This window comes from Pseudomonas sp. R38(2017), assembly GCF_002112395.1.
Classification (GTDB): domain Bacteria; phylum Pseudomonadota; class Gammaproteobacteria; order Pseudomonadales; family Pseudomonadaceae; genus Aquipseudomonas.
In genome coordinates, this window is the sequence record NZ_NEHN01000004.1 from 115344 (window position 1) to 172111 (window position 56768).

A 56768-nucleotide genomic window follows, 5' to 3' on the forward strand; every position below is an offset into this window, starting at 1 on the left:
GAGCTGAACAAGACTCACAGCGAGCTGACGGCTGCGCAGGTCAAAGAGCGTCTGGTCAGCTTCGAAGTCTGCCCGCGTCTGGTGGCCGAAGTGATCAGCGCCTGGACCGGCGTGCCATTGGCGCAACTGGCCCGCGAACACAACGCCAAAGTCGCAAGCTTCGCCACCGACCTGCGCACCCGCATCCGTGGTCAGGAACAAGCCGTGCACGCACTGGATCGTTCGATGCGCGCCACCGCTGCCGGCCTGAACAAGCCTGATGCACCAGTCGGCGTGTTCCTGCTGGTGGGCCCGAGCGGCGTCGGCAAGACCGAAACTGCTCTGGCACTCGCCGACCTGCTGTACGGCGGCGATCGCTTCATCACCACCATCAACATGTCCGAGTTCCAGGAGAAACACACCGTTTCCCGCCTGATCGGTGCGCCGCCAGGCTACGTCGGTTACGGCGAGGGCGGCATGCTCACTGAAGCCGTGCGCCAGAAGCCGTACTCGGTGGTGCTGCTCGATGAAGTCGAGAAGGCCGATCCGGACGTGCTCAACCTGTTCTACCAAATCTTCGACAAAGGCGTGGCCAACGACGGCGAAGGGCGCGAGATCGACTTCCGCAACACGCTGATCCTGATGACCTCGAACTTGGGCAGCGACAAGATCAGCGACCTCTGCGAAGACGGCGCGCGTCCGACCGCCGAAGTGCTGGAAGAAACCATTCGCCCGGTGCTCAGCAAACACTTCAAACCGGCGCTGCTGGCGCGGATGAAAGTGGTGCCGTACTACCCGGTCGGCGGCCCGGTGCTGCGCGAACTGATCGAAATCAAACTCGGTCGTCTGGGCGAGCGCCTGAACCGTCGTCAGCTGGATTTCAGCTGGTGCCAGAACCTCGTCGATCACCTGTCCGAGCGCTGCACCCAGAGCGAAAGCGGTGCGCGCCTGATCGACCACTTGCTCGACCAGCACGTGCTGCCGCTGGTGGCCGACCGCTTGCTCGACGCCATGGCCACCGGTGAAAGCCTCAAGCGCGTGCATGCGACGCTCGATGGCGAAGCCAGCGTGACCTGCGAGTTCGCCTGAGGTGAGTGTGATGTTCACTCAAGTGCCGCAGCCACTGCTCTATGCCGAAGCCTTGCTGGCGCAGTTCGCCAGCCTGTCGCGCTCGGCGGACGGTGCTGCGCTGCTGGGTGACTTCGTGCGCGGCGTGGCCGGGTTGAGTGGCTGCGAGTTGGCGCAGTTGTATCTGCTCGATGCCACCCACACGTGCCTGGGCATGAACGCCGAGTGCCTCGACGGCTTGCTGCAACCGCGTGGTGCGGCGAGCCTGCCGGCGGACTACAACGGCGAACAATTGCTGCAGTTCGCCCTGTGCCAGAACCGCGTGGTGTGCCTTGACGACCTGGGCGGCAGCCTGCACGAAACCAGTTTCCTGCCAGCGTCGGCCACGCCGTGGCAGTCACTGTTGTGCGTGCCGCTGGTCAACGGGCAGAAGGCTGTCGAAGGTCTGTTGCTGTGCGCCAGCCGTCGCCACATCAACCTGCAAGGGTTTGCCGATTCCCTCGGTCAGCTCGGCTCGTTCGTGCTCGGTCAATTGCATTTGCTGCAGCGCCTGCGGCAACCCATGGATGCGGCTGCACCGGTCGTGCGTAGCCTGCCGAGTGCCAGCGGTTACGGCCTGATCGGCAAGAGCGCGGCGATGCGTCAGACCTACTCGCTGATCAGCAAAGTCCTGCACAGCCCGTACACCGTGCTGCTGCGCGGCGAGACCGGCACCGGCAAGGAAGTGGTCGCGCGCGCGATCCACGATTGCGGCCCGCGCCGGTCCCAGGCGTTCATCGTGCAGAACTGCGCGGCGTTCCCGGAAAACCTGCTGGAAAGCGAGCTGTTCGGCTACCGCAAAGGCGCCTTCACCGGTGCCGACCGCGACCGCGCAGGGCTGTTCGATGCGGCCAATGGCGGGACCCTGTTGCTCGACGAAATCGGCGACATGCCGCTGGCGTTGCAGGCCAAGTTGCTGCGCGTGTTGCAGGAAGGCGAGATCCGTCCGCTGGGTTCCAACGACACCCATAAGATCGACGTGCGCATCATCGCCGCGACTCACCGTGATCTGTCGGTGCTGGTCAGCGAAGGCAAATTCCGCGAGGACTTGTACTACCGCCTCGCGCAATTCCCGATCGAATTGCCGGCCCTGCGCCAGCGCGAAGGCGACATCCTCGATCTGGCCAAGCACTTCGCCGACAAGGCCTGCGCATTCCTGCAACGCGATCCGGTGCGCTGGTCGGAAGCGGCGCTGGATCACCTGTCCGGTTACACCTTTCCCGGCAATGTGCGCGAACTCAAAGGCCTGGTCGAACGGGCGGTTTTGCTGTGCGAGGGCGGCGAGTTGCTCGCCGAGCATTTCTCGCTGCGCCTGGAACCGGCATCGGCGCCGGAAGACCACTGCGGCCTCAATCTGCGCGAACGACTGGAAGCGGTCGAACGCAATCTGCTGCTCGATTGCCTGCGCAAGAACGACGGCAACCAGACGCTCGCGGCCCGCGAACTGGGCTTGCCCCGGCGCACGCTGCTGTACCGGCTCGGCCGTTTGAACATCAATCTGGGTGACTTCGATGGGTAGGCAAAAGCCCGTCGGTTTCACCTCGTCCGCTTATATCAGCGCCGCCCGAAAGGGTCGGCGCTTTGTGCTTTGTCTACATCTGGAGACCCTCTGATGTCTGTTCGTCACTGGCACGCTGTCCTGCTGACCCTCGTCGTTCTATGCGGCCTCGGCGGCTGCAGCGGCAATTACAAATTCAACGATAACGATTACCGCCCATTGGGTGATCCGCAGGCGGTCAATCGCGGCAAGTGACCGCAAGGAGCATCAAACATGGAATTGGTTTTCGAAATGCTGAACACCAAGCAGTTCGTGCCCACCGAGCTGTGCCAGCGGACCTTCAAACAGGCCGGCGGCGTGATCGGGCGGGGCGAGGACTGCGACTGGATCATCCCGGACCGCAAGCGGCACCTGTCCAACCATCACGCGATTGTCAGCTATCGCGAGGGCACGTTTTTCCTGACCGATACCAGCAGCAATGGGGTGCAGGACGGCGAAAGCGGCGCACGCCTGCACAAGGGTGAACCGGTGCGCATCGAGCACGGCAGCACCTACGTGCTGGGCGACTTCGAGATTCGTGCGCGACTGGTGCGTGACCCGGCGACGTTCGATGGCGAAGTGGGCTTGCCGCGTGCCGCTGGCAGCATCATTCCGGACGATGCGTTCCTTGATCTCGATCCGTTGAAGTCGCTGGAGCAGCAAGAGCGCGTGTACTCGGAGTTCGAGGAAATGCTCGCGCCGACCACCGACCCCGCGGACTCCCGTCAGCGCGCCGACTATGCGCGTATCGACATGGAAAGCCTGATGGTGCCGGAGTTGATCGTCGAGCCCAAGCCAGAACCCGTGCCGGCTCCGAAAGAGGTTGAGCGTCAGAGCGAAACCTTCTGGGATAAATTCGGTGCGGCGCTCGGCGTGAACGTCAAGCACCTCAGCCACGACGAGCGTGAAGCCCTCGCGCTGAACGCTGCACGTTTGCTGCGCCAGAGCATCGGCGGCCTGCAGCAGAGCCTGCGTACCCGCTCCGAACTGAAAAACGAGCTGCGCCTGGCCCAGACCACGGTGCAAGGCACCAACAAGAACCCGCTGAAATTTGCCGTCGATCCGAGCGAAGCGCTGGACATCCTGTTGCAGCCGCACAAGCCGGGCCACTTGCCGGCGGAGCAGGCGATCTCCCGTGCGTTCCGCGACTTGCAGGCGCATCAGGTGGCGCTGCTGACCGCCAGCCGTGCGGCGGTGCGCGGCACCCTGGAGCACTTCTCGCCGGAACAGTTGACCCTGCGTTTCGAGCGCGACAACAAGCCGTTGCTCGCCACCTCCGGCGGCCGCTGGAGAGCGTTCAACCGTTATCACCAGGCGTTGCGTCAGGACGATGACTGGAGCGAGCGCCTGCTGGCGCGCGACTTCGCCCAGGCTTACGAAGAACAGATCCGCCTGATCTCCACCCTCCACACCGACCACCAAGGATGATGCGCATGTCTCGCCGCTCGACCGCTTTTTTCAAGACGCTGACCGCGCTCACCCTGTTGGTGCTGCTCGCCGGTTGCTCGTCGCTGTCGCCGTATTCGAAAGTGACCAAGATCAACCTGAAGCTGACCGGCAGCGATCAGTTGAACCCGGACCTCAATGGTCGTCCGTCGCCAATCGTGGTGCGCCTGTTCGAACTCAAGCACCCGGTGACGTTCGAGAACGCCGATTTCTTCAGCCTCTATGAGCGAGCCAAGGAATCCCTCAACCCGGATCTGGTGGCCAGCGAAGAACTCGAACTGCGCCCGGGTGAAACCGTGGAACTGAAACTCAGCGTGGAGGAGGGCAGCCGCTACATCGGCATCCTCGCCGCCTACCGTGACCTGCCGGAAACCAAGTGGCGCCACACGTTCCCGATCACGCCGCTGGAAGTCACCGAAGCCGATCTGACCCTGGATCAGGCCGGTATCCGCAAGACCAACGAAGTGCTCGCCAAGGCGGATGACTGATCATGAATACCCATAAAGTCATCTGGCAGGAAGGCATGCTGCTGCGTCCGCAGCACTTCCAGCACAACGACCGCTACTACGATCACCAGATGAAGACCCGCACCCAGTTGCTGGGCGGCTACACCTGGGGTTTCCTGAATCTTCAGATTGACTTGCAATTCCTCAACATGGGCAAGCTGGTGATCAGTGAAGCCTCGGGGATCCTGCCGGACGGCAGCCTGTTCGAACTCGGTGGCAACACCGAACCGCTGGCGCTGGACGTGCCGCCGAACACCGGCAACATGCCGATCTATCTGGCGTTGCCACTGGTCACCGGTAACCACATCGAGGCCCGTCGCCCGGAGCAGTCGGACGTTCTTGCGCGTTACACCGCGTATGACGCCGAAGTCGCCGACTCCAACGCGGGAGACGATTCCGCCAGTCAGGTCAGTTGCGGTCGTCCGGACTTCAAGCTGTTGCTCGGCGAGCAGCAGAGCGACCAGGCCTACGTGAAGCTGAAGATCTGCGACGTGCTCGACACCACGCCCGACGGCGTGATCAGCCTCGACCCGGATTTCGTGCCGACCTACATTCAGGCCCACGCGTCCAGCTATCTGCTGTCGTGCCTGAAGGAAGTGATCAGCATGCTCGGTCACCGGGGCGACACCATTGCCGAGCGGATTCGTTCGAACGGCAAGGTCGGCGGCGCGGAGATCGGCGACTTCATGATGCTGCAACTGATCAACCGCACCGAACTGCTGCTGCGCCACTACCTGGGCCTGGAGCAGGTTCACCCGGAAGAGTTGTACCGCACGCTGCTGACCATGCTCGGCGATCTGGCGACCTTCTCCAGCGACAGCAAACGCCCGCGCCTGGACAGCCGTTACTCCCACGCCGACCAGGGCGCGAGCTTCCGCAAACTGATGGAGTCGATCCGTCAGGTGCTGTCGATGGTGCTGGAACAGCACGCCATCGAGCTGATCCTGCAAGCGCGTCAGTACGGGATCATCGTGTCGCCGCTGCACGACCACAAACTGCTGGGCTCGGCGTCGTTCGTGCTGGCGGCCAGTGCCAACTGCGACTCCGAAGAACTGCGCAATCGCTTGCCTGCGCACCTCAAGGTCGGCCCGGTGGAGCGTATCCGCCAACTGGTCAACCTGCACCTGCCGGGGATCAAGGTCAAACCGTTGCCGGTGGCCCCGCGGCAGATCGCGTTCCACTCCAACAAAACCTATTTCATTCTCGAACTCAGTTCCGAAGACCTGGCACAACTCGAGCGCTCCGGCGGCTTCGCGTTCCACGTGTCCGGCGAATTCGCCGAGCTTGAACTGAAATTCTGGGCCATCAGGAACTGACCGACATGATCAAGGACATGGAACACAACCAGGACGACAAAACCGTCCTGCTCGACCGTCAGGGCCATGGCCCGGCGGCGAGTCCGCTGACCGACTTCGCCGCGCCGCCGCGCTTCGAACAACTGGAAGAACGGATGATCTACGCCGCGCGGCTGCGCCCGGCGGAAGCCTTCAACATCAGCCTCAATTCGCTGGTGGCGGCGTCGTCCGAACTGCTGTCGGAAGTGGTGCGCCTCAAGCACAGCGAAACCCGCGAAGACCTCTACGCGCTCAACGAGCGCCTGACCGCCGGGCTCAAGCTGTTCGAAGTGCGCGCCCTGCACAACGGCGCCGAAAGCAGCCAGGTGATGGCCGCCCGTTACGTGCTCTGCACTGTGGTCGACGAAGCTGTCGTGACCACGCCGTGGGGCAACGAAAGCGAGTGGTCGCAGATGAGCCTGCTCAGCAGCTTCCACAACGAAACCTTCGGTGGCGAGAAGTTCTTCCAGCTGCTCGATCGGCTGTCGAAAAACCCGGTCAAGCACCTGCCGATGCTGGAGCTGATGTACCTGTGCCTGTCCCTCGGTTTCGAGGGCAAGTACCGCGTGCAGGCCCGCGGCATGCTGGAACTCGAAGGCATTCGCGACGCCCTGTACCGGCAGATCCGTCAGTTGCGTGGCGACGTGCCGCGCGAATTGTCGCCGCAGTGGGAAGGCCTCAACGATCAGCGTCGCAATCTGGTGCGCATCGTGCCGGCGTGGATGGTGGTGCTGTTCACCTTCGTCTGCCTGGTGATGATGTATTCGGGCTTCGCCTGGGTCTTGGGCGAGCAGCGCGACACCGTTCTGCAACCTTATCAGCCGCTTGATCCGGCCGCGGCCTCGCCGCAGTCGCAGCCGTAAACAGGGACGTGTGATGAAAAAGTTTTTCAAGAAAGTCGGCGCCTTCCTGCGCCAGACCTGGGTCTGGACCTTGCTGTTGGTGCTGTTCGTGGCGCTGCTGGTGTGGTTCGCCGGCCCGCTGTTGGCAGTGGATGACTACAAGTTCTGGGAGAGTTCCACCTCGCGCTTGCTGACCATCGCCGTGCTGTTCCTGATCTGGGGCCTGACCATGGTCTTCGTCAGCTGGCGCGCCGGTATCCGCAAGAAAGCCGTCGAAGAAACCGAAGACGGCCAGGACCGTATCCGCCGTGACGACCTGATCGAAGAAGAGCAGAAAGAGTTGAAGGAGCGTTTCAAGGACGCCCTGAAAACCCTCAAGACTTCGAGCCTGTATCGCGGCCGCAGCGAGCGCTGGCGCAATGACTTGCCGTGGTACTTGCTGATCGGCCCGCAGGCCAGCGGCAAGACCAGCCTGCTGGACTTCTCCGGGCTGGAATTTCCGATCAACAAGATCGACCGCAAGCTGACCCGTGATACCCACGGCACCCGCCACTGCGACTGGTACTTCGCCGATCACGGTGTGCTGATCGACACCGCCGGCCGCTACCTGACCCAGCCGGATGCGGAAGTCGACGGCAGTGCCTGGACCACCTTGCTGGAGCTGCTGCGCAAGCGTCGTCGCGGTCGTCCGTTGAACGGTGTGCTGGTGACCATTCCGGTGGAAACCCTGACCAGTGGCAGCGAACAGGACATCGAAACCCTGGCCCGCCAGGTGCGTGCGCGTCTGCAAGACGTCTATCAGAAGCTGCACGTCGATGTGCCGGTCTATCTGGTGCTGAGCAAGGCTGACAAGCTGCTGGGCTTCGACGAGTTCTTCGACCAACTGACCCGCGAAGAAAGCGATCAGGTGCTGGGCACCAGTTTCCGCAAGGATCAGGTCGGCACTGACGTGGCGGTGCTGCGCAACGAGTTCGAAGAGCTGCTGCGTCGCCTCAACAGCCAGGTGATCATGCGCATGCACTCCGAGCGCGATACCCAGCGCCGGGGCCGCATCCTCGACTTCCCGCATCAGATGGGCCAGATCGGCGAGCGTCTGTGCCTGCTCGTCGACATGGCGTTCACCGGCAACCGCTACCAGCGTGCGACGCAACTGCGTGGTTTCTACCTGACCAGCGCACCGCACCTGACCCAGGAAATGGATTCGACCACCGCCGGTATCGGCGCGAGTCTGGGCATGAGCGCCGGTGTGTTGCCGACGCTGCGCAGCGGTCGTTCGCGTTTCATCCACCATTTGCTCAGCCGGGTGATTTTCCCCGAGGCCGATCTGGCCGGGCTGGACAAGCGCGAGCGCAGCCGCATTCATTGGGGTCAGCGTGCGTTGTACGTCGGTGCTCTGGGTGCGCTGGCGCTGTTCGGCATGCTCTGGGCCGGCGGTTTTTCGGCGAACTACGAACGTCTGGAAAACCTGCGCAACCTGGCGCAGAACTGGACGCAGCAACGCACCGTGCTGTCGCCACGCGATGACGCGATGGGCGCGCTGAAAACCCTCGACACCAGCTACGCCGCCACCCAGGTGTTCCCGAACAAGAGCGACGTGTCGTACCACGAGCGTGTCGGTCTGTATCAAGGCCAGGAAGTCAGTCCGGTAGTCAAGGAAGCCTACGAGCGCGAGCTTGAAAAGCAACTGCTGCCGCGCGTCGCCACCATGCTCGAAGGCCAGATCCGCGCCAACATGAAGGACCGCGAAAAGCTGATCAACAGCCTGCGCGCGTACCTGATGCTGAACATGAAGGATCGTCGCGACGCGGCATGGCTCAAGGATTGGGTCGCTACCGACTGGTCGCAACGTTACACCGGCAACACTGCGGTGCAGAACGGTTTGAACGCGCACCTTGAGCGTCTGCTGAAGCTGCCGTTTATCTACCCGCTCAACGAGCAGTTGGTAACTCAGGCGCGTCAGGTTCTGCGCAGTGAATCGCTGGCAAACGTGGTTTACCGCATGCTCCGCGAGCAGGCGCGCAACCTGCCGGACTATCGTTTCAGCCAGCACCTCGGCCCGCAGGGTTCGTTGTTCATCGGCACCGAATACGTGATTCCGGGCTTCTACACCCAGACCGGTTATCAGCAGTATTTCTCGGTACAAGGCGCGTCGCTGGTGACCGACATCCTGCGTGACAACTGGGTGCTGGGCGAAGGCGCCGGCATCAGCGACATGGACTTGCGTCGCCTGATGGTCGAGCTGGAGCAACTGTACTTCCGTGACTACGCCAACTACTGGAGCGAGGCCGTTGGCCAGGTGGCGCTGCCGCCGATCAGCGATGCCGGTGAAGGTGCCGAGCAACTGGCGGGCCTGACGTCGGCCAACTCGCCGGTGCTGGCGCTGCTGACTGAAGTCCGCGAAAACACCCGCTTCCAGGCGGCCCCTGAGCCGGTGGATGAAGCCGGTGACGCCGCCGATGCGCTGGCGGGGCAGAAGGGAAAACTGGGCAAGGTCGGCAAACTTGCTTCCGCTGTCGCGGACAAGGCTTCGGCCATGAACGTGGCGAAGAATCTGCCGGACACCGCCAAGAAGTCCCTGCAACGTCGCTTCGAACCGCTGCATAAGCTGCTCGACGACAACAACGGCCCGGCCGCTGACCTGACCCCGGCATTCGCCGCACTCAACGACCTGCAACTGCAAATGGCAGGCCTCGCCCGTTCCAGCACGCCGGAGCAAGCCGCGTTCGAACTGGCCAAGACCCGCATGAGCGGCCAGCGTGATGCGCTGACCAACCTGCGCAATGCGTCGGGTCGTCTGCCGCGTCCGCTGAGCGTGTGGTTCAACGTGCTGGCCGAAGACTCGTGGCGCCTGGTGCTCAACGATGCCTACCAATACCTGAACGGCCGCTATCAGAGCGAGCTGTACAGCGTGTATGGCAAGACCATCAACCAGCGTTACCCATTCAGCGCATCGAGCACCAGCGACGTGGCGATCAGCGATTTCCGCGAGTTCTTCCGGGCTCAAGGCACCATCGACCGCTTCTTCGACAGCTACATGCGTCCATTCGTCAGCGGTGATCCGGGCAACTACCGGATGCGCAGCGTCGACGGTCGCAGTCTGCCGGTGTCCAAGGTCTTCCTCGACCAGATGGCGGCGGCACTGAACATTCGCCAGAGCTTCTTCTCGATCAACCCGGCCGAGCCGACCGTGCAGTTCAAGCTGGAGCCGTACACCCTCGATCCGGCGGTCAGCCGTTCCGAGTTCAAGTTCGGCGACAAGACCATGGAATACCGCCACGGTCCGATCCTGCCGATGAACTTCAAATGGCCGACCGATGCTGAAGACGGTCGCACCAGCCTCGTCATGGACAAGATGGCCGGCCGCCCGATCGGCATCGAGAAGAACTCCGGTCCGTGGTCGCTGTTCCGTCTGTTCGACCTGATGCAGACCGAGTACCTGACCGGTCGCGACGTGCTGGTGCTCAAAGCCGATGTGGGTGGCCTGCGCGCCAACTACCTGCTCACCAGCCAGCGCACGCCGAATCCGTTCGACATGGGCGTGATGCGTACCTTCCGTATGCCGGTGCAGCTCTGATGCTGGTGGCCAGTCCCTGGCGCAGCGCGGCGCGAACCGACCCGGGCAAGGTGCGGTCGCGCAACGAAGATGCCTTCCTCGACACCCCGCAGCATGGGCTGTGGGTGGTCGCGGACGGCATGGGCGGTCATCAGGGGGGCGACATCGCCAGCCAGATGATCGTCGCCAGCCTGGCTGAACTGCCGCAGCACGAAGACTTCGACGAACGCCTCAAAGCCATCCGCCAGTGCCTGCACTGGCTGAACCGGCGCCTGGGGCAGGAGTTGACCGTCACCGCCGGGCGTCACGACAGCATCATGGGCAGCACCGTCGTGGCGCTGCTGGTGGAAGGCAATCGTGCGGCCTGCATCTGGGCCGGCGACAGCCGTTGCTACATGTGGCGCGGCCAGCGGTTGTATCAGCTGTCGAAGGATCATTCGCTGCAGCAGCAACTGATCGACGAGCAACAGATGAGCGTCGAGCAGGCTGCGGCGCACCCAGCGGCCCAGGCCTTGACCCGGGCGGTCGGTGCAGCGGAACAACTGACCCTGGATGTGCTGGAACTCGAGGTGTATCCGGGCGATGTGTTCCTGCTGTGCAGCGATGGTTTGTATCAAGGCCTGAGCAGCGATGCCCTCGGCAATGCGCTCAGCCTGGCGGCGCCGCACGTGGCGCTGGAACGTCTGTTCGACGGCGCCCTGCGTGGTGCCGCTCGCGACAACCTGACTGCCGTGGTGATCCGCCAATGACTGAAATCGAATCCTCAGTCGACGACTTGCTGATGAGCGAAGAGCAGGCCAATAACCTGACCTATTTCGCTTTCGCGAAGCAGCACAACGCCGAACCCGCGCTGGCGCCGACCAAGGCCAGCGTCGGCGAACTGCCGGACGTTCTGGCAGGCCGCTATCACCTCGAGCGCCTGCTCGGGGCCGGCGGCATGGGTGCGGTTTACCGGGCCCGGGATCTGCTGCACGAACAGTTCGGCGATCCCGATCCTTACATTGCGCTGAAAATCCTCAGCGAAGAATTTGCCGAGTCGCCGGACGCCAGTGCCTTGCTCTACAGCGAGTTCGCCCTGACCCGACGCCTGCGTCACGACAACGTGCTGCGACCGCACACGTTCGAAGTGGACACCGATTGCCAGCGGGCCTTCATCACCATGGAGCTCATGCGTGGCCTGACCCTGGACAAACTGCTCTGCGAGCGGCCACTGGGCCTGCCGTGGAAAGAACTGCGCGACATCGCGCTGCCGTTGCTCGACGCGCTGGCCTACGCCCACCGTCGCGGCGTGCTGCACGGTGACATGAAACCGAGCAACGTCATGCTCAGCGAAGACGGCGTGCGCCTGTTCGACTTCGGTCTCGGGCAGGCCGAGGAGGGCATCCTGTCCGGCCTGCCGCACCTGAGCCGCGAGCGCTTCAACGCCTGGACCCCGGGCTACGCCGCCCCCGAACTGCTTGAGGGCCAACCGTTGTCGGCCAGCGCAGACGTGTACGGCGTAGCCTGCGTGATCTATGAACTGGCGGGCGGCAAACACCCGTTCCGCCGCTTGCCCTCGACCCAGGCCCGTGACGAACACCTGGATCGCGAGCTGCAAGCCCCGGCAAATCTGCCGACCCACTGTTGGCCGGCGCTGCGCACCGCGCTGGCCTTTGACGCGGCAGAGCGCAACATTTCTGCCGACCAATTGCGTGACGCCTTGGGCGCCACTTCGTCCTGGTTGCAGCGTTTGCGGCTGAGGGCGTAACGGATGACATTCGAACAGGGAGCACACTATGTTCAACCCAGCTAACGAAACGCACTTCAGCCTCACGGTCGAAGACTACGTAGGCGACCTGCAAGTCCTGTCGTTCACCGGCACCGAGGGCATCAGCCAGCCGTTTCGCTTCGACCTCGAACTGGTCAGCGAAAACCCGGATCTGGACCTGGAAAAACTCCTGCACAAACAGGCGTTCCTGGCGCTCGACCCGCAAGGCTCGGGCATCCACGGCCAGATCTACCGCGTCGCCCAGGGTGATGCCGGCAAGCGCCTGACCCGCTACAAGGTTTCGCTGGTGCCGCAGCTGCAATACTTGCATCACCGCACCAACCAGCGCATCTACCAGCAGATGTCGGCGCCGAAAATCATCGCGCTGATCCTCGACGAGCACGGCATCAAGGGCAACGCCTACAGCTTCCAGTTGAGCCAGCCGTGCCCGGATCGCGACTACTGCGTGCAGTACGACGAAACCGATCTGCACTTCGTCCAGCGCCTGTGCGAAGAGGAAGGCATTCACTACCACTTCCAGCACAGCAAGAAAGGTCATCTGCTGGTGTTCGGCGATGACCAGACCGTGTTCCCGAACCTCGGCCAGCCGACCGCGTACGTGCAGGGCAGCGGCATGGTCGCCGAAGAACCGGTGATCAAAGGCTTCAAGCTGCGCCTGGAAACCCGCACCAGCCGCACCACCCGCCGCGATTACGATTTCGAAAAACCGCGCCTGCAAATGGAAGCAGCGTACAAACCGGATGGCGAAAGCACTGAACCGGATCTCGAAGACTACGACTACCCCGGCCGCTTCATCGACCGCGCGCGCGGCAAATTCCTCAGCCAGCGCGCCCTCGAACGTCATCGCGCCGACTACCGCCAGGCCGAAGGTCACGGCGACCAGACCCGACTGGTCAGCGGCCACTTCATGGAAATGTCCGACCACCCGCGCAGCGAGTGGAACGACCTGTGGCTGCTCACCGAAATCTTCCACGAAGGCAAACAGCCGCAAGTCCTCGAAGAATCGGTGACCAGCGACACCACCGACAACAAGGACGACTTCCACCAGGGCTACCGCAACCGCTTCCTCGCCACCCCGTGGGACGTGTTCTACCGCCCGGCCCTCGAGCACCCGAAACCCCGCGTGCTCGGCAGCCAGACCGCCATGGTCACCGGCCCCAAGGGCGAAGAAATCCACTGCGACCAATACGGCCGCATCAAAGTGCAATTCCACTGGGACCGCGAAGGCCTGGCCGACGACAAAACCAGTTGCTGGCTGCGCGTCTCCAGCAGTTGGGCCGGCGACCGCTACGGCGCCATCTCCATCCCGCGCATCGGCATGGAAGTCCTCGTCACCTTCCTCGAAGGCGACCCCGACCAGCCACTGGTCACCGGCTGCCTGTACCACAAGGAAAACCCGGTGCCCTACGCCCTGCCGGCGAACAAAACCCGCACCGTCTTCAAAACCCTCAGCTCCCCGGGCGGCGGTGGCTACAACGAACTGCGCATCGAAGACAAAAAAGGCGCCGAACAAATCTTCATCCACGCCCAGCGCGACTGGGATGAGAACGTCGAGCACGACCAGAAGATTCGGGTCGGCAACGAACGCCACGACACGGTGGTGAAGAACACCTACACCGAGCTGAAGGCTGAAGAACACCGCACCACGATTTCCGATCGCAAGGTCGAAGCGCGGATGGACGACCACCTGACCATTGGTGAGAGCCAGCATGTGAAGCTCGGCACCGCACAACTGACCAGTGTCGGGAAAGAGATTCACATCAAGGCGGGGGACAAGATTGTCATTGAGGCGGGAACTGAGCTGACGATTCTCGGCGGTGGCAGTTTTATCAAGCTCGATGGCGGTGGTGTGACGGTGGTTGGGCCGGTGGTGAAGATTAATGCTGGCGGGTCGGCGGGAAGTGGCACCGGGATCGGGATTAAACCGCCGGTGCTGCCGGGGGCGGCGGATAAGGACAAGGCCGGGAGTTTGATGGATCAAGCGTTGTTGAATGCGCCGCCTGAGAAGGTTAAGCCGAAGGCTTTTTTTGTGTTTTCTGAGTGATGAGTTCGTGATGACAAAGAACAATCGAGTGCGTCAATTCAAGCTGCAATGTCTGGTGCTTTTGGCGTTTGGGTTTTGTTCAGACGCCTTTGCGGCACAATCGAGCACTTTGCAATGCCCGAGCGACAACTTCGCAGATTTCGTAAAAGAGTTCTCATCCAACTCCGACGTGCAGCAAGCGTTTATCGCCTCACCCGTGATCGAACAAACGGTGGTGGCCACCGATTCAAAGCCGCGAGTGGTGGAGCGAAAGTCGAGGGTGTTGGACCTTCAATCGCTGGTGATGCTTGCTCCTGACAACACCGCGAAGTCTGGGCTGAGCATGCAAGTCCAGCTGCCGAACAATGTGATTGTTCGCGATTCAAGCGGTGAGGTGCTTAAGATCTTCACTTTCAAACATAACGACTGTTGGGTATTGACCCGTGCTGAAGATTGGTCGCTTGAGTCTGCACTTGATGCTCAATACCCGAAGTTAAAGGCTTCACCGGCTGAGCGCGCACTAAAAAGAGGGGTGATGTATAACCAACTGGCTATCGATACCGAATCCTCCTCTTCCAGCCAGTTGTACATTTCTGCTCTGAACAGTTATTTGCATGGGGCAGACCAAGGCTCCCCGGAGGCGGCTTTCGCAGCAGCGGGTATCAGTCTTTCAGGTCAAGCGCCGCGGTTGGAAAATGCCAAGATTCTTCAGCTTCTGGAGTCAGCCGCCAAGAGCGTACCTGAGGCAGGGATCGCCCTTGCCGAATTCTATTGCGACGAAGGCAATTACGAAGAAACGCGAGCCTGTGTCAGTCCAGAAAAATCATTGAGCGCTCTCGTTACATCTGCCCAGCTCGGTTCCCCGGATGCACTGATTCAACTAGGCGGCGCCTATGAAACCGGCGCAATCATCCCTAGTGATTTGGTCCGGGCAATGGCGTGTTATCAGGAGGCCGACAAGAAAGGCAATGAGGCAGGTGCTAGAGGCGTCGAACGACTACGTACCCAAGGCATTGCCGCAAATAATTCAATTCATTGCCTTTAAAGCAGGATGCTATCGATGAGCACAGGTCTACTTGAACAGCGCGCGAAATACCCTTATAGCGGATTTGAATACGGTTATGGTAAGGGCGGATCTGCGGACGAAGATGGTAATGGTCGGAAGGAAATTGATTGTTCCCACTTACTAAATCTAATGCTCCGTGATGCGGGGTATGACATCCCTTACCGCACTACAAGTCAACTTGCGACAGACACCACGCATTTCGAGTTCATTGCCCTCGACAGCGTTCAGCCGGGTGATATCGCGCTATGGACAGGAATGCACCATACCGGTGTGATCGAGGACATGGACGCTAACCGGGTCAAGGGGAATTTTTTCGGCTCACAGAGTTCGACCGGGCCAAAGTCCGCAAAGTACGGTGCGGGTAGCGGCTACTGGCCGATGCCGAACAAGTACCTCCGGCCGAAAGCGGAGTACAGGACCGGTGCGCAACCAACGCCTGCTCCCGCGCCAGCAGCACCCCCTGCTCCTACAGGGTCACCGCTGATGAGTTTTCAATATCCATTCAGAAAGGCGGACGGGAAGCAATTCGAGAGCGCCGACGAAATATATAAAGCGTTAGAAAATGAAACGTCGGGCCACTATCTTCTGGGCAGTAATAACTTCTGGCATGGTGGTATTCACATTAGTAATGCCAGTGCACCTCAATGCATCTTGAACGAACCGATCCGCTGCATGGCGGACGGCGAGGTTGTCGCCTATCGTCTTAACGAGGATTATTTAGAGTCCACATTCGGCGAAAATGAGAAAAAACTTAAGTATTCCAACTCGTTTTGTTTGGTGCGACATGAGTACAAATCTGCACCAAACCCAGAAGAAGGACCGAATAAAGGCAAGCAAAACAAGCTTAATTTCTACAGCTTGTACATGCACCTTCTGCCCTTCAAGCGTTATCCACTGACTGAGGAAGAAACTCCGAAGCCTAAAGTGACCATGAAAGTAAGTGACTTCAACGCTTACGACGATTTCCCTGAATCCAGCAGCATACAGAACGTCGGAAAGCTCGTTGCGGGGACCAAACTTGAGATATTGGATCAAAAGGACTTAGGCAACGTTACCTATGCGAAAGGGAAAATCCTGTCAGGTAGCGTTAAAAAAAGTGGCCATAAAGTTCGCGAAGCTGGCAAAGAGGTCTGGTTCGCATACTTGAAAGATGGAGAGCCCTACAAAAACTCCAAACCCGCACGTATATGGCTGGCAGACCCGATCCCGGAGCGTTTAAAGCCCAAATATTGGCAAGGCAAGGTGAAGGGAACCGCATTGAAGAGATTGGAACTTTATCAAGATCCGGTCTCGCCCCAAAATGGACAGGCCGCCGGTGCCAAGATGGGCTCGCTGCAACTTACCCCTCATAGTACGGTGGAGTTTGAAAGCAAAGAGGTTCTGAATCTCAATGTTTCCGGGACAATTCGCCGAATGGCGAAGTGTACCAGCAGTGGTAGTTTGGCAGGGGCGGGAAGCCTCCCTCCCAGCTTCTGGGCAATTGTGGAAAACGACTACGTTGCCTGGGATGTAATCCCGAGTAGCTTCGATTCTGTAGAACCTGCAAGTACCGGTATCAAGGCGGGAGATCCGATTGGCTATCTGGGATTGACTGAAAATCTGACCGGCGAAGATGGTGGTGTAGCGAGTAAGTATCAAGTACACGTCGAGATATTTACTGCCGAAGCCGATGTAAAAGACTTCCTCAAGAATACGGCTGGGCTGAAGATCGGCAAGCAATACCTGTATTTGCCGGCTGGAGGTGAGCTGAAGAAAAAAGCACCTGCGACGGATAGTACGGTGCTGAAAACGGAACATGCGGTTGATTTGAACAAGACTCCGGTCATTAAAGTGGGCACCGACGATTACTACGATGTGACCGTCACTGACAATGCTCAGGCGGTCAACGGCCTGGTCAAGAAAGCCGGTGCACAAATCATCACTCAGCATGATTGGGAAAAACTGGGGTTTCAGATCGTCGAAGAAACCAATGCGACAGCGGACGGGTTTCTCGATCCGAAAGACATGCCTGCGTTCTTTCAGGATCTGTTTGCGAAGATCGATAAAGACAAGAGCGGGGACGTCGATCCGACCGAGTTGGCCGAGGCTTTGAAAAACCCAGACACGCGCTCGCAATGGTCCAGGCTGGTGGCCCATCATCCGACCGAGTGGAAAGCGAAAGCAGATGCTCCCAAATGGAGCCGGCTCGATACAGAGCTTGAGCATGCACCGAAGACACTGCAGCATGAAAAGGAAAGGATCAGCAGCTATGTGTTTTGGGATGATCTGAAAGAAAAGGCTGCCATCAGTACCGATTTGATATGGCATTTTCACCCAGTTGCGTTTCTCGGAAATCAGATTGGTGGTCGCGGAAAAATAAAAATTACCGTGGAGATGTTGAAGAAGGTATTTGATGGAATAAAAAACTCCACAGAGCAGGATGATCTGTTGGCAGAAGTTGCTTCCCAACTAAATGAGAATTGTGAGAAATATAAGCTAGATACTCCGTTGAGGTTAAGTCACTTTTTTGCTCAGGTAAGGCAGGAAATTGGCTCTAAGTGCGCGGTGGTAGAAGACTTTACCTATGGAGTTCCCGGTCTAAAGGGCACCTTTAAGTATTTTAGGGATCACCCCGACGAAGCAACGACTTATGGTTATCCAGGCCCTACTAAATACGTATCTCACGAAAATCAGGTTGCGATTGCCAATCGGGCATATGGCGGGAAGTTAGGGAACGGAAACATCGCCTCTGGTGAGGGTTGGAAATATCGTGGGCGAGGTCTGAAGCACTTAACGGGTAAAGCAAACTATCAAGCCTTTAAAGACTATCATAAAACATTCTGGGGTGAGGAAGTTGACTTTGTGGGGCAGCCGGATATCTTGCATATGCAGTTTAAGTATTCTGTTCGTTCGGGTGTTTATTTCTGGCTTAAAAATGATATTTTTGTAGAGGCAGATAAGGGGGATGCGGCCGAGAATGTGGATGCCGTTACTCGGATTATTAACAGAGATACTGATAGTTATGATAAGCGTCGAGAGCATTTTAAAAGGATATATAAAATTGAAAAAATTTTTGAAGATGTCTAAGCTGCATTGTTTTTTTGCAATGGTTTTATGTTTGGTCGGGTCTAATGTGCAGGCTGATGCGGCGCCTACAATTAGTGAGTTTCATCCTACTGTCGTGGCTTCAGTTGGAGAGAAAAAAATTGCGGTGTTCTTTTTAAAAAATAGCCTTAGAGAAAAGGCTAATGGAGAATATGTCGCGGATGCGGAGATATATTATGCTCCAATTGGTTCGAATAAGACTTTCTTTAAATATGTTTGGAAGGTCGAGGGTGACCAAATTGCTTCCGTATTTTTCTATGATTGGAAATCTCCGGAACGAGCCGGTAAATCCATGTATGTTCTGACTAAGACAAGGTTGTCTGATACCGCGTTTGATGGGTTTACATATTCAGTTATGGAACTTCCGATAAGGGTCGAGGGTGAAAGTGCCTCTTTGCTCTATTTCACAGGTGATTCATCCGATCCGGCCTTGCAAAACTGCAAGGATGGAAAAGACCTGGTTTCTGGAATTAACGTGGTATGTGGCTATAAGGACGCTGCGAGTATTAAGAAATATTTTAGTTTGCAGGATAAGTGATATTTATTTTTAAAAAATAGATAATCAAAGTGGACGGATCTAGCTTTAGCTTGGTCCGCTCCTTTTGATTTATCTGGTTGAGATTAAGCTCTGCAGTAACGGGGAGGCGCGGCAAAATTAGCCTCAGCGTTAAAATGCTACCCGCCTATTCACATTATTTTATCCCTCAGAGGCTACGTTAAAAATGGCAGTCTGTTAAGGAGTTGCATTGTGAAAGAGTATTCAATTCTACTCGGCAGTCTCTTAGTCATTGCCACGTCCGTGGCTTACGCCGCCAACCCAACCTTCAAGGATTACATTGTCACCCCAGTGTTCACCGGCACCAATCACGAACCGGTGCTGCAAGAACACAGCAACTCGATGATGGATAAGGCTCGTGCGCATGCGCTCAAAGGCAAGGTCAACTTTGCCGGCCACTACATCCTGTACAGAGTCGGTTGTGGTGGCAGTGCCATTTGCGGCGAAGTGCTGGATGCGCGTACGGGGGAGGTTGTCGGCGGACTGCCGAATGCATACGACGGCAATGCGTTAAGCCTGTCGAACCGGCCTGATAGCCGTTTGCTCATTGTTACCGGCATTGCGGCCGATACTGAAGAGGACGCGCAGGGTAATGAGCTGGAAATCCGCTACAGGACCCGCTACTTCGAGTTTGTGAACAACGAGTTCCGGCTGCTGACGTTCAAGGACTTGTGATCGCCGTTGTTGGATTAAGGATGATTGGATGAACCGCTTTTCCATTCGGCCCATGCTGAATGCACTTCTACTGTTGCCCCTCACCTATGCCATTCCGGCAAGTGCCGAAGCCGGGAGTTGCTACGGCTATCTCACCGAAATGGTCAGGAGCAGCAACTTCCCGTTTCGCTATGTCGGCAAGGACAAGGTCAACCTGCTGATTGATGAAGACGACGGTGAAACCGTGCGAGCCCAGTTGCTCTTTGATACGGACGGCACCGGCACTATCGGCTGGATCAAATACACCCCGGCCACTCGGCTGCTGCTCAACACCTCGGCTGAACTGGAAGAGCCGGTGGAACTGTCATTCGATGTCAAATTCGCCGATGGCTACGCAAAGTGCCTGGCTGAACAACAGGCCGGTTAACGGCAAAAGGGAATTTTCCATGAATCAGTATCTTCTCGCGGGCAGCCTTAAGTGGGTATCGATGATCGGCTGTCTGTTCGGAGCTATGAGCGCCTTTGCCGAGGACCCGCCAATAGTCGGCGTCAACGGGAACACGGTGTCATTTCGGGCTACAGAATGGACGATGCCCGGTGTGGATTCGGCGACTGCATGGTTCACCGCCAATGGGAAAACCTTTCCGCTCTTTGGCGCCGATATTGGCGCCGATGGGCACTCCAATATGCTCAGTCCTGACAAGAAAACCTTGCTGCTCGACCCGGTGATCTTCGGCATGTTGTCGGACGAAAACGGTGAAGAGAAGCTATGGTCGCAACAGCATTGCACGGTGATCTCCATGGAGACCGGTTGTGTGCTGGCTGATCGTTCGGCCACTTTTTGTGTCGGCCAGTGGAAGGGCAATCAGTGGGTTACAGGCGACGGCGATGTGCTCACTCTCGCCCTGGAGACGAGGTCTCCAAAGGACTTGCTGAAACATGTCTCAAGTAACGAACTGGCGCAGTCTCGCGCAGAGTTCATCGAATGGGGTCTGGTCTTTTTAAGTCCAGAGTCTTACATGGCTTGTCACCCCCCGGCGCAAAATGTTCAGGCCTATAACGACCTTGGCTTTTACTTGGCCGAGGGCGGCAAAGATGAGCTGGCACTGAAGTTCTATCGCGGCGTTGAGGCCGTCGGCAAACGCACAGTGTTGATGTTGAACATCGCCGATTCACTCTGGCGCCTTGATCGCAAAGACGAAGCGCAGCGTTATTACAGCCAGTACCGCGACGCGATGAGCGCCGACGGCAAGGCGCAGAAAATACCTCAACGCGCAGTTGAGCGATCCGTCATTCAGGGAATGAAACATTGAACATGTTTGTGCGCTTTATCGCGTTGAGTATCGGTTTGTTCGTGGGCAATGCTGGCAGCTTGAAGAAGTGATGGATTACTCGCTTTGAAACAGGTGGCAAGTTGAAAAGATTAGGTTTGATCGCGTTATTGCTGTGTTCTTTCTCTGCGGTGGCGGGGCCAATGTTCCCGTCACTCACGTCGTGCAGGGACGTTGGCAGCGACTGCGCGCTGGCGCTGCAGGACAATTTTCTGGTGGACGCACATTCCGGGCAGCGCCTATCCGAGACGGCGGAGCCGGCAGGGGCGATGAGTGACTTCTGGCTGTATCGAGATGGCGAGCGCTACATCCTTCAGGAAGAAAACTACTCCCAGGCGAAGTCGCGTCGTTGGCTGGTTTTCACCTACGACAGCGGCAAGGTGGTGCTCGACGGCGCTTATGTTTTCTCGATCGACATTGATATGAACACCGGACCCTACTGGCATGGCTATGACTGCCGAGGTGATGCCAAGCCGTTCGCCGTGCCAACGAAAGACTCGTTCAGTGAAGTCGCTTTGGAGGCGTTATGCGGGGAGGCCGAAGGCTGGGTCGTCTCGGGCGGCGATACCAAGGTGCCGGTGTCGGCCAAAGGGCTGGCCGTCAGTGTTCCCGTTTATCACGCCCGCAACCGCGATGGTTCAGCGACTTACCTGTTCACTGAAAGCGATGATCCGGATCTTTCGAAGCTGGTTTGCCTGTCCAACTGTGCTGATATCGCGAAAGCGCCGGAGCGCGTTTCGCAGGAGACGGCGCCGTTGAAGGGCGGGCAGGATGGAACGTTGTGCTCGGATGACGAAGATATTTACTTCAGCTGCCCGCTGGAGGGCGGCAAGACGGTTTCTGTTTGTGCGCGGGGAAACAGCAAGCCCACGGCCGGTTCTGTTCAGTATCGCTACGGTGTGCCGGGGAATATCGAGATGGTCTACCCGAAGAATGCTACGCCACCCAAGGGCAAATTCTTTGTTGTAGATGGGTCGGAAGGCAGCGTGAACCTGAACATCATCAAGTTCAAAAGCGGTGCGTATACCTACCTCGTCAGCCAGGCCTTTGTAAGTTTTCTGACGGTGCTCAAGGAGGACAAAGTTGTATTCAGGCAGCGATGCGGCTCAGGAGGTTATTCCTTCATAAACCGGGCGGCGCTTCTTGGGTTGGAGTCGCGACCAAAAAGCGCAGAGGACTTTCGCTAGTTGCGGCTACCGAAGCTCAGGAAAGGGGACTCAACGTCCCCTTTTTTCCGCCCGTGATTCAGCTACGGCTTGGCCTGATACTCCCGAAACTCAATGTGATCGAGCGTCCCTTCCACCATCAACCGCACGCCGTCCGCCATTCTGCTCAGGCCCAGCGCCATCGAGCGGCGGGGGCCGTCGAGGTCGTCGGCCAGGTTGGCGGCGATGGCGCTGATGGACAGGAGGTCTTCGGAGGCGTTGGCCATGAGGGCTTCGGCGTCGGCGTTGGGGCAGAGGGCGAACAGGCCGCCCAGGCGTTTGGGGCGTGAGGCTCTGGGTTTGAAGTGGTGGTCGAGGGCGCGTTCGGCGGCTTCGTGGAGTTTCTTCGAGTCTGGGAATTCGTAGGGGGAAACTTCTTCGTCAGTGAGGGTTGGATCGATCATCGGTGTAAATCCTTTTGAGTTGGAAAGATTTGCCCCGGTTTTCGGACTTGCACATCCGGTCACCGATTTTGCGGTGACACACAGAGGCTATCGGTGATGTCCCAGCCTGCCTAGTTCATGAACAGCACCGCAGTTTGAAGGACATTTCCCAAGGATCTGCGAGGTAGTGGATCAAAAGATCGCAGCTTCTACAGGAATGTGTTTCTTCAGGTGTAGGACGGGGGGTGGTGTGACGCGGACCGTCACAGGATGCATTCCCACGCAGAGCCTGGGAACGATCAGATAAGCGTGACTTGGCAGTCATCATGCGAGAAAAGCCATGCATCGTCTTCTATCCATGCAAGATAGTGGCGAATCCGTCCGAATCCCTTACACTCCCCCGGCCGTTCATTTTCCTTTTGAGGCTGTGCACATGAAATTTCGTTTTCTTCTGTGGATGCTGGGTCTGTTGATGGGTAAGGCCAGTCGGACAAATCCTGCGTTCCAGCAGCAGTTGGGTGACAAGGATCTGGTGTTTCAGCTACAGACTCTGGACGGGAAAGTGGCGCGGCATTTTGTGGTGAAGGGCCAGCGCATTACCAGCAAGTCCGGGGTGGTGGCGGAGCCGGCGTTTGCGATTGCCTTTAAAGACGCGGCGTTCGGGTTTGCCACGATGCAGGCGAAGAACAAGCAGCTGGCGTTCATGCAGGGGATTCAGGACAAGTCGATCCAGCTCAAGGGCAATCCAGCGCTGGTGATGTGGTTTCAGGGGTTGATGAAGTATTTGAAGCCGCGGAAGGCCAAGCCGAAGGCATAGGGCTTTCAGGGAGCTTGTCGGGACAGGCCTGCCTCTTCAGCTTTCGGGCTCGGGAGGCTCGGCGTCCAGGGGCTGGGCCCGGTATGTCTTGTAGATCTGCTGGACTTGGGGGTTGTCCAGGTTCTCGTAAGTGATGTCTTCCTTGTCCAGGCCATCCAGGCCTCTGATGCCACTGATGGTCTCTGGCCATTCGTCACGACTGGATATATCGACTACGAACGGGTTGAGGTAGTTATCGAGATGCCTTTCGCGCGGCTCTCGGATCTCGTCGCTGAGTGCCCGCAAGTAGTCGTCTTTGCTTGTTCTTGACCAGTCGATGGCGAACCCGGCTCGATAACAGAGCTCCATGAAGACCAATAGAATCGCGCGTCCATTGCCGTCCAGGAAGGGGTGTGCGAAAGCCAGTTGGCCCATCACTCCGCCGGGATGGTCCCTGAAGCGTTTCTTGTCTGCTGCGAGCTTGAGCGCATAGTCGACAGACATTTTGATGGAGGCCGGGCGCTCGAAGACTGTGCTACGAGGGTCGTCGAGAGAGCCCTTGAAGACTGCCAGATGGGGGACGAGCTCGTTCCGGTCTTTTCCTGCCCAGTGATAGAAGCCTGAGAACAGGATCTCGTGAACCTTGAGTACACTCTGGTAATCGATCGGCTTTTTCTTGGCCAGATAGGCAAGCGCCTCTTCGATACTCAATTCGAACGAAAGATGTTCTGACTCTTTTACTTCAACGGGATCTTTCAGTTGCAGCGAGTTTTGAAGATATCCAGCCGTTTCGAAGTCGCCGAACGATCGAAAGTCATGCGCTGCGTTTCTGTGCACGCCTTTCCTGAAGATAGCGCCCTTGGAGCGCCAGGATTTCAGATTTGCTCAGAACGCCTTTTCTCTTGAGATTGACGAGCAACTGTTCGATGCCATCCAGCTCGACGACATCGCCAGCCAAGCGGGTAATCCCCACAGCCATACGACTCATGCCGTCACGTCTGGCCGTAACCTTGTTGTCTTTGGCGAGCTTGCGGACTTCGCTAGCAACGCTGACAGCATCTGTTTGGGTCATCGGAAATCCCTCTGTTTGCCGTCAAATCATAGCAGGGCGCTTGTTTGCTGTCGTTGCTGGCAAAGTGACCGAAATCTGTGGAGCCAGGGCCCTATCTGCAATCAAAACAGGCCCTGATTGACGTTCCGAAGAATGCTTTAAGCCTGGCTGAACTGCGAAGCCAATTCACGCAACAACACTTCCGCCTCAAGCACTTTGCTGACCACGTCATTGGCCTTGTCGCGAGTCAAACCAACACGCTCCAGCAACGCATCCGGAATGTCTTCATCCGGCCCGGAACCAATCCCGCGACTGCGCAGCAGGCGCACGGCCAGGCAGACGAGGTTCGGGTATTCGGCGTAGGCGCCGTCGTAGTTCGGGTCGTGCTGGAAGCGCAGGGCGGTGGCCAGTTCGTCCGGCATGTCCCAGTAGCGCATCAGCCAGGAGCCGATCTGTTCGCGGCTGATGCCCAGCAGGTGTTGCTCGACGTAGCTGTGGCACAGGTGCGGGTTGACCTCTAGGTGCCGGCAGATCAGCGAGAAGTGCGGCGGGAACACGTGGGCCAGCAGCAGGTAGCCGAAGTTGTGCAGCAGGCCGGCGAGGTAGGTCAGGCCGGATTCCGGACGCTGGGCGCGCGGCATGGCGCGGGTCAGGCCTTCGATGACGGCGGCGGTGTAGATCGACTGCTGCCAGTACGGCGTGGTGTGTTGCGGGTGGTCTTTGGGCAGGCTCAGGGTCTTGCCGAGGGCCAGGCCCAGCGCCAGGTTGATCACCAGATCGAAGCCCAGCACGCGGACGATTGCGTCTTCCACCGAACGGATCTTGCCCGGCGAAGCGTAGTACGGCGACGCCGCCCAGCTCACCACTTGTGCGGCCAGCGCCGGGTCGGTTTCGACCACGCCGGTAATGTCGTCGATGGTGGCGTTCGGGTCGACGCGCAGCTTGATGATTTTTTGTGCGGTTTCGGCCAGCGGCGGAATCTCGATGGTCGCTTCCAGACGTTGCTGGATGCGCCGCGCGGTGAACGCCTGCACGGCCTGGGTGATTTCCTCGCGGTCATCGTCCGGGCGGTCGAGGTTCGGGCGGATGCTGCTCAGGGCTTCGCCGAAGTTGGCGGCGCTGGCCTTGGTCAGCATGGTCTTGAAATCTTCGCTGGCGATTTCCAGCAGCAGGCCCGGCTCGCCGGAGTTGATCAGCAACTTCGGCTCGCGCAGCAGGCTTTCTTCGTAGAGGCACGGCGAGCTGGTCAGCGCCGGCAGTCCTGGCAGCAGGCTCAGGCTGTGTTTGCCGAGCATCTTTTCCAGGCGCTCGGTGGACACGGCGGTCAGGCGACGGCCTGTCAGCTCGGCGAGGCGGTTGAGATCCAGCAACTGGCTCTGTGGAAACAGCACCATCAGCGCACCGACCGCGTCGTCCAGCAACACGGCCTGCACTTTGCGCGAGGCGTTGAGGCCGTGGTGGTCGAGCACTTCTTCGTAGGCGACGCCCAGCTTGTTGAGCAGCAGCCGAATAACAGACGGAGCGTGCGGGGATTCGGGGGCGAGAGCAGCTTCGGTCATGGTCTGTATCCGTTTTTGAAACAATTGCTGGAGTATAACCAGCTTGGTTGGAACGAGCTTTGAGAAACTGCGACAGTGCTCACACTTGGCCGTATTGCTGCCCGTGTCGCAGCCAGCGGTCGAGCAACGGGCTGACATGGGTGGGCCAGCGTTCGAGCAAGGCCTGGGCGGCATCGCGCACGGCGGGCAGCAGATCGGCGTCGCGCATCAGGTCGGCGACCTTGAATTGCAGCAGGCCGGTCTGGCGGGTGCCGAGCATTTCGCCGGGGCCGCGCAGTTCGAGGTCTTTTTCGGCGATGACGAAACCGTCGTTGGTCTCGCGCATGATGCCCAGGCGCTGACGGCCGATCTGTGACAGCGGCGGATGGTAGAGCAGCACGCAATGGCTGACCGCGCTGCCCCGGCCGACACGGCCACGCAACTGGTGCAGTTGCGCAAGGCCGAGGCGCTCGGGGTTTTCGATGATCATCAGGCTGGCGTTGGGTACGTCGACGCCGACTTCGATCACGGTGGTGGCGACCAGCAGTTGCAGGTTGCCGGCCTTGAACTCGGCCATGACGGCGGCTTTCTCGGCAGGCTTCATGCGGCCGTGGATCAGCCCGACCTTCAGCTCGCCGAGGGCGGCGGTGAGGTCCTCGAAAGTGGTTTCGGCGGCCTGGCAGGTCAGCTCTTCGGACTCTTCGATCAGCGTGCACACCCAATAGGCCTGACGGCCCTCGGCGCAGGCGCTGCGCACCCGTTCGATGACTTCGACGCGACGGGTGTCGGTGACCAGCACGGTGTTGACCGGGGTTCGGCCGGGCGGCAGTTCGTCGAGGATCGAGGTGTCGAGGTCGGCGTAGGCGCTCATCGCCAGCGTCCGCGGAATCGGCGTGGCGGTCATGATCAGTTGATGCGGACACATGCGCCCGCCGACGCCTTTCTGCCGCAGCGCCAGACGTTGCTGTACGCCGAAGCGGTGTTGTTCGTCGATGATCACCAGCGCCAGATTCTTGAACTGCACTTCGTCCTGGAACAGCGCGTGGGTGCCGACCACCATCGGCGTGCCGCTGGCGATCTGTTCCAGCGCGGCCACGCGGTTCTTGCCCTTGAGCTTGCCGGCCAGCCATGCCACGTCGATGCCCAGCGGCTCGAGCCAGCGCTTGAAGGTGATGAAGTGTTGCTCGGCAAGGATCTCGGTCGGCGCCATCAGTGCGACCTGATAACCCGCTTCCAGTGCTTGCAGCGCTGCGAGGGCGGCGACCACGGTTTTGCCCGCACCGACGTCGCCCTGAATCAGCCGCAGCATCGGTTCGTGCTGGCTGAGGTCGTAGGCGATTTCGTTGCCGACCCGTTGCTGAGCGCCGGTCGGATTGAAGCCGAGGTTGGCCAGGTATTGCGCGGGCAGCTTGGTGGCTTTCGGCATCGCTGGCGCGCGCAGGGAACGCATGCTTTCGCGCAGGCGCTGCTGCGATAGCTGGTGAGTCAGCAACTCTTCGAAGGCCAGACGATGCTGGGCCCAGTGATGACCGAGGGCGAGTTCGTCGACGTCGGCATCGGCGGGCGGGTTGTGCAGGTAGCGGATCGCATCGGCCAGCGGCGCCAGTTGGTAGTCGCGGGCCAGTTCGGTCGGCAGCCAATCGGGCAGGGTGGCCGGCTTGAGCAGGGTCAGCGTCTGCATGCACAACTGGCGCAGGCGCGCCTGGGTAAGGCCTTCGGTCAGCGGGTAGACCGGAGTCAGGGTTTCATCCACCGGCGGCGGCTCGTCGCCGTTGATGGCGCGGTATTCCGGGTGGTAGATCTCCAGCCCCGAGGCGCCGGGCCGGGCTTCGCCGTAGCAGCGAATCCGCGTGCCGCGCTTGAGGCCTTCTTTCTGTGCGTTGCTGAAGTGGTAGAAGCGCAGGCTCAGTCCGCCGGTGCCGTCCTGCAAGCGCACGACGAGGCTGCGGCGTCGGCCCATGACCACGTCGGCGCCGCTGACGGTGCCTTCGACCACGGCGTCCTGTCCCGGCCGCAACGCGCCGATCGGCACCACGCGGGTGCGATCCTGATAACGCAGCGGCAGGTGGAACAGCACGTCCTGGAGGTTTTCCAGGCCGACCTTGGCCAATTTCTCGGCCATGGCCTCGCCGACACCCTTGAGTGCGGTGACCGAGACCTGCGACAGCTCCGTCATGATGCTGGCTTAACCGGCCGTGACCGGCGCGGCGGGTTTGGCGACCGAGCACAGGCGAATGGAGTCGGCGAGGATCTCGATGGCTTTCGGCCGCGGGAAGCTGGCGCGCCAGGCGATGGCCACGGTGCGGAATGGCACCGGTGCCGACAACGGACGCACTTCGATCACGCCCGGAGCGTAGTGATGGCTGTCCACCGCCGACAGTGGCAGGATCGAGATGCCCAGGCCGGACGCGACCATGTGGCGAATGGTTTCCAGCGAGCTGGATTCGACCGTGGTGTGCTTGGCGCCGTCGTTGCCCTTGGTCAGGGTCGGGCAGGCTTCCAGCACCTGATCGCGGAAGCAGTGACCCTCGCCGAGCAGCAGCAGGCTCTTGTCGTTGAGCAGGGCGGCGTCGATGGATTCTTTTTGCGTCCACGGGTGCTGGGCCGGCATCAGGACGTAGAACGGTTCGTCGTAGAGTTGCAGGGTCAGCACGTCGGCTTCGTTGAAGGGCAGGGCGATGATGATCGCGTCCAGCTCGCCGTTGCGCAGTTTGTCGCGCAGCACGTGGGTGAAGTTTTCTTCGATGTACAACGGCATCTGCGGGGCGACCCGGTGCAGTTGTGGAATCAGGTGCGGGAACAGGTACGGGCCGACGGTGTAGATCGCGCCGACTTTCAGCGGGGCGGTCAGCTGGTTCTTGCCGGCCTGGGCCAGTTCGCGGATGCCTTGGGCCTGCTCCAGCACTTTCTGCGCCTGGGCGACGATGCCTTCGCCGACCGGGGTCAGGCGCACGGCGCTTTTGCTGCGCTCGAAAATCAGCACACCGAGTTCGTCTTCAAGCTTTTTCACGCCCACCGACAGGGTCGGCTGGCTGACGTGGCAACGCTCGGCCGCGTGGCCGAAATGCTGCTCTTGGGCGAGGGTAACGATGTAGCGTAATTCTGTGAGGGTCATAGCAAGCGTCCATGAAGATGCGGGCCAAGCATACCGGCTGCGATCGATAGGCGCACGTTATCAGACTGAGTGATGAATGCGACACCGGGCAATGCCGGTTTGCCGTTGGCAGATATGAGAAAGGCACCTTTCGGTGCCTTTCTGGCGGGATCGAGCCGTGTTCTGCCGGTGCAGATCAGCGGCGACGTTCCAGCGAGTAAACAAACGGCGCAACAATTTCGATCGAGCCATTGGTCAACATGTCGGCCGGTGGCTTGGGCAGCGGTTGGGCGCGGCGGATCATGTCCAGGGTGGCCCGGTCCAGATCGGCGTTGCCGGAGCGGCCCACCAGTTCGAACGACAGCACATTGCCTTCGCCGTCCACCACGAAACGCAGCCGGTTCAAGCCTTCCTTGCCGCGTGCCTGTGCGCTTGCCGGGTACTTCTTGTACTTCTGCAAATGCGCAAGCAGGGTGCCTTGCCAGCTGGCCTTGGCCGCCATTTGTGCTGGCGACGGGCCCGGTGCCGGCTGGGCGGATTTCTCCGTCGGTGCCTGGGTCTGCTGAGGTTCCGCCGGTTTTTCCTCGGAAGGTTTTTCCTTCACTGGCTCCGGTTTCTTCTCAACCGGTTTTGGCGGTTGCGGCTTTGGCTTGGGTTTTGGCTTCGGCTTGGGTACGGCAATCTCTGCCTTTGGGGCTTCGGCCAGTTTCGGGATCGGCAGTTCTTCGACCGGAGCCGGTGGCTGCGGTGGCGTGACGACTTTCGGCGGTGCAGGCGGTGGCGGGGCCGGAACCGGTGCCAGCTCGACCATCATTGCCTGCGGCGGCAATTCGATGGGCGGGCGAGCGGTCCAGTTCAGCGCCAGCGCGATGGCCAGCGCATGAACGCCCAGCACCACGGCCAGGCTACCGCTGTAACGCGTCAGCTTATGGCGCGTCGTGATCATTTCTTGACTGCGCTCTCGAGCCCGACCAGACCAACCTTCAGGTAACCGGCGCTACGCAGGTTGTCCATCACGCTCATCAGGTCGCCGTAATCCACTCCTTTGTCGGCCTGGAAGAAGATGGTGGTGTCTTTCTTGCCATGGGTCCTGGCGTCGAGCACGGCGCCGAGGGTTTCGGCTTTGACTTCGTCGTCACCGATGTACAGGCGCTGGTCAGCCTTCACGCTGAGGAACACCGGTTTCTCTGGCCGCGGCGCCGGTTTGGCGGTGGAGGCGGGCAGGTCGACCTTGATGTCCACGGTGGCCAGCGGAGCCGCCACCATGAAGATGATCAACAGCACCAGCATCACGTCGATGAACGGCGTGACGTTGATTTCGTGGTTCTCGGCCAGATCGTCGTCTGCGCCTTCTTTCAAATGCAGGCCCATGGCCGATTACCCCACTTTCACCATGTGCGGTTGCGAGCTGCTGCGCTCAGGCTGGTGGTCGAGTTCGCGGCTGACCAGCAGCAGGACTTCTGCCGACGCATCGGACACCTGAGCCTTGTAACCGGCGATGGAGCGGGCGAATACGTTGTAGATCACAACCGCCGGGATCGCAGCGACCAGACCCAGTGCGGTGGCCAGCAGCGCTTCTGCGATGCCTGGCGCCACGACGGCGAGGTTGGTGGTCTGGGTTTTGGCGATGCCGATGAAGCTGTTCATGATGCCCCACACGGTACCGAACAGGCCGACGAACGGCGCGGTGGAACCGATGGTGGCGAGTACGCCGGTGCCGCTGCTCATGTTGCGGCCACAGGCAGCTACCAGACGCTCGAGGCGGAAGCTGACGCGTTCCTTGATACCTTCTTTCTCGCGGGAGTTGACCGACAGGCGCATCTCTTCGAGGGCGTCGTGGACCAGCAGGTTGGCGAGGGTGCCTTCCTTCGCCGCGGTGGCGCTGGCTTCTTTAAGGGTGGTGGCTTTCTTCAGGGCAGCGATTTCGCCACGCAGACGGCGTTTGGCGCCCATCAACTCGAAGCCCTTGGCGATCCAGATGGTCCAGGTGATGATCGAGGCGATGGCCAGGCCGATCATCACGGCTTTAACGATGACGTCGGCGTTCTGGTACATGCCCCATGGCGACAGGTCGTGGGCCATGCCCAGGGTGTTGTCGGCTTCGAGGACTTCCGGCGCATCGGCGGCGCTGGCGTCTACGGCCTGCACCGGGTCGGTCGCAGCAGGTGCGGCGGCTGGAGCGCTTTGCTCAGTGGCGGCTGGCGCGGCCGGGGCTTGTGCGTCAGCGAATGCGGCGACTGGCGCCAGCATCAGGCTGAGCAGCAGGGCAGCCACGGCGCTCCAGGCGCGAGGTCGTTTGGTTGGCGAAGCGGGGATTTGATTGCGTGTCATGCTGGCCGGACCTGAGATAGAAAAACGGTAATGCTCTTCCAGGCCTCGTGAGGCCGAGAACAAAAGTGGCGTGCATTATTGCAAGTAATTCTTGTTAACAAAAGTAATAGAGTTGCTTTTTTTCCTTCATTGCTAGCCGCTCGTCCCTTGCCGAGGCTAGTCTGTCGCTTTCCGATGGGAGATTTTTGATGTCCGCGCCCTCTGTTTTGATCGCCGGTTGCGGTGATGTCGGCAGCCGTCTGGCCAGGCAATTACTGGCCGCAGGCTTTCAGGTGTATGGCCTGCGCCGGGATGTTTCGCGTTTGCCGGAAGGCGTCATCGGTGTGGCCGGTGACTTGTTCAATGAAGATTGCCCCGAGACCTGGCCGGTTGGTGCCGTGGATTACCTGGTGTATTGCGCGGCTGCGACCGAGCACGATGAAGCCGGTTACCGCGCGGCTTATGTGCAGGGTTTGCAGCATGTGCTGGGATGGCTGGACGATTACGGACAGGTGCCGGATCGACTGCTGTTCGTTTCCAGCAGCAGTGTTTATGGGCAGCAGGACGGAGAATGGGTGGATGAAACCTCCGAAACCGTGGCTGCGGGGTATTCCGGTCGATTGATGCTGGAGGCCGAGCAAATCGCGCTGAACAACGGCATCCCGGCGAGCGTCGTGCGCCTGACCGGCATTTACGGCCCCGGCCGTGAGTGGCTGCTGACCCAGGTACGTCGGGGTTATCGCGTGGCGGTCGATCCGCCGCTGTATGGCAATCGCATCCATGCCGATGACGCGGCGGGCCTGATGGCGTTTCTGCTGGAGGCGGATCGCAAGGGTGTGGCGCTGGATGACGTCTACATCGGCGTGGACGATGCGCCGGCACCGCTGGCGGAAGTGGTGGCGTGGTTGCGCGAGTATCTGGGTGTCACCGAATGGTCGGAAGACGAGAGCGTGCGTCGAACCGGCAGCAAACGTTGCAGCAATGCCCGGGCGAAGGCATTGGGCTGGGTGCCGACGTATCCGAGTTATCGCGAGGGGTATGCCGCGATTCTTGAGGGGCGTTGCTGACTTTCGAACGCTGAAAACGACGGCGGGAGCAAATGTTTGCTCCCGCCGCTTTTGTTTCTATTTCAAGCGCAGATCACTGCTTCTCGAGCAACCACTTGCGTTCGCCGGGGCTGAACTGCGGTTGTTCGTCCGCCAGGGCCGTGTTTACGGCCTGCAGGATTTCCAGTTCCTTGCCCTTGCGAACGAAGATCCAGTTATTGCCCTGACCGTTCTGTTGCAGCCACATGCTGTCGTTGCCGCTGCTCATCGATGCGCAGTCGCCCGCCAGACACAAGGCATAACGGTCGGCACCAGGCAGGCCCGAGACTTGTCCGTCGGCCTGGAATTGCACAGTGGCGCCTTCGCCCTGGCCGCTGGCGATCTTCCAGTTGCCACCCAGATAGGCCGCGTACAGTGCGCGTTCGAAACTGGCACCGATCGGGGCGCCTTCCGGCACGGGGATCTGGGCGCGGTCGAAGAGCTGCTGTGGTTCGTTTTCGCTGGCAGCCTGATGCAACTGGCCGCCGTCACGTTTCAGCTCGCTGCCGGAGCTGCCGTAGAAGTCGACTTTCCAGGCGCCGGACTGTTCGCCCAGCAGCCGTCCTTCGACGTTCTCGAAACCGTTGGTATAGCGGGCCTGTCCGGCCTTGGTGTTGATGTCCCATTCCAGGTTCGGGCCATAGGCCTGAAGCGCTTCACGCAGGGGGCCGCCCTTGGCGGCGGCATCGATGGCGACCTGATTGATCCAGGTGCCGCTGATGTCACGGTCGGCAGGGTTGCTGGCGCAACCGCCGAGGAAAATGGCGAGCAGCGAGAGAGCAAGCGCTTTGCGCATGGTGGAATCCTTTCAAAACCTTTTCTTTACCGCAGAGCAGTCGGCGCGACCTGAAGGGCCGCGCCGTACGCATTACTCGATGACCAGAATGGCATCCATTTCAACCTGCGAACCCTTTGGCAGGGCAGCAACGCCGATGGCGGCGCGCGCCGGGTACGGCTGGTCGAAGTACTTGCCCATGATCTCGTTGACCTTGGCGAAGTGGCTCAGGTCGGTGAGGAAGATGTTCAGCTTGACGATGTCCTTGAACGAACCGCCGGCGGCTTCGGCCACGGCTTTCAGGTTCTCGAATACCTGGACGGTCTGGGCTTCGAAGCCTTCGACCAGTTCCATGGTTTTCGGGTCCAGCGGGATCTGGCCCGACATGTAGACAGTGTTGCCAGCCTTGATCGCCTGGGAGTAAGTGCCGATGGCGGCCGGGGCCTTGTCGCTGGTGATAACGGTCTTGGTCATGTATGACTCCTTGTAATGGTGGGCTCAGGCACGCATGCGGGTGATGCGGATCACCCCGGTCAGCGCGCGCAGTTTCTTGATCACGCGGGCCAGGTGCACACGGTCGTGGACGCTGACCACCAGTTGGACGACGCTGATGCGGCCATCGCGTTCGTCCATGCTGATTTTCTCGATATTGCCGTCGGCTGCGTTGACGCTGCTGGCCAGCAGCGCGATCAGGCCGCGCTGGTGCTCCAGCTCGACGCGCAGTTCGACGTTGAATTCGCCGGTGACATCTTTGGCCCACGAGAGCTGGATGCATTTTTCCGGGTTGTGGCGGATTTCGCTGATGTTGCGGCAGTTGTCCAGGTGCACGACCATGCCTTTGCCTGCCGACAGGTGACCGACAATCGGGTCACCCGGGATCGGCGTGCAACATTTGGCGTAGCTGAGAACCAGACCTTCGGTGCCGCGAATCGCCAGAGGACCTTCCGGACTTGGCAATTGCTCGCCTTCGCCGAGCAGGCGGCGTGCCACGACGTAGGCCATGCGGTTGCCCAGGCCGATGTCTTCCAGCAAGTCCTCGATCAGTTCGAGGCGGTACTCGGTGAGCATCGCCTTCACGCGCTCGGCCGGAATCTGTTCCAGCGCGCTGTCGAAACCGTTGAGCACCTTGTTCAGCAGGCGTTCGCCAAGGCTGATGGATTCGGAGCGGCGTTGCAGTTTCAGCGCATGGCGGATGTGGGTTCGCGCCTTGCCGGTGACCACGAAGTTGAGCCAGGCCGGGTTCGGCCGCGCGCCGGGAGCGCTGACGATCTCGACCGTGGAGCCGCTTTGCAGCGGTTCGGACAGCGGCGCGAGACGACGGTTGATCCGGCAGGCGATGCAGCTGTTACCGACGTCGGTGTGCACCGCGTAGGCAAAGTCGACCGCCGTGGAGCCTTTCGGCAGCTCCATGATCCGGCCTTTGGGAGTGAACACGTAGACCTCGTCCGGGAACAGGTCGATCTTCACGCTCTCGATGAATTCCAGCGAGTTGCCGGCACGTTGCTGCATTTCCAGCACGCCCTTGACCCACTGACGGGCGCGGGCATGGGTGCCTTTCGGCTGTTCGTCACCGCTGGACTTATACAGCCAGTGAGCGGCGATGCCGTTGTTGGCCATCTCTTCCATTTCGCGCGTGCGGATCTGGATCTCGATCGGAACACCGTGCATGCCGAAAAGGGTGGTGTGCAACGACTGATAGCCGTTGGCCTTGGGGATCGCGATGTAATCCTTGAAGCGTCCCGGCAACGGTTTGTACAAATTGTGCACAGCACCCAGCACGCGGTAGCAGGTATCGACCTTGTCGACGATGATCCGGAACGCGTAGACGTCCATGATCTCGTTGAAGGCCCGACGCTTGCCGCGCATTTTCTTGTAGATGCCGTAGAGGTGTTTCTGGCGACCGCTGACTTCGCCCTGAATGCCGTCGATGGCGAGGCAATGGCCAAGGGATTCTTCGATCTTGTTGACGATTTCCTTGCGATTGCCCCGGGCGCGTTTGACGGCCTGGTAGATCCGCGCGGAACGCATCGGGTGCATGGCCTTGAAACCGAGGTCTTCGAACTCGATGCGGATCGCGTGCATGCCCAAACGGTTGGCGATGGGTGCGTAGATCTCGAGGGTTTCCTTGGCGATGCGCCGGCGTTTTTCGCCGGACAGCACTTCCAGCGTGCGCATGTTGTGCAGGCGGTCGGCGAGTTTGACCAGGATCACGCGAATGTCGCGTGCCATGGCCATGGCCATTTTCTGGAAGTTTTCAGCCTGGGCTTCGGCCTTGGTCTCGAAGTTCATCTGGGTCAGTTTGCTGACCCCGTCGACCAGTTCGGCCACGGTTTCACCGAACTGCGCTTGCAGCGCTTCTTTGGCAATTCCGGTGTCTTCGATCACGTCATGCAGCATCGCAGCCATCAGGCTCTGATGGTCCATGTGCATGTCGGCAAGAATGTTCGCCACCGCAAGAGGATGCGTGACGTACGCCTCGCCGCTGCGCCGGCGTTGGCCGTCGTGGGCTTGTTCGGCGTAGAAATACGCTCGGCGGACCAGGTTGACCTGATCCTTGCCAAGGTAGGCCGATAAGCGATCGGCGAGGGCGTCTATGCTCGGCATGATGACTCCTGCCGCAAGCTGTGATCCCGCGCCGTGCTACGTCGACCAGGCATAGGCTTAGACGGCCTCGTTGGACTCGTCCTCGAACGCAGCGAACACCGGGTCTTCGTGGACGATATCCTGCTCGGCGATGAACTCGTAGCTCATCAGGCCTTCAGCGATTTCACGCAGCGCAACTACGGTCGGTTTGTCGTTTTCCCACTGAACCAGGGGCTCTTTGCCGCCGGTGGCCAGTTGACGGGCACGCTTGGTAGAGAGCATGACCAGCTCAAAGCGGTTTTCCACGTGTTCTAGGCAGTCTTCAACGGTTACGCGGGCCATGGTATTCCTCGGAGCGAATGCAATATGCGCGCTGCCCGGTTGGGCGAGCGGACTCAACAGTTTAAAAAATCACCAGCGATTAGGGAAGCGCTGATTTTTTGACCAGACTCTTCAACGCGCTGCAAGTACCAATGTAAAGCCCTTGCAGCGGTTTTGGGAAGTGCTGTTTCAGCCCAGCAATTCAGCCAGCAATTTGCCGAAACGCACTTGTTGGCGTTTCTGTTGTAGCTGATTGGCGCGGAAAATTGCTTTCAAATCGTCCAGCGCGTGAGCGAAATCGTCGTTGATGATCAGGTAGTCGTAGTCGACATAGTGGCTCATCTCGCTGACCGCTTCACGCATGCGGCCGTCGATGATCTCGTCGCTGTCCTGGCCACGGTTGGTCAGACGCTGGTGCAGGGCCTGCGCCGATGGCGGCAGGATGAAGATCGAACGGGCCTGCGGCATCAGCTTGCGCACTTGCTCGGCGCCTTGCCAGTCGATTTCCAGAATCAGGTCGTGACCTTCGTCCAGGGTCTGCTGCAGGCGGCTTTGCGAGGTGCCGTAGAAGTTGCCGAAGACTTCGGCGCGTTCCAGGAAGTCGCCGTGCTCACCCATCTTCACGAACTCTTCGCGGGTCACGAAGTGATAGTTCACGCCGTCCACTTCGCCCGGGCGCATGGCGCGGGTGGTGTGGGAAATCGAAACGCGAATCTCCGGGTTGGTGTCGGTCAGGGCCTTGACCAGACTGCTCTTGCCCGCGCCCGAAGGGGCGGAAATGATGTACAGGGTGCCGGTGCTGTGGGTCATGTCGGGGTAGCCTTACTCAATATTCTGCACTTGTTCGCGCATCTGTTCGATCAACACCTTGAGGTTGACCGCCGCCTGGGTGCTGCGCGGGTCGAAGGCCTTGGAGCCCAGTGTGTTGGCTTCGCGGTTGAGTTCCTGCATCAGGAAGTCCAGGCGCCGACCGGCGGCACCGCCGGATTTCAGCACCCGGCGAACTTCGATGATGTGGGTGCTCAGGCGATCCAGTTCTTCGGCCACGTCGCTCTTTTGCGCGAGCATGACCATTTCCTGTTCCAGGCGCTGCGGATCCATCTCGGCCTTCATGTCGGCGAAGCGGTCGAGGACTTTCTGGCGCTGGGTGGCGAGCATCTGCGGAACCAGTTCGCGCAGGGTCACCACGTCTTCTTCGATGGAGGTCAGACGGTCGTTGATCAGGCGGGCCAGCTCTGCGCCTTCGCGCTCGCGACCTGCCTTGAGGTCTTTCAGGCCTTGATTGAACAGGGTCAGCGCCTCGGCGTTCAACGCCTGCGGGTCGGTGGCGTCGGCGACCAGTACGCCGGGCCAGGCCAGCACTTCCAGCGGGTTCAGCGCGGCCGGGTTCTTGATCAGGCCGGCGACGGTTTCGGCCGCGGCGACCAGTTGTGCGGCGCGTTCGCGGTCCACTTGCAGTGGCTTGCCGGTGCTTTCCTCGGTGAAACGCAGGGTGCATTCCAGTTTGCCGCGCGACAGGCCCTGGCGCAGGGCTTCGCGGACGGCGCCTTCGAGGTCGCGAAACGACTCCGGCAAGCGCAGATGGGGTTCCAGATAGCGGCTGTTGACCGAGCGCAGTTCCCAGCTCAGGGTGCCCTGAACACCGGCTTTCTCGACGCGGGCGAAGGCGGTCATGCTGTGCACCATGGCGGTGACCTCGCGATACAGATCGGCGCGGATTGAAGCTCCGCAGCTCGATATCAATGAATTTAAGCCGGCTGGCAGCAAAGGCGCAGGATTGTAGCGCAGTGCGGCAGATGCGCCCAAACACACGGTGTGACAAAGGGCTGCAGGCCGTCGGCGAAGCGCGTTTCAGGGCCCTTGTTCGACGGCCGGGATTTTTAAGCAGTGCCCAGTCGCGGTGCGCAGCTCTATAATGCTCCGCAGTTTTCCGTCCCCAGTACAGGTATCTCCTATGAAACGTCCAAGTGGTCGCGCTGCCGATCAGCTCCGCTCGATCCGCATTACCCGCAACTACACCAAGCACGCCGAGGGATCGGTACTGGTCGAATTCGGTGATACCAAAGTCATCTGCACCGTCAGCGTCGAAAACGGCGTGCCGCGTTTCCTGAAAGGCCAGGGCCAGGGCTGGCTGACCGCCGAGTACGGCATGCTGCCGCGCGCCACCGGCGAGCGTAACCAGCGTGAAGCGAGCCGTGGCAAGCAGGGCGGTCGCACCCTGGAAATACAGCGCCTGATCGGCCGTTCCCTGCGCGCCGCGCTGGACATGTCCAAGCTGGGCGATGTCACCCTGTACGTCGACTGCGACGTGATCCAGGCCGATGGCGGCACCCGTACCGCGTCGATCACCGGCGCCATGGTTGCGCTGGTCGATGCCTTGAAAGTGATCAAGAAGCGCGGCGGCCTGAAGGGCGGCGACCCGCTCAAGCAAATGATCGGTGCTGTCTCCGTGGGCATGTACCAGGGCGAGCCGGTGCTGGATCTGGACTATCTTGAAGACTCCGCCGCCGAGACGGACCTCAACGTGGTGATGACCAGCACCGGTGGTTTCATCGAAGTGCAGGGCACCGCCGAAGGCGCGCCGTTCCAGCCTGAAGAGTTGAACGCGATGCTGGAACTGGCCAAGAAAGGCATGAACGAGATCTTCGAACTGCAAACGGCTGCGCTGGCCGACTGAGCAGGTTCGTAACCGCAAGGAGGACGCGATGAGTGATGAGCAAGAGTTGCTGCCCAAGCCGAGCCAGGAGGTTCGCCAATGGGCGATGTTTTGTCATTTGTCCGCCTTGCTGGGGATCTGGATTCCGTTCGGTACGCTGATCGGGCCGCTGGTCCTGTGGCAGATGAAGCGCGAGACCGATCCGTTCATCGACGCCCAGGGCAAGGAGGCGCTGAATTTCCAGATCACCGTGGCGATCGCTTCGATGATCTGCTTTGTGCTGATGCTGTTGATCATCGGGTTCGTATTGTTCGGCCTGCTGGCGATTGCGGCGTTGGTGCTGACGATCATCGGTGGGGTGAAAGCCAACGAAGGTTTCCCCTACCGCTATCCGTTCACCTGGCGGTTGATCAAATAGCATCTTGTCGAAAGATGGGTGTTGGCATAAATAATTTTGCATGTTTAAAAGCCCTGACTTGTCAGGGCTTTTTTGCAACTAAATAAACCTGCTTTGTTTGTAGGAGTATTCTGTCTGCGATGAGTGGTAGAAGATATTTTATATATTCATCCATCTTACATTTTTAGTCACAACTGTAATGCCTTGGTGTTGCCAAAGGTCATTGGCAGTATGAGTTTGTGCTTGTTAAAGTTGTCGCACGTAATATTCCTTCAGAAATATTTCGATATGTTCAAGCCATCGAAGGCTTTTGAATCCCAGTGTTTCCGGTGCTGAACAGTTCACCGGTTCATGAGGCGTATCCAGGGAAAGTTCGCCTCTGAATATATAGCCAAGAATAATCCAGATGATTCAGCTCGATTTTTACGGCACGCTCGTGGCCGCTTCCCTTGTACTTCTGTTGGGGCGTGGTCTTGTTACCCGTGTTGGTGTACTGCGCAATTTCAATATTCCCGAACCTGTTGCGGGTGGCCTGTTGGTTGCTCTGGTGCTTCTGGTTTTGCGAGCACTCGATATGGAAGTCCGGTTCGATACCTCGTTGCAGGCGCCGCTGATGCTGGCGTTTTTTGCCACTATCGGTCTGAGTGCAGACTTCGCCAGTCTCAAGAGGGGTGGTCGCATAGTAGGTATATTTCTATTGGCGGTTACCGGCCTCCTGATCCTGCAGAACGCCATGGGCATCGGACTTGCCACAATGCTGGGGCTCGACCCGCTGATGGGGCTGTTGACGGGCTCGATCACGCTGGCCGGTGGTCATGGAACCGGTGCTGCATGGGGAACGGTATTCAGCGAGAAATACGGTTTGGCCTCTGCCTCCGAGTTGGCGATAGCCTCGGCGACATTCGGTCTGGTGCTGGGTGGTCTGATCGGTGGGCCGGTTGCCCGTCTACTTATCAAGCGTGTCGAGGTGCCTGGTTGTCATGTGCAGGAGGCGCCGCGTCTACCAAAGGGGTTTGAGCAGCCGAACAAGGAGCGCTCGATCACGCCTTTCTCGTTCATCGAAACCCTCGCACTGATCGCGGTCAGCCTGCTGATGGGCAATCTCCTGAACGGGCTGTTGCATGGCACGGCATTCGAATTGCCGACATTCGTTTGTGTCTTGTTCGTGGGTGTCGTGCTGCGCAACGGCCTCTCGGCGTTTGGCGTGTATCAGGTATTCGAGCGTGAAGTTTCGGTGCTGGGCAACGTCAGCCTGTCGCTGTTTCTGGCGATTGCGCTGATGTCGCTCAAACTATGGGACCTGGCAGCGTTGGCGTTGCCGATTTTCATTATTCTGGCCGTGCAGACGCTGGTCATGGCGCTGTTCGCGGTATTCGTGACGTTCAGGGTGATGGGGCGCAATTACGATGCGGCAGTGCTGGCGGCCGGGCATTGCGGTTTCGGCCTTGGTGCGACGCCTACCGCCATCGCCAACATGCAAGCGGTGACGCAGCGTTACGGGCCTTCGCAGATCGCGTTTCTGGTCGTACCGATGGTGGGTGCATTTTTCATCGATATCATCAATGTCATCGTGATCAAGTTGTACCTGGCGCTGCCGTTCTTCGCTGCTGTCTAAAGCATATTCCAGTCTGAGACTGACCCATAAAAAATGCCCGTATCCTGCGATACGGGCATTTTTTCTACTGCGAAACGACGCTTAGATAGTCAGCGTCCAGTCGTAGTCGACGATCAGCGGCGCGTGCTGCGAGAACCGTGGCTGACGCGGCAGGCGTGCACTGCGCACGAAGCGCCGCAGGCCCGGGGTCAGGATCTGGTAGTCGAAACGCCAGCCCAGATTCAGCATCTCGGCCTGTTCGTTGTCCGGCCACCAGCTGTACTGGTCGCCTTCGCGGCTGACTTCGCGCAGGGCATCGACGTAGCCCATGTTGCCGACAATCTCGTCCATCCAGGCGCGTTCTGGCGCCAGGAAGCCCGGAGATTGCTGGCTGTCGCGCCAGTTCTTGATGTCGAGCTTCTGCTGCGCGACGTACAGCGAGCCACAATAAATGTACTCGCGACGTTTGCGCCGCTGTTTGTCCAGGTACTTGCCGAAGTCGTCCATGAGCTTGAACTTCTGGTTCAAGTCCTCATCGCCGTTCATCCCCGAAGGGAGCAGCAAGGTGGCAATACTGACTTTGTCGAAATCTGCTTGCAGGTAGCGCCCGTAGCGGTCGGCCGTCTCGAAACCGAGACCGCTGATGACAGCCTTCGGTTGCAACCGCGAATACAAAGCCACGCCGCCTTGGGCAGGGACTTCAGCATCGCAGGCATAAAGGAAGTAGCCGTCCAGTTGGAAGGCTGGGTCATCCAGTTCAAAGGCGGAGGCACGGGTGTCCTGCAGGCAGATGACGTCGGCATTCTGTGCCTGCAGCCAACTGAGCAAACCGCGCTCGACTGCAGCCTGAATACCATTGACGTTCACACTGATGATCCGCATAAATGGCCCCAAAAATCGCGTGCGTGTATGATACACGGCGTCAAGCTAATTAGCTAAATCCGTGGTATTTGGGGTTTTTTTCATGCAAGCGTATCAGCGCGATTTCATTCGTTTTGCCATCGATCGCGGCGTTTTGCGCTTCGGTGAGTTCACCCTGAAGTCCGGGCGCACCAGTCCTTACTTCTTCAATGCCGGCCTGTTCAACTCGGGTTCCGCGCTGGCGCAGCTGGGTCGTTTCTATGCCGCAGCCATCGCCGAGAGCGGTATTCCGTTCGATGTGCTGTTCGGCCCGGCCTACAAAGGCATCCCGCTGGCGGCAACCACTGCCGTGGCGCTGGCCGAGCACCACAACCGTGACCTGCCATGGTGCTTCAACCGCAAGGAAGCCAAGGCCCACGGCGAAGGCGGTAGCCTCGTTGGCGCGCCGCTGACTGGCGACGTGCTGATCATCGACGACGTGATCACCGCCGGCACCGCGATCCGTGAAGTGATGCAGATCATCGCTTCCCAGGACGGCGCCAAGGCTGCTGGCGTGTTGATCGCCCTGAACCGTCAGGAGCGCGGCAACGGCGAGCTATCGGCAATCCAGGAAGTCGAGCGTGATTTCGGCATCCCGGTCATCAGCATCGTGTCGCTGAACCAGGTGCTGGAATTCCTGGCAGACGACCCGCAGCTCAAGCAGCACCTGCCAGCCGTTGAAGCTTATCGCGCCCAGTTCGGCGTCTGATCGCTTCTTCCGGGTAAAAAAAGACCCCGCTCAGCCAGGCTGAGCGGGGTCTTTTTGTTTGCGCTACCGCTTAAGGACGCTTGCGATTGCTGATCAGTGTGCCCACACCGGTGTCGGTGAAGATTTCCAGCAGGATCGCGTTCGGTACGCGGCCGTCGATGATCAGCGAGCTGCCCACGCCGCCCTGAACCGCTTCCAGTGCACAGCGGATCTTCGGCAGCATGCCGCCGTAGATGGTGCCGTCGGCGATCAGGTCGTCGACCTGCTGGGTGCTCAGGCCGGTCAGGACCTTGCCCGACTTGTCCATCAGGCCGGCGATGTTGGTCAGCAACATCAGCTTCTCGGCTTTCAGTGCTTCGGCAACCTTGCCGGCCACCAGGTCGGCGTTGATGTTGTACGACTCGCCGTTCTCGCCCACGCCAATCGGCGCGATCACCGGGATGAAGTTGCCCTTGACCAGCAGGTTCAGCAGTTCGGTGTTGATCCCGACCACTTCGCCCACCTGACCGATGTCGATGATTTCAGGCTGGGTCATCTCCGGGGTCTGGCGGGTGACGGTGAGCTTCTTCGCACGAATCAGCCCGGCATCTTTGCCGGTCAGGCCGATGGCGCTGCCGCCGTGACGGTTGATCAGGTTGACGATGCTTTTGTTGACCTGGCCGCCGAGGACCATTTCCACCACGTCCATGGTCGCCGCGTCGGTCACGCGCATGCCGTCGACGAAGTGGCTTTCGATCGACAGGCGCTTGAGCAGATCACCGATCTGCGGGCCGCCGCCGTGAACCACAACCGGGTTGATGCCGACGGCTTTCATCAAGACGATGTCGCGGGCGAAGCCGGTTTTCAGCTCCTCGCTTTCCATCGCGTTGCCGCCGTATTTGATCACCAGGGTCTTGCCGACATAACGTCGGATGTAAGGCAACGCTTCGGACAGGACCTTGGCGGTTTGGGCGGCGGCTTCGCGTTCGAGGGTCATTCAGGGCTCCGGGTGAATCAGAACGGTAGTTGGAGATCAGGTGCAACGCGTTTCAACTGGGCATGGAACACAGCCTTGATGCGCTGCAATTCAGCCTCGTCATCGGCCTCGAAGCGCAGCACCAGCACCGGTGTGGTGTTGGAGGCGCGCACCAGGCCCCAGCCTTTGGCGTAATCGACCCGCACGCCGTCAATGGTGGTCAGGTCGGCGCCTGGACCCCACTGCGCATCGTGCAGTGCATCAATGATGCTGAATTTGCTCTCTTCGGTCACATGGATATTGATTTCCGGCGTGGAAATATCGTTCGGGAAGGTCGCGAACAGCGTTTCCGCGTCGGATTTTTCCTTGCTGAGGATCTCCAGCAGCCGTGCGGCGCTGTAAATGCCGTCGTCGAAACCGAACCAGCGTTCCTTGAAGAAGATGTGCCCACTCATTTCTCCGGCGAGCAACGCGCCGGACTGCTTCATTTTCTTTTTGATCAACGAGTGACCGGTCTTCCACATTAGCGACTGGCCGCCGTATTCCTTGATCAACGGAATCAGGCGACGGGTGCATTTGACGTCGAAGATGATTTCCGCGCCCGGGTTGCGGGCCAGCACATCGCGGGCAAACAGCATCAGCAGACGATCCGGGAACACGATGGTGCCGGTGTTGGTCACCACGCCGACGCGGTCGCCGTCGCCGTCGAAGGCCAGGCCGATGTCAGCCTTGGTTTCCTTGACCTTGGCAATCAGGTCGACGAGGTTCTCAGGCTTGCCCGGGTCCGGGTGATGGTTCGGGAAGTTACCGTCGACTTCGCAGAACAGCGGGATGACTTCGCAGTTCAGTGCTTCGATCAGTTGCGGGGCGATTACGCCGGCCGCGCCGTTACCGCAGTCGACCACGACTTTCAGGCGCCGGGCCAGTTTGATGTCCTGGACGATTTCGGTGGTGTAGCGGTCGAGGATCTCGACCTGGGTCACGCTGCCCTGGCCGCTGCTCAGGTTGCCGCTCTTGATACGCTCGTGCAGAACCTGGATCTGTTCGTTGGCGAGGGTGTCGCCGGCGATCACGATCTTGAAGCCGTTGTAGTTCGACGGATTATGGCTGCCGGTGAGCATCACACCGGATTTGCCGGCCAGCACGTTGGCGGCGTAGTACAGCGCCGGGGTCGGCACCAGGCCGACATCGCTGACGTGGCAGCCGCTTTCGGCGATGCCGCGGATCAGCTCGGCAACCAGCTCGGGGCCGGACAGGCGGCCGTCACGGCCGACGGACACGTTCGGTTCACCCTGGGCCAGGCTCTGGGAGCCGATGGCGCGGCCGATCCAGTAGGCGGTTTCGCCATTGAGAAATTCCGGCACGGTGCCGCGAATGTCATAGGCGCGGAAGATGCTGTCGGGAAGCTTCGGGGCGACTTGGGCGGGGGTGCTCATCTGCGGAAATGCTCCATCTCGAAAGGGGTGGGACACACCGACGATTCATCTCGACGGCAGGCTCAAACTGAAGGGTATGACGGCGGTTTTCACAGAGAGTTCGTGGTGTGAAAGGGCCATGACGCCTTGTACGGCGTGGCTTTGGCCTGCCAATGCCTTGATTTTCGGCGCTAAACCTTGCAGATGACATTTTGAATTTCGTGGCAAGCAACACGCACTCGCCACGATGGATTTCTAACCGATCACTTGGTACCGGAATGGCCGAAACCGCCAGCGCCACGCTCGGTTTCGACGAACTCTTCGACCATTTCGAAGTGCGCCTGCACCACCGGTACCAGCACCAGTTGCGCCAGACGCTCGCCGACCGGCATGGTGAATTCGGTCTGGCCACGGTTCCAGCAGGAGACCATCAGCGGGCCCTGGTAATCGGAGTCGATCAGGCCGACCAGATTGCCCAGCACGATGCCGTGCTTATGGCCCATGCCCGAGCGCGGCAGGATCAACGCGGCGAGGTTAGGGTCGCCGATGTACACCGACAGCCCGGTAGGGATCAGCACGGTTTCACCCGGTTTGATCACGATGTCCTCTTGCAGCATGGCGCGCAGGTCGAGGCCGGCGGAGCCCGGTGTGGCGTATTGCGGCAGCGGGAATTCGGTGCCGATGCGTGGGTCGAGGATCTTGGCTTGCAAAGCGTGCATGTAAATTAAACCTGGTTCAGACGTTCGGCGATAAAAGTGACGAGCTGGCGAGCGATCTTGCTCTTGCTGGTCTGGGCGAAAACCGTGGCGTGCAGCCCACGGTCGATGACGCTGCAGGCGTTTTCTTCACTGTTGAAACCGATGCTCGGGTTGGCGACGTCGTTGGCGACGATCAGATCGAGATTCTTGTCCTTCAGCTTGCGTGCAGCGTAGTCGAGCAGGTGTTCGGTCTCGGCGGCGAAGCCGACACTGAACGGACGGTCGGGACGGGTCGCGATGGTGGCCAGGATGTCCGGGTTGCGCACCATTTGCAGGACGAAGCCGTCGCCGCTGGTAGGGTCTTTCTTCAATTTTTGCGGGGCGACGACTTCCGGACGGTAGTCCGCGACCGCCGCCGAGGCGATGAAGATGTCGCACGGGATCGCGGCTTCGCACGCGGCGAGCATGTCGCGGGCGCTGACCACATCGATACGCGTGACGCGATCCGGAGTCGGCAAATGCACAGGGCCGCTGATCAGCGTGACGCGGGCGCCGGCTTCCATCGCGGCTTCAGCCAGGGCGAAGCCCATTTTGCCGGAGCTGTGGTTGGTGATGTAGCGCACCGGGTCGATGTTTTCCTGGGTCGGGCCGGCGGTGATCACCACGTGCTTGCCGGTCAGTGCCTGACGCTGGAAGCAGTCCGCCGCGAGCTGGGCCAGATCGGTGGCTTCCATCATGCGGCCCATGCCGACGTCTCCGCAGGCCTGGCTGCCGGAGGCCGGGCCGAAGGTCTTCAGGCCACGGCTTTCAAGGAGTTGTAGGTTGGCCTGGGTCGCCGGGTCGCGCCACATGGCCTGGTTCATGGCTGGAGCGACTGCGACGATGGCGTCGGTGGCCAGCACCAGCGTGGTCAGCAAATCGTTGGCAATGCCTTGGGCCAGACGGGCGAGCAGGTCGGCGGTTGCCGGGGCGATCAGCACCAGATCGGCCCACTTGGCCAGTTCGATGTGGCCCATCGCTGCTTCGGCGGCCGGGTCGAGCAGATCCAGGTGAACCGGGTGGCCGGACAGGGCCTGCATGGTCAGCGGGGTGATGAATTCGCTGCCGCCACGGGTCATGACCACGCGCACTTCGGCGCCCTGATCGATAAGGCGGCGCACAAGGTCGGCGCTCTTGTAGGCAGCAATGCCGCCGCCGACGCCCAGAACGATGCGTTTCCGATACAGCCGCTGCATAGGTCTGCCTTTCATTTCGTTGGTGACATGCGTGGCGAAACCCCCTCCCCAGGGTGAATTCGCCCGCAAAAAAGATGGGCTACGATATCACAGCGACCGCTATGGAACAGCGGCGCCCACAGACAAGGAACGTGTATGAGTATTCGCGATTGGCCGGCGGCGGAAAGGCCGCGGGAAAGGTTGTTGGAACAGGGCTCTGCGAGCCTTTCGGATGCTGAACTGCTGGCGATTTTCCTGCGGACCGGTGTGCCGGGAAAAAGTGCAGTCGATCTGGCGCGGCATCTGTTGAATCAGTTTGGCAGTCTGAGATTGTTGCTTGAGGCCGATCAGGAAGCATTCAGCAAGCAATTGGGTCTCGGCCCTGCAAAGTTTGCCCAGCTGCAAGCTGCTCAAGAAATGAGCAAACGACATCTGGCCGAGCGTTCACGGCAAAAAACAGCGCTTGAAAACCCACAAGTGGTTCGTGATTACCTCAAAGCCATGCTGCGCCACGAGCCGCATGAGGTCTTCGGTTGCCTGTTTCTGGATTCCAAGCATCAAGTGCTCACCTTCGAGACTCTGTTTCGAGGCTCGATCGACAACACCGCCGTGCATCCCCGTGAAGTGGTGAAACGTGCCCTGGCCAACAACGCGGCGGCGGTGATCCTGTGCCACAACCACCCGTCGGGAAACACCGATCCCAGCCAGGCTGATCGATTATTGACCAAGCGCTTGCAGAAGACTTTGGAGCTGATCGACGTGCGGGTGCTCGATCATTTCATCGTCGGTGATGGGGAGCCGCTGTCGATGGCGGAGTGTGGCTGGATGTAGCTTGCAGCGACTGCAGTCGCTGCAAGCCGGGGCGGATTATTTGAGGGTGACCTTGGAGTAATCCTGCCGACCGAAGGGGCTCACCGAATAACCCTGCACGTCCTTGCGCGTCAGCGCATACGCCGTCGGATGCGCCAGCGGCAGCCACAACGCCTGCTGCTGGATCTGCGCCTGAGCCTGTTCGTAGAGCTTGGTGCGTACGCCTTGTTCGCTGGTGGTTTTGCCGGCGCTGATCAGCTTGTCCAGATCGGCGTTGCAGTAGCGGGCGAAGTTGGTGCCGGACTTCACCGCCGCGCAGGAAAACTGTGGGGTGAGGAAGTTGTCCGGGTCGCCGTTGTCGCCGGCCCAGCCCATGAACAACAAATCATGCTCGCCAGCCTTGGCGCGACGGATCAGCTCGCCCCATTCGATCACGCGGATTCCCGCCTGAATGCCGATTTCCGCCAGATCGGATTGCAGCAGTTGTGCACCGAGGCTCGGATTCGGGTTGAGCAGGCTGCCTGACGGACGCGTCCAGATGGTGGTCTGGAAACCATCCTTCAGGCCGGCCTTGGCCAGCAAAGCCTTGGCTTTTGCCACATCGTGCGGGTAACCCGGCAGGTTCTTCGCGTAGCTCCAGGTATTCGGCGGGTACGGGCCGTTGGCGGGTTCGGCGGTGTCTTCGAACACAGCCTTGAGGTAGTTGGCCTTGTCGAAGGCGAGGTTGATCGCCTGACGCACTTCCGGCTTATCCAGTGGCGGATGCTGGCTGTTGATGCCAACGAATGCGGTCATGAACGCGTCAGTCTTTTCGACTTTCAGCGTCGGCTCCTGCTTCGCCGCCTGTACGTCCAGTGGTTTTGGCGACAGGGCAATCTGGCACTCGTTACGCCGCAGCTTTTGCAGGCGCACGTTGGCGTCCGGGGTGATGGCGAAGATCAGCGGGTCCACCGCAGGCTTGCCGCCGAAGTAGTCCGGGTTGGCCTTGTAGCGGATTGAGGCGTCTTTCTGGAAGCGGGTGAAGACGAACGGACCGGTGCCGATGGGTTGGCTGTTGAGCTTGTCGGTCGCGTTGGCCTTCAGCAGCTTGTCGGCGTATTCGGCGGAGTAGATCGAGGCGAAACCCATGCTCAGGGTTGCCAGGAACGTTGAGTCCGGGTGGTCGAGGGTGAAGCGCACGGTCAGCGGGTCGAGTGCGTCGATCTTCTTGATCAGGCTCGGCAGCTGCATCGACTGGGCGTGCGGGAAGCCGCTCTGGGCAACCTTGTGCCACGGGTTGGCCGGGTCGAGCATGCGGTCGAAGCTGAACTTGACGTCTTCGGCGGTCAGTTCGCGGGTCGGCTTGAAGTACTCGGTAGAGTGGAACTTCACCTGCGGGTGCAGTTTGAATATATAAGTCAGGCCGTCGGTGCTGACTTCCCAGCTGTCGGCCAGGCTCGGGACCACTTTGCCGGTCGCCGTATCGAAGTCCACCAGGCGATTCATCAGCACATCGGCCGAGGCGTTGGTGGTGGTCAGCGAGTTGTACTGCACCACGTCGAACCCTTCGGGGCTGGCCTCGGTGCACACGCTCAGGGCGGCGGCATGGGCCAGGGGGCTCAGCAAGAGCGGGGCGAGGAGCAGGGGGAGGGCAGCGAGGCGCATGGTCGGCTTCCTTTACAGATCGAAGGCCCATCTGCAAGTGCAGTCTGGAAAAAGCCTACCCTAGTGGTCGCGATTGCAAATGACTATCCCCTTTTTGCATTTTCGGGGCTGTGCGGCTGAGGAATTGTCGGAAGTGGCGGCAGGAAAAGTCCCGAATGCGGGTATGATCGTTTTTCTTCGACGAATGGTAAAAATTGCCGCCAGCCTTTGCCCAAGCCGCTTGCGGGCAGGAAAAGCGGCTTTTTAGCCATTCATTGCACACGGAAAGTTGTTGCTCCGTGGTCTTTCTGGTATAAAGCAGCGCTCTTTTCTAGGGGCCCGGTTCCTTCGCTTGTAGGTGTAGCCGGTAAGACCTCTAAAGAATCGCGGCGCCTGGCGCCACAATGACTAGAGATTAAGCGGCCAACCCATGCCGGGTTGGGCATGTGGTTTTAGAGGGCTGAGGCATGTCTAGAGTATGTCAAGTTACCGGTAAGGGTCCGGTAACCGGGAATAACATTTCCCACGCAAACAACAAAACCCGTCGTCGTTTCCTGCCGAACCTGCAGCATCACCGCTTCTGGGTTGAAGAAGAGAAACGTTTCGTACGCCTGCGCGTTTCCGCCAAAGGCATGCGTATCATCGACAAGCGTGGCATCAGCGTTGTGCTGGCCGAGCTGCGTCGCGACGGCAAGATTTAAGGGAGCTAATCATGCGTGAATTGATTCGTTTGATTTCGAGCGCCGGTACTGGTCACTTCTACACTACCGACAAGAACAAGCGTACTACCCCGGACAAAATCGAGATCAAGAAATATGATCCGGTTGTTCGCAAGCACGTGATCTACAAGGAAGGCAAAATCAAGTAATTGATTTTTCCCGACTTACGAAAAAGGCCCGTATCTCACGATACGGGCCTTTTTTGTTGCCTGGCGAAAGGCTTCAGGCCTTCTGTTCAAAGATCACGTAGACCTTGCGGCAGGCTTCCAGCACTTCCCAGGTGCCACGGAAACCGGCCGGAATCACGAAGCGGTCGCCGACACGCAGGGTCTTGGCATTGCCTTCGCCGTCACGCAGTACCGAAACGCCCTGGAGGATTTCGCAGTATTCGTGTTCGGTGTAATTCACCGTCCACTGACCCACTGCACCTTCCCACACGCCGACGCCCATTTGCCCGCAAGGGCTGTCGTATTGATTGAACACCGCCTGCTCGGGATCGCCCTTGAGTACTTTGGCCGGGTCCGGGCGGTAGCGTTCGGCCTGCTCCATGGTCAGGCTGATGTCGACGACGTTCTGGATGTTCATTGTTGTTTTCTCCCGTGATGACGGCGCGGTGGCTTGAAAAGGCCAAAGTCTATGTTGATTAAATTGAACGCCGCAAGGCCGTATGACCGGCTTATGTCAAATATATTGAAACAACCCCGGCCGCTGGTTTAGGGTGGCGGGTGCCTTGGGCCGAAAACAGGCTGGCCGGGCAGAATTCCTGAGAACGCCGGCGAAGATCGCGCGGCGCTCGTATTCAACAAGAGGAGGACACTCGAATGACCACCCTGACTCGTGCCGACTGGGAACAACGCGCCCGCGACCTGAAGATCGAAGGCCGCGCCTATCTCAATGGCGAGTACACCGATGCCGTCTCCGGCGAGACCTTCGAGTGCATCAGCCCGGTCGATGGCCGTCTGCTGGGCAAGATTGCCAGCTGTGACGCCGCCGACGCTCAGCGCGCCGTGGAAAACGCCCGCGCCACCTTCAATTCCGGTGTCTGGTCGCGCCTGGCACCGACCAAACGCAAAGCCACCATGATCCGTTTCGCCGGCCTGCTCAAGCAGCACGCCGAAGAACTGGCCCTGCTCGAAACCCTCGACATGGGCAAGCCGATCAGCGATTCGCTGTACATCGACGTACCGGGTGCCGCCCAAGCCCTGAGCTGGAGCGGTGAAGCGATCGACAAGATCTACGACGAAGTCGCCGCCACCCCGCACGATCAACTGGGTCTGGTAACCCGTGAGCCGGTGGGCGTGGTGGGTGCCATCGTGCCGTGGAACTTCCCGTTGATGATGGCTTGCTGGAAACTCGGACCGGCCCTGTCGACCGGTAACTCGGTGATCCTCAAACCGTCGGAAAAATCCCCGCTGACCGCCATCCGCATCGCCGAACTGGCGGTCGAGGCCGGCATTCCGAAAGGCGTGCTGAACGTGCTGCCGGGCTACGGCCACACCGTCGGCAAGGCGCTCGCTCTGCATAACGACGTCGACACCCTGGTGTTCACCGGTTCGACCAAGATCGCCAAGCAACTGATGATCTATTCCGGCGAATCGAACATGAAACGCGTCTGGCTGGAAGCCGGCGGCAAGAGCCCGAACATCGTGTTCGCCGATGCGCCGGACTTGCAAGCGGCCGCTGAATCCGCTGCCAGCGCCATCGCCTTCAACCAGGGCGAGGTCTGCACCGCAGGTTCCCGTCTGCTGGTCGAGCGTTCGATCAAGGACAAATTCCTGCCGATGGTGATCGAAGCGCTGAAAGCCTGGAAACCGGGCAACCCGCTGGACCCGGCCACCAACGTGGGTGCGCTGGTCGACACTCAACAAATGAACACCGTGCTGTCCTACATCGAGTCGGGCCACACCGACGGCGCCAAACTGGTAGCCGGCGGCAAGCGCATCCTTCAGGAAACAGGTGGCACCTACGTCGAGCCGACGATTTTCGACGGCGTGAGCAATGCGATGAAGATTGCCCAGGAAGAGATCTTCGGCCCGGTGCTGTCGGTCATCGCCTTCGACACGGCCGAGGAAGCGATCAACATCGCCAACGACACGCCTTACGGCCTGGCGGCGGCGGTCTGGACGCAGGACATCTCCAAGGCACACCTGACCGCCAAGGCACTGCGTGCCGGTAGTGTGTGGGTCAACCAGTACGACGGCGGCGACATGACCGCACCGTTCGGCGGCTTCAAGCAATCGGGCAACGGTCGCGACAAATCGCTGCACGCGTTCGACAAATACACCGAGCTGAAGGCGACCTGGATCAAGCTGTAAACCGTTGAGGGAGCCTGCTCAGGCAGGCTCTCGAACGATACAAAGATCCCTGTGGGAGCGAGCTTGCTCGCGAAAGCGGTGTATCAGTCAGCACATTTGCTGAATGTGAAACCGTTATCGCGAGCAAGCTCGCTCCCACAGTGTTTTGTGGTGCACATAAAAATTATCCACAGGAGCGTGGGCCATGCGTTGGGCGACGTATTTCGCCGTGTTGGCGTCTGTCTTGAGTGTTGGGCTGGCCCTTGGCGTCAGCATGCCGCTGGTGTCGTTGCGCCTGGAGGGCTGGGGCTACGGCTCGTTCGCCATCGGCGTGATGGCGGCGATGCCGGCCATTGGCGTGTTGCTGGGGGCGAAGATCTCCAGTCATCTGGCGGCGCGCTTCGGTACGGCAAACCTGATGCGTCTTTGCCTCTGGGCCGGGGCATTGTCCATCGGTTTGCTGGCGCTGCTGCCGAGTTATCCGATCTGGCTGGTGCTGCGGCTGATGATCGGGGTGATCCTGACCATCGTCTTCATCCTCGGCGAAAGCTGGATCAATCAACTGGTGGTCGAGCAGTGGCGCGGGCGATTGGTGGCGCTGTATGGCAGCAGTTATGCGCTCAGCCAACTGTCCGGGCCGTTACTGCTGGGTGCGCTCGGTACCGAGCATGATTACGGCTTCTGGGTGGGTGTCGGCCTTTTGATCGCTGCGCCACTTCTGTTGCTGGGGCGCAGTGGGGCGCCGAGCAGCGAGGCCAGCAGCGTGACCTTCGGCGATCTGTGGGGCTTCAGTCGCGAATTGCCGGCGATTGCCTGGGCGGTGTCGTTGTTCGCCGCGTTTGAGGCGATGATCCTGACCCTGTTGCCTGTGTACTGCCTGCAACAGGGCTTCACGGCGGAAATAGCGCTGGCGATGGTCAGCACCGTGGTGGTCGGCGATGCGCTGCTGCAATTGCCCATCGGTGCGCTGGCCGACTACCTGTCGCGGCGGACCTTGTTCGCCGGTTGCGCCGTGGTGCTGATGCTGTCGAGTCTGGCGATCCCGATGCTGATCGACACCCTGCTGATCTGGCCGCTGTGGGTGCTGTTCGGCGCCAGTGCCGGTGGCCTGTTCACCCTGTCGCTGATCCTGATCGGCGAGCGCTACCGTGACGACGCGCTGGTGCGCGCCAATGCGCATGTTGCGCAGCTGTGGGGCGTGGGTTGTCTGATCGGGCCGTTGGCGGCGGGGGCGGGCAGTCAATGGATCAGCGGGCACGCGTTGCCGTGGTTCATGGCGGCCGGGGCGTTCGGGCTGGTGATTCTGCTGTCGCGGCAAGGGGCGTTCGGCAAGGTGCCGGAGCCGGCCTGATGATCCGAACGGGGCGGGCTGCTACAGCATCCGCTCCAGCCCCACCGTGGTGCTGAACCATGCATTGAAGCGCCGCCACCAGCTGCCGGGCTCCTTGGTCAGCGTGTGCATCTGACCGTTGTCCTCGGTAACCCAGACGACTTTCCCGTCCTGCAATTTCGCCTCGTAACTCAACGCCGGCGCCATGCCCTGCAAAGCCAGTTCCCGTATATGGGCAGCCAGCTCGGGGCTGTCCACCAGCACCCCGACTTCGGTGTTCCACAGCACCGAGCGCGGGTCGAAATTGAACGAGCCAATGAACGCTTTTTTCCCGTCGAAGATCATCGCCTTGCTATGCAGGCTGGAATCCGAGCCGCGAAACGACTTGCTGTAAAACAGATGCGGGCCACTGCCGAAGTTATCCCCAGGCTGGCGCCGCAGCTCAAACAACTTCACGCCATGTTCCAGCAGTGCCTTGCGATACGGCGCATAACCGCCGTGCACCGCTGGTACGTCGGTGGCTTCCAGCGAGTTGGTCAGCAGACTCACCGACACACCCGCATCAGCACGGCCAGTCAGGTAAACCAGCCCGGGCTGGCCCGGCACGAAGTAGGCGGAAATCATCATCAGTTCCTTGCTGACGCCCCGCAGCTCCGGTGCCAGTTGTGTGGTCAGCAACAACTGAGGATCAGGTTTACCGTCCGCCAGCACCTTGCTCGGTGCATCCCACAGCGCCTGGTTCCAGGCCCAGATCAGCTCCCGGCGCCAGATGTCCATGCGCGGGTGGGTGGTGAAGGTCATCAGTTGCTGATACAGCGCGTGATTCTGTTTGCGGGTTTCTTCCAGGGACTCTTTCAGGCGTGTGCGGGTGTTCTGCAGGTCTTTGGCCGAGGGCTTGCTGGTGAGAAATTCGTCGATCGGTTTGCTCAGGGCGCTGTTCCAGTACTGATCGAAACTGTGTCCGAGCTGTTCGGCGACCGGCCCGATGCTGAGCATGTCGATGTCGGTGAAGTTCAGGTTGGGTTCGGCATCGAAGTATTCATCGCCCAGATTGCGCCCGCCGACGATGGCGGCGCTGTTGTCCGCCAGCCACAGCTTGTTGTGCATCCGCCGGTGTTGCTGCGACAGGTTGAACAGCCTACCCGCGGCCCGGGTCACGCCGGTGCTGCGGCCCAGGTGTAGTGGATTGAACAGGCGGATCTGGATATTCGGATGCGCCGCCAGCGTGGCGATGATCAGGTCTAGGCCGTCGCTGGTGGTGTCGTCCAACAGAATGCGCACCCGCACACCACGGTCGGCAGCCTTCAACACTTCTTCCACCAGCATCCGCGTACTGATGCCGTCGTGGACGATGTAGTACTGCAAATCGAGGCTGCTCTGGGCGTTGCGGATCAACTCGGCGCGAGCGGTGAAGGCTTCGGTGCTGTTGGACAGCAGGCGAAAGCCGGACTGGCCTTTGTACGGCGCGGCCTGGGCCTGGATCGAGCGACCGAATACCGATCCGTTGGCTGGCAGGACCTGGCTGGGTTCTCGTGGAGCATCCAGTGAGGCGCACCCGGCGAGCAGCAGGACGAACATCAGTGCGAATGGCAGGGTGTGTCGGGAGCTCAAGTCAGATCGTTCCGGGTGTGGGCGAGGTCAGGAGTATGGCACGGCATTTGTGGCGTGTTATCTGTTCGAAGGTCATGCAATCCGACCCCTGAACCAGAGCGGCTTGTAGCTTATGACTGTCGGAAGGGCGAGAGTTCTTAAACGAATTGAAGATTTTTCCGGCTCACATCAGCTACGTCTTGCAGCGATTTTTCCAGCGCGCAATACACCCTTGCCTTACATCGCTACCGGGAAGCAATCGGAATAATGACAACGCCGATTCTGAGGCAGGAAGTTTCCTGTTTTTCAGCAGAAGAAGCGCAGCTGGCTGTCATCTTTCGATTCTTATGGAGTGAGAATTTTCATGCGCAAGACCTTTCGTGCAATAGCTATAGCAGGTGCCCTGTGTCCGTCATTGGTCATGGCTGCTGGTGGGGATCTGAACATCACCGGCACCATCGTGCCGACCTCATGCAAGCCTGCATTCACCGGCGGTAACACGGTCAATCTGGGGAATATTTCTGCTGCCTCTCTGAACCCCGACCGTCAGACCGAGCTGACCAATCACACCATATCCTTGAACGTGACCTGCTCGGCGTCCGCGCCCATGGCGATCAAGGTGCATGACAATCAGGCTCATACTCAACTGCCGGGCATCGTTGTCGATGGAACGGACTGGTCGATGTACATCTACGGAATCGGCTTGGCGCCCGGCGCCAAAAAAATCGGTGGCTACGGGCTGCGCTTCGGGACACCTACGGTCGATGGTCAGCCTTCCATGGTGATGTACAAGCAAGGGAGCATGCCCAACTGGGATAGTCCGGATACGGCAACCCTGGTCGGGAAAAACGTGGAGGGTGGCAACCTGCGCTACTCATGGGGGGCGTCGCTGGCAGCAGGGCCGATGCCAGGGGTCGTGCATACATTTCCCATGACTCTGGTTCCGGTCGTCGGCCCTTCGCAGAACCTGGATCTCAGCAATTACATACCTCTAAAAGGGTCGGCGACGTTCGAGTTGCTCTACCTCTGAGGAGGATTGCACGGCTGCCCTCAAGGCAGGGCAGACAGTGTTGCACTCCTGCGCAGGGACATTCGACAGGCTTCGGCTTCTTGCGAAGCCTGTCATTTTCCAATCAAAACAATCGGCTGGCTCGCGGTCTGGCGTGAGTGCCGGCTGCGCGCTCGCCTGTGGACAACAATATGAATGCCTTTGTGCGCAATGCCATTGTCGGTGTGTGGCTGGTCGGTTCTTGGATGCCCGTCCTTGCCCGAGCGACGGGAATGGTTCCAGAGACGCCGGTCGTGGTACTGGACGAAGCGGTGGGTGAAGCGGGGATCAATGTACTCAATAGCGAGCCGCATCCGGCGCTGTTGCACACCACTATCGAAGATGTGCCGCAGGATACCGAGTCATTGCTGTTGCTGACGCCGCCGGTCAGTCGGGTCGAAGCCGGTGCAACCCAGCGTGTGCGGTTCATCCTGCGTAGCGCCGAGCCATTGAAAACCGAGCGTCTCAAGCGCGTGGTATTCGAAGGCATCGCGCCACAGGACTCGTCAGGCCAGGCTCAGGTCAGTCTGAGCGTGCGCCAGAATATTCCGGCGATTCTGCGCCCGGCGAACTTGCCGATTGACCGCGAGCCGTGGAGGCATTTGCGATGGACGCAAAAAGGCGTCGAAGTGCAGGTGCGCAACCCCAGTCCGTACGTCGTACGGTTGGGTCACTCTGTGATGTTACTGCCGGTGCAGCGGGAGCTGGATCTGGGGCGCACTTATCTGCTGCCCGGCGAAACACTCACGCTGAGCGGGACCGCTGAAGGGGCACCCCCGGCGACACAAGTGCGGCTGTTTCCGGTGACCACCTACGGTTTTGCGATCGCGCATTTTGATGCCCCGCTGGGGCGGGATTGATGTTTGCGCTTTGGTATGGCGGTCTCTTG

At 59.9% G+C, this 56768-nt stretch carries 54 protein-coding genes and 1 pseudogene (2 of these 55 cut by a window edge); 32 read left to right on the forward strand and 23 right to left on the reverse strand.

The genetic code is table 11. The features are described from left to right. The 18 genes from tssH to CAF87_RS10490 all read left to right on the forward strand — a co-directional run. On the forward strand, positions 1 to 1068 hold the end of the coding sequence (gene tssH, locus CAF87_RS10405; RefSeq protein WP_085731353.1) for a type VI secretion system ATPase TssH. It extends 1590 nt beyond the left edge of the window; only the last 1068 of its 2658 coding nucleotides appear in the window; its start codon lies off the left edge, out of view; its stop codon occupies positions 1066 to 1068. Positions 1069 to 1078: 10 nt separating this feature from the next. Beyond that, positions 1079 to 2605 (forward strand): sigma-54-dependent Fis family transcriptional regulator, encoded by a 1527-nt coding sequence (locus tag CAF87_RS10410; protein WP_085731354.1) that lies wholly within the window; start codon positions 1079 to 1081, stop codon positions 2603 to 2605. 93 nt (positions 2606 to 2698) lie between these two features. Further along, on the forward strand, positions 2699 to 2839 hold the full coding sequence (locus tag CAF87_RS10415) for a hypothetical protein (RefSeq protein WP_003229566.1): 141 nt from the start codon (positions 2699 to 2701) through the stop codon (positions 2837 to 2839). 18 nt (positions 2840 to 2857) lie between these two features. Further along, on the forward strand, positions 2858 to 4051 hold the full coding sequence (gene tagH / locus CAF87_RS10420; protein ID WP_085731355.1) for a type VI secretion system-associated FHA domain protein TagH: 1194 nt from the start codon (positions 2858 to 2860) through the stop codon (positions 4049 to 4051). Positions 4052 to 4056: 5 nt separating this feature from the next. Beyond that, positions 4057 to 4557 carry a type VI secretion system lipoprotein TssJ gene (gene tssJ / locus CAF87_RS10425; protein ID WP_085731356.1) on the forward strand — a complete coding sequence of 167 codons (501 nt, stop codon included), beginning with the start codon at positions 4057 to 4059 and terminating at the stop codon, positions 4555 to 4557. A gap of 2 nt (positions 4558 to 4559) precedes the next feature. After that, positions 4560 to 5891 (forward strand): type VI secretion system baseplate subunit TssK, encoded by a 1332-nt coding sequence (tssK, locus tag CAF87_RS10430; protein WP_085731357.1) that lies wholly within the window; start codon positions 4560 to 4562, stop codon positions 5889 to 5891. Positions 5892 to 5896: 5 nt separating this feature from the next. Beyond that, a complete protein-coding gene (gene icmH / locus CAF87_RS10435; RefSeq protein WP_064600459.1) occupies positions 5897 to 6772 on the forward strand; it encodes a type IVB secretion system protein IcmH/DotU in 876 nt (291 codons plus the stop codon). Between the two features lie 13 nt (positions 6773 to 6785). Beyond that, a complete protein-coding gene (gene tssM / locus CAF87_RS10440; RefSeq protein WP_085731358.1) occupies positions 6786 to 10325 on the forward strand; it encodes a type VI secretion system membrane subunit TssM in 3540 nt (1179 codons plus the stop codon). After that, the gene (locus tag CAF87_RS10445) at positions 10325 to 11053 is read left to right on the forward strand and encodes a PP2C family serine/threonine-protein phosphatase (RefSeq protein ID WP_085685940.1); all 729 of its coding nucleotides are present in this window, start codon (positions 10325 to 10327) and stop codon (positions 11051 to 11053) included. The genes tssM and CAF87_RS10445 overlap by 1 nt, the downstream gene beginning before the upstream one ends. Then, positions 11050 to 12051 (forward strand): serine/threonine-protein kinase, encoded by a 1002-nt coding sequence (locus CAF87_RS10450; protein ID WP_085696804.1) that lies wholly within the window; start codon positions 11050 to 11052, stop codon positions 12049 to 12051. Before CAF87_RS10445 ends, CAF87_RS10450 begins: the two co-directional genes overlap by 4 nt. 28 nt (positions 12052 to 12079) lie before the next feature. Further along, the gene (locus tag CAF87_RS10455; RefSeq protein ID WP_085731359.1) at positions 12080 to 14116 is read left to right on the forward strand and encodes a type VI secretion system tip protein VgrG; all 2037 of its coding nucleotides are present in this window, start codon (positions 12080 to 12082) and stop codon (positions 14114 to 14116) included. Positions 14117 to 14126: 10 nt separating this feature from the next. Then, positions 14127 to 15140: a tetratricopeptide repeat protein gene (locus CAF87_RS10460; protein ID WP_085731360.1), complete on the forward strand. Its 1014-nt coding sequence runs from the start codon at positions 14127 to 14129 to the stop codon at positions 15138 to 15140. A 15-nt stretch (positions 15141 to 15155) separates the two neighbouring features. Beyond that, on the forward strand, positions 15156 to 18227 hold the full coding sequence (locus CAF87_RS10465) for a hypothetical protein (protein ID WP_256576002.1): 3072 nt from the start codon (positions 15156 to 15158) through the stop codon (positions 18225 to 18227). Next, positions 18202 to 18783 (forward strand): hypothetical protein, encoded by a 582-nt coding sequence (locus CAF87_RS10470; protein ID WP_139831711.1) that lies wholly within the window; start codon positions 18202 to 18204, stop codon positions 18781 to 18783. Before CAF87_RS10465 ends, CAF87_RS10470 begins: the two co-directional genes overlap by 26 nt. Positions 18784 to 18993: 210 nt before the next feature. Further along, positions 18994 to 19476, forward strand: a complete 483-nt coding sequence (locus CAF87_RS10475; protein ID WP_170929584.1) for a hypothetical protein — start codon at positions 18994 to 18996, stop codon at positions 19474 to 19476. Between the two features lie 28 nt (positions 19477 to 19504). Further along, a complete protein-coding gene (locus CAF87_RS10480; RefSeq protein ID WP_085731362.1) occupies positions 19505 to 19882 on the forward strand; it encodes a hypothetical protein in 378 nt (125 codons plus the stop codon). 19 nt (positions 19883 to 19901) lie between these two features. Continuing rightward, positions 19902 to 20768 (forward strand): type IV pilus biogenesis/stability protein PilW, encoded by an 867-nt coding sequence (locus tag CAF87_RS10485; RefSeq protein ID WP_085731363.1) that lies wholly within the window; start codon positions 19902 to 19904, stop codon positions 20766 to 20768. 116 nt (positions 20769 to 20884) lie between these two features. After that, on the forward strand, positions 20885 to 21973 hold the full coding sequence (locus tag CAF87_RS10490) for a hypothetical protein (RefSeq protein WP_256576003.1): 1089 nt from the start codon (positions 20885 to 20887) through the stop codon (positions 21971 to 21973). Positions 21974 to 22035: 62 nt separating this feature from the next. Here the strand turns inward: CAF87_RS10490 and CAF87_RS10495 are convergent, their stop codons facing one another. Then, positions 22036 to 22395, reverse strand: a complete 360-nt coding sequence (locus CAF87_RS10495) for a DUF6124 family protein (RefSeq protein ID WP_085731365.1) — start codon at positions 22393 to 22395, stop codon at positions 22036 to 22038. Positions 22396 to 22807: 412 nt separating this feature from the next. Between CAF87_RS10495 and CAF87_RS10500 the strand changes: the two genes are divergently transcribed. Then, the gene (locus CAF87_RS10500; protein WP_085731366.1) at positions 22808 to 23191 is read left to right on the forward strand and encodes an SCP2 sterol-binding domain-containing protein; all 384 of its coding nucleotides are present in this window, start codon (positions 22808 to 22810) and stop codon (positions 23189 to 23191) included. Between the two features lie 36 nt (positions 23192 to 23227). On the opposite strand, the gene CAF87_RS10505 is transcribed toward CAF87_RS10500, so the two are convergent. From CAF87_RS10505 to exbB, 8 genes are all read right to left on the reverse strand, one after another. Then, positions 23228 to 24007 carry a Fic family protein gene (locus tag CAF87_RS10505; RefSeq protein WP_085731367.1) on the reverse strand — a complete coding sequence of 260 codons (780 nt, stop codon included), beginning with the start codon at positions 24005 to 24007 and terminating at the stop codon, positions 23228 to 23230. Further along, on the reverse strand, positions 23985 to 24242 hold the full coding sequence (locus tag CAF87_RS10510) for a hypothetical protein (protein WP_085731368.1): 258 nt from the start codon (positions 24240 to 24242) through the stop codon (positions 23985 to 23987). Before CAF87_RS10510 ends, CAF87_RS10505 begins: the two co-directional genes overlap by 23 nt. A 137-nt stretch (positions 24243 to 24379) precedes the next feature. Beyond that, on the reverse strand, positions 24380 to 25780 hold the full coding sequence (locus tag CAF87_RS10515; RefSeq protein ID WP_085696810.1) for an aminoacyl-tRNA deacylase and HDOD domain-containing protein: 1401 nt from the start codon (positions 25778 to 25780) through the stop codon (positions 24380 to 24382). 79 nt (positions 25781 to 25859) lie between these two features. After that, a complete protein-coding gene (gene recG, locus CAF87_RS10520; protein WP_085731369.1) occupies positions 25860 to 27935 on the reverse strand; it encodes an ATP-dependent DNA helicase RecG in 2076 nt (691 codons plus the stop codon). A 9-nt stretch (positions 27936 to 27944) separates the two neighbouring features. Next, positions 27945 to 28874: a hydrogen peroxide-inducible genes activator gene (locus CAF87_RS10525; RefSeq protein ID WP_007954418.1), complete on the reverse strand. Its 930-nt coding sequence runs from the start codon at positions 28872 to 28874 to the stop codon at positions 27945 to 27947. A gap of 175 nt (positions 28875 to 29049) precedes the next feature. Continuing rightward, positions 29050 to 29799: an energy transducer TonB gene (locus tag CAF87_RS10530; RefSeq protein WP_085731370.1), complete on the reverse strand. Its 750-nt coding sequence runs from the start codon at positions 29797 to 29799 to the stop codon at positions 29050 to 29052. After that, positions 29796 to 30224: a TonB system transport protein ExbD gene (exbD, locus tag CAF87_RS10535; RefSeq protein ID WP_085731371.1), complete on the reverse strand. Its 429-nt coding sequence runs from the start codon at positions 30222 to 30224 to the stop codon at positions 29796 to 29798. Before exbD ends, CAF87_RS10530 begins: the two co-directional genes overlap by 4 nt. A 6-nt stretch (positions 30225 to 30230) precedes the next feature. Further along, a complete protein-coding gene (gene exbB / locus CAF87_RS10540) occupies positions 30231 to 31184 on the reverse strand; it encodes a tonB-system energizer ExbB (protein ID WP_085731372.1) in 954 nt (317 codons plus the stop codon). A gap of 188 nt (positions 31185 to 31372) precedes the next feature. Between exbB and CAF87_RS10545 the strand changes: the two genes are divergently transcribed. Next, positions 31373 to 32230, forward strand: coding sequence for an SDR family oxidoreductase (locus CAF87_RS10545; protein ID WP_085731373.1), 858 nt, complete (start codon positions 31373 to 31375; stop codon positions 32228 to 32230). A 73-nt stretch (positions 32231 to 32303) separates the two neighbouring features. Here CAF87_RS10545 and CAF87_RS10550 read toward each other — a convergent pair whose 3' ends face one another. The 6 genes from CAF87_RS10550 to CAF87_RS10575 all read right to left on the reverse strand — a co-directional run bounded on the left by CAF87_RS10550 (position 32304) and on the right by CAF87_RS10575 (position 37613). Continuing rightward, positions 32304 to 33044, reverse strand: a complete 741-nt coding sequence (locus CAF87_RS10550; RefSeq protein WP_085731374.1) for a hypothetical protein — start codon at positions 33042 to 33044, stop codon at positions 32304 to 32306. A 72-nt stretch (positions 33045 to 33116) separates the two neighbouring features. Next, complete coding sequence (locus CAF87_RS10555; protein ID WP_003229509.1) at positions 33117 to 33497, reverse strand: RidA family protein; 381 nt, start codon at positions 33495 to 33497, stop codon at positions 33117 to 33119. 24 nt (positions 33498 to 33521) lie between these two features. Further along, positions 33522 to 35627 carry a bifunctional GTP diphosphokinase/guanosine-3',5'-bis pyrophosphate 3'-pyrophosphohydrolase gene (gene spoT / locus CAF87_RS10560; protein ID WP_085731375.1) on the reverse strand — a complete coding sequence of 702 codons (2106 nt, stop codon included), beginning with the start codon at positions 35625 to 35627 and terminating at the stop codon, positions 33522 to 33524. Between the two features lie 57 nt (positions 35628 to 35684). Next, a complete protein-coding gene (gene rpoZ / locus CAF87_RS10565; protein WP_085731376.1) occupies positions 35685 to 35948 on the reverse strand; it encodes a DNA-directed RNA polymerase subunit omega in 264 nt (87 codons plus the stop codon). Positions 35949 to 36116: 168 nt separating this feature from the next. Continuing rightward, positions 36117 to 36737: a guanylate kinase gene (gmk, locus tag CAF87_RS10570; protein ID WP_085731377.1), complete on the reverse strand. Its 621-nt coding sequence runs from the start codon at positions 36735 to 36737 to the stop codon at positions 36117 to 36119. 12 nt (positions 36738 to 36749) lie between these two features. After that, on the reverse strand, positions 36750 to 37613 hold the full coding sequence (locus tag CAF87_RS10575) for a YicC/YloC family endoribonuclease (protein ID WP_085731378.1): 864 nt from the start codon (positions 37611 to 37613) through the stop codon (positions 36750 to 36752). A gap of 268 nt (positions 37614 to 37881) precedes the next feature. Here CAF87_RS10575 and rph point away from each other — a divergent pair, with 268 nt between their 5' ends. From rph to gltS, 3 genes are all read left to right on the forward strand, one after another. Next, entirely contained in the window at positions 37882 to 38604 is a 723-nt protein-coding gene (gene rph / locus CAF87_RS10580) for a ribonuclease PH (protein ID WP_085731379.1), read from the forward strand. A gap of 28 nt (positions 38605 to 38632) precedes the next feature. Further along, entirely contained in the window at positions 38633 to 39001 is a 369-nt protein-coding gene (locus CAF87_RS10585) for a DUF4870 domain-containing protein (RefSeq protein WP_085731380.1), read from the forward strand. A 385-nt stretch (positions 39002 to 39386) separates the two neighbouring features. After that, positions 39387 to 40595 carry a sodium/glutamate symporter gene (gene gltS, locus CAF87_RS10590; protein ID WP_085731381.1) on the forward strand — a complete coding sequence of 403 codons (1209 nt, stop codon included), beginning with the start codon at positions 39387 to 39389 and terminating at the stop codon, positions 40593 to 40595. Between the two features lie 81 nt (positions 40596 to 40676). Here gltS and CAF87_RS10595 read toward each other — a convergent pair whose 3' ends face one another. After that, complete coding sequence (locus CAF87_RS10595; protein ID WP_007920349.1) at positions 40677 to 41456, reverse strand: exodeoxyribonuclease III; 780 nt, start codon at positions 41454 to 41456, stop codon at positions 40677 to 40679. Between the two features lie 82 nt (positions 41457 to 41538). Here CAF87_RS10595 and pyrE point away from each other — a divergent pair, with 82 nt between their 5' ends. Beyond that, on the forward strand, positions 41539 to 42183 hold the full coding sequence (gene pyrE / locus CAF87_RS10600) for an orotate phosphoribosyltransferase (RefSeq protein ID WP_011336558.1): 645 nt from the start codon (positions 41539 to 41541) through the stop codon (positions 42181 to 42183). Positions 42184 to 42253: 70 nt separating this feature from the next. On the opposite strand, the gene argB is transcribed toward pyrE, so the two are convergent. From argB to coaBC, 4 genes and pseudogenes are all read right to left on the reverse strand, one after another. Then, positions 42254 to 43159: an acetylglutamate kinase gene (gene argB / locus CAF87_RS10605; RefSeq protein ID WP_065258175.1), complete on the reverse strand. Its 906-nt coding sequence runs from the start codon at positions 43157 to 43159 to the stop codon at positions 42254 to 42256. A gap of 17 nt (positions 43160 to 43176) precedes the next feature. Continuing rightward, positions 43177 to 44580 (reverse strand): annotated as a pseudogene (locus tag CAF87_RS10610) (phosphomannomutase/phosphoglucomutase); the annotation flags it as partial. A gap of 236 nt (positions 44581 to 44816) precedes the next feature. Next, entirely contained in the window at positions 44817 to 45272 is a 456-nt protein-coding gene (gene dut, locus CAF87_RS10620; protein WP_007954445.1) for a dUTP diphosphatase, read from the reverse strand. A 5-nt stretch (positions 45273 to 45277) separates the two neighbouring features. Next, positions 45278 to 46486 (reverse strand): bifunctional phosphopantothenoylcysteine decarboxylase/phosphopantothenate--cysteine ligase CoaBC, encoded by a 1209-nt coding sequence (gene coaBC, locus CAF87_RS10625; RefSeq protein WP_085731383.1) that lies wholly within the window; start codon positions 46484 to 46486, stop codon positions 45278 to 45280. A gap of 135 nt (positions 46487 to 46621) precedes the next feature. Between coaBC and radC the strand changes: the two genes are divergently transcribed. After that, entirely contained in the window at positions 46622 to 47296 is a 675-nt protein-coding gene (radC, locus tag CAF87_RS10630) for a DNA repair protein RadC (protein WP_085731384.1), read from the forward strand. Positions 47297 to 47332: 36 nt separating this feature from the next. Here the strand turns inward: radC and CAF87_RS10635 are convergent, their stop codons facing one another. Continuing rightward, positions 47333 to 48919, reverse strand: a complete 1587-nt coding sequence (locus CAF87_RS10635) for an ABC transporter substrate-binding protein (RefSeq protein ID WP_085731385.1) — start codon at positions 48917 to 48919, stop codon at positions 47333 to 47335. 446 nt (positions 48920 to 49365) lie between these two features. On the opposite strand from CAF87_RS10635, the gene rpmB reads away from it, so the two are divergent. After that, entirely contained in the window at positions 49366 to 49599 is a 234-nt protein-coding gene (gene rpmB / locus CAF87_RS10640) for a 50S ribosomal protein L28 (RefSeq protein WP_003229474.1), read from the forward strand. Between the two features lie 11 nt (positions 49600 to 49610). Beyond that, positions 49611 to 49766, forward strand: coding sequence for a 50S ribosomal protein L33 (rpmG, locus tag CAF87_RS10645; protein WP_003177274.1), 156 nt, complete (start codon positions 49611 to 49613; stop codon positions 49764 to 49766). Positions 49767 to 49839: 73 nt separating this feature from the next. Here rpmG and CAF87_RS10650 read toward each other — a convergent pair whose 3' ends face one another. After that, entirely contained in the window at positions 49840 to 50202 is a 363-nt protein-coding gene (locus CAF87_RS10650) for a cupin domain-containing protein (protein WP_085731386.1), read from the reverse strand. 236 nt (positions 50203 to 50438) lie between these two features. On the opposite strand from CAF87_RS10650, the gene CAF87_RS10655 reads away from it, so the two are divergent. Both CAF87_RS10655 and CAF87_RS10660 read left to right on the forward strand, forming a co-directional pair. Further along, entirely contained in the window at positions 50439 to 51932 is a 1494-nt protein-coding gene (locus tag CAF87_RS10655) for an aldehyde dehydrogenase (RefSeq protein ID WP_085708877.1), read from the forward strand. 184 nt (positions 51933 to 52116) lie between these two features. Further along, positions 52117 to 53262 (forward strand): MFS transporter, encoded by a 1146-nt coding sequence (locus CAF87_RS10660; protein ID WP_085731387.1) that lies wholly within the window; start codon positions 52117 to 52119, stop codon positions 53260 to 53262. Between the two features lie 21 nt (positions 53263 to 53283). On the opposite strand, the gene CAF87_RS10665 is transcribed toward CAF87_RS10660, so the two are convergent. Then, the gene (locus tag CAF87_RS10665; RefSeq protein ID WP_139831721.1) at positions 53284 to 54819 is read right to left on the reverse strand and encodes a phospholipase D family protein; all 1536 of its coding nucleotides are present in this window, start codon (positions 54817 to 54819) and stop codon (positions 53284 to 53286) included. A gap of 376 nt (positions 54820 to 55195) precedes the next feature. Here CAF87_RS10665 and CAF87_RS10670 point away from each other — a divergent pair, with 376 nt between their 5' ends. The 3 genes from CAF87_RS10670 to CAF87_RS10680 all read left to right on the forward strand — a co-directional run. Then, a complete protein-coding gene (locus CAF87_RS10670; RefSeq protein WP_085731389.1) occupies positions 55196 to 55861 on the forward strand; it encodes a DUF1120 domain-containing protein in 666 nt (221 codons plus the stop codon). Between the two features lie 170 nt (positions 55862 to 56031). Further along, positions 56032 to 56739 carry a fimbria/pilus chaperone family protein gene (locus CAF87_RS10675; protein ID WP_085731390.1) on the forward strand — a complete coding sequence of 236 codons (708 nt, stop codon included), beginning with the start codon at positions 56032 to 56034 and terminating at the stop codon, positions 56737 to 56739. Next, positions 56739 to 56768 carry the 5' end (the start) of a fimbria/pilus outer membrane usher protein gene (locus tag CAF87_RS10680; RefSeq protein WP_085731391.1) on the forward strand. It continues 2391 nt past the right edge of the window, so 30 of the gene's 2421 nt are visible here — the first part of the coding sequence; the start codon lies at positions 56739 to 56741; the stop codon falls past the right edge of the window. Before CAF87_RS10675 ends, CAF87_RS10680 begins: the two co-directional genes overlap by 1 nt.

Coding starts and splice junctions, on each gene's coding strand:
- CAF87_RS10410 (WP_085731354.1), top strand. CDS start 1,079: ATGTTCACTCAAGTGCCGCAGCCACTGCTCTATGCCGAAGCCTTGCTG.
- CAF87_RS10415 (WP_003229566.1), top strand. CDS start 2,699: ATGTCTGTTCGTCACTGGCACGCTGTCCTGCTGACCCTCGTCGTTCTA.
- tagH (WP_085731355.1), top strand. CDS start 2,858: ATGGAATTGGTTTTCGAAATGCTGAACACCAAGCAGTTCGTGCCCACC.
- tssJ (WP_085731356.1), top strand. CDS start 4,057: ATGTCTCGCCGCTCGACCGCTTTTTTCAAGACGCTGACCGCGCTCACC.
- tssK (WP_085731357.1), top strand. CDS start 4,560: ATGAATACCCATAAAGTCATCTGGCAGGAAGGCATGCTGCTGCGTCCG.
- icmH (WP_064600459.1), top strand. CDS start 5,897: ATGATCAAGGACATGGAACACAACCAGGACGACAAAACCGTCCTGCTC.
- tssM (WP_085731358.1), top strand. CDS start 6,786: ATGAAAAAGTTTTTCAAGAAAGTCGGCGCCTTCCTGCGCCAGACCTGG.
- CAF87_RS10445 (WP_085685940.1), top strand. CDS start 10,325: ATGCTGGTGGCCAGTCCCTGGCGCAGCGCGGCGCGAACCGACCCGGGC.
- CAF87_RS10450 (WP_085696804.1), top strand. CDS start 11,050: ATGACTGAAATCGAATCCTCAGTCGACGACTTGCTGATGAGCGAAGAG.
- CAF87_RS10455 (WP_085731359.1), top strand. CDS start 12,080: ATGTTCAACCCAGCTAACGAAACGCACTTCAGCCTCACGGTCGAAGAC.
- CAF87_RS10460 (WP_085731360.1), top strand. CDS start 14,127: ATGACAAAGAACAATCGAGTGCGTCAATTCAAGCTGCAATGTCTGGTG.
- CAF87_RS10465 (WP_256576002.1), top strand. CDS start 15,156: ATGAGCACAGGTCTACTTGAACAGCGCGCGAAATACCCTTATAGCGGA.
- CAF87_RS10480 (WP_085731362.1), top strand. CDS start 19,505: ATGAACCGCTTTTCCATTCGGCCCATGCTGAATGCACTTCTACTGTTG.
- CAF87_RS10485 (WP_085731363.1), top strand. CDS start 19,902: ATGAATCAGTATCTTCTCGCGGGCAGCCTTAAGTGGGTATCGATGATC.
- CAF87_RS10495 (WP_085731365.1), bottom strand. CDS start 22,395: ATGATCGATCCAACCCTCACTGACGAAGAAGTTTCCCCCTACGAATTC.
- CAF87_RS10500 (WP_085731366.1), top strand. CDS start 22,808: ATGAAATTTCGTTTTCTTCTGTGGATGCTGGGTCTGTTGATGGGTAAG.
- CAF87_RS10510 (WP_085731368.1), bottom strand. CDS start 24,242: ATGACCCAAACAGATGCTGTCAGCGTTGCTAGCGAAGTCCGCAAGCTC.
- CAF87_RS10515 (WP_085696810.1), bottom strand. CDS start 25,780: ATGACCGAAGCTGCTCTCGCCCCCGAATCCCCGCACGCTCCGTCTGTT.
- recG (WP_085731369.1), bottom strand. CDS start 27,935: ATGACGGAGCTGTCGCAGGTCTCGGTCACCGCACTCAAGGGTGTCGGC.
- CAF87_RS10525 (WP_007954418.1), bottom strand. CDS start 28,874: ATGACCCTCACAGAATTACGCTACATCGTTACCCTCGCCCAAGAGCAG.
- CAF87_RS10530 (WP_085731370.1), bottom strand. CDS start 29,799: ATGATCACGACGCGCCATAAGCTGACGCGTTACAGCGGTAGCCTGGCC.
- exbD (WP_085731371.1), bottom strand. CDS start 30,224: ATGGGCCTGCATTTGAAAGAAGGCGCAGACGACGATCTGGCCGAGAAC.
- exbB (WP_085731372.1), bottom strand. CDS start 31,184: ATGACACGCAATCAAATCCCCGCTTCGCCAACCAAACGACCTCGCGCC.
- CAF87_RS10545 (WP_085731373.1), top strand. CDS start 31,373: ATGTCCGCGCCCTCTGTTTTGATCGCCGGTTGCGGTGATGTCGGCAGC.
- CAF87_RS10550 (WP_085731374.1), bottom strand. CDS start 33,044: ATGCGCAAAGCGCTTGCTCTCTCGCTGCTCGCCATTTTCCTCGGCGGT.
- CAF87_RS10555 (WP_003229509.1), bottom strand. CDS start 33,497: ATGACCAAGACCGTTATCACCAGCGACAAGGCCCCGGCCGCCATCGGC.
- spoT (WP_085731375.1), bottom strand. CDS start 35,627: ATGCCGAGCATAGACGCCCTCGCCGATCGCTTATCGGCCTACCTTGGC.
- rpoZ (WP_085731376.1), bottom strand. CDS start 35,948: ATGGCCCGCGTAACCGTTGAAGACTGCCTAGAACACGTGGAAAACCGC.
- gmk (WP_085731377.1), bottom strand. CDS start 36,737: ATGACCCACAGCACCGGCACCCTGTACATCATTTCCGCCCCTTCGGGC.
- CAF87_RS10575 (WP_085731378.1), bottom strand. CDS start 37,613: ATGGTGCACAGCATGACCGCCTTCGCCCGCGTCGAGAAAGCCGGTGTT.
- rph (WP_085731379.1), top strand. CDS start 37,882: ATGAAACGTCCAAGTGGTCGCGCTGCCGATCAGCTCCGCTCGATCCGC.
- CAF87_RS10585 (WP_085731380.1), top strand. CDS start 38,633: ATGAGTGATGAGCAAGAGTTGCTGCCCAAGCCGAGCCAGGAGGTTCGC.
- gltS (WP_085731381.1), top strand. CDS start 39,387: ATGATTCAGCTCGATTTTTACGGCACGCTCGTGGCCGCTTCCCTTGTA.
- CAF87_RS10595 (WP_007920349.1), bottom strand. CDS start 41,456: ATGCGGATCATCAGTGTGAACGTCAATGGTATTCAGGCTGCAGTCGAG.
- pyrE (WP_011336558.1), top strand. CDS start 41,539: ATGCAAGCGTATCAGCGCGATTTCATTCGTTTTGCCATCGATCGCGGC.
- argB (WP_065258175.1), bottom strand. CDS start 43,159: ATGACCCTCGAACGCGAAGCCGCCGCCCAAACCGCCAAGGTCCTGTCC.
- dut (WP_007954445.1), bottom strand. CDS start 45,272: ATGCACGCTTTGCAAGCCAAGATCCTCGACCCACGCATCGGCACCGAA.
- coaBC (WP_085731383.1), bottom strand. CDS start 46,486: ATGCAGCGGCTGTATCGGAAACGCATCGTTCTGGGCGTCGGCGGCGGC.
- radC (WP_085731384.1), top strand. CDS start 46,622: ATGAGTATTCGCGATTGGCCGGCGGCGGAAAGGCCGCGGGAAAGGTTG.
- CAF87_RS10635 (WP_085731385.1), bottom strand. CDS start 48,919: ATGCGCCTCGCTGCCCTCCCCCTGCTCCTCGCCCCGCTCTTGCTGAGC.
- rpmB (WP_003229474.1), top strand. CDS start 49,366: ATGTCTAGAGTATGTCAAGTTACCGGTAAGGGTCCGGTAACCGGGAAT.
- rpmG (WP_003177274.1), top strand. CDS start 49,611: ATGCGTGAATTGATTCGTTTGATTTCGAGCGCCGGTACTGGTCACTTC.
- CAF87_RS10650 (WP_085731386.1), bottom strand. CDS start 50,202: ATGAACATCCAGAACGTCGTCGACATCAGCCTGACCATGGAGCAGGCC.
- CAF87_RS10655 (WP_085708877.1), top strand. CDS start 50,439: ATGACCACCCTGACTCGTGCCGACTGGGAACAACGCGCCCGCGACCTG.
- CAF87_RS10660 (WP_085731387.1), top strand. CDS start 52,117: ATGCGTTGGGCGACGTATTTCGCCGTGTTGGCGTCTGTCTTGAGTGTT.
- CAF87_RS10665 (WP_139831721.1), bottom strand. CDS start 54,819: ATGTTCGTCCTGCTGCTCGCCGGGTGCGCCTCACTGGATGCTCCACGA.
- CAF87_RS10670 (WP_085731389.1), top strand. CDS start 55,196: ATGCGCAAGACCTTTCGTGCAATAGCTATAGCAGGTGCCCTGTGTCCG.
- CAF87_RS10675 (WP_085731390.1), top strand. CDS start 56,032: ATGAATGCCTTTGTGCGCAATGCCATTGTCGGTGTGTGGCTGGTCGGT.